This window comes from Chromobacterium sp., assembly GCF_041912965.1.
Taxonomy (GTDB): Bacteria; Pseudomonadota; Gammaproteobacteria; order Burkholderiales; family Chromobacteriaceae; genus Chromobacterium; species Chromobacterium aquaticum.
This window is the reverse complement of sequence record NZ_JAYSGF010000024.1, coordinates 1-54,517: the sequence shown is the minus strand read 5'-3', so window position 1 is coordinate 54,517 and position 54,517 is coordinate 1. Positions and strand designations below refer to the sequence as shown.

Genomic DNA, 54,517 nt, shown 5'->3' with positions numbered 1-54,517 from the left:
GGAATTGCGGATTGCGGCGGTCGACATGGCCGAACAAGGTGCGGTCGGCGGTGCGGAACAGCGGAATGTGGTTGTTGTGCCGCTGGCCTTGGTGCTCGCTGCTGATCAGCGCCAGCGGGTAGCGGGCGATCATCTGGTCGATCAGCTCGGGGCGGGTGCAGCGGTATTCCGAGTAATGGAAGGCGCATGAACTCACTGGGTAGCTTCCTTTCGCAAATGCGGTTCTGCCGGCAGCCGCCGCGCGCGCCGCCGCCGGTCATGGGCGATGGCCGCTTCGGTCATCCACTTTAGCAGCGCGCGGCCGCGCAGCGGTCGCGAATTGAATGGCAAGGGGGCCGGGCCGGCGCCTATCAGTTGCCGCGCCAGCGCCCGGCCCAGCATGAAGGACAGCGCCAGGCCGCGGCCGTTGCAGCCGGTCCAGGCCAGTACGCCGTCGTCGACGCATTGCAGGCTGGGCCGGCCGGACAGGGTGAGGCCGACATGGCCGGCCCACAGCAGCGGTTCGCCGGCGGGCTCCAGGCCGAACACGGCCTGGATGCGCTGGCGCAGCGCGGCGCTGTAATGCTCCGGGCCGGCGTCGGAACGCAGCGCGAACAGGCCGGTCAGGAGCCGGCCTTCCGGGGTTTTGCGGAAAAACCACATATCGCGGCGGTTGTCGGAGAAGGGGATGTCGGCGGGCAGCACTCGCGCCTGTTGTTCCGCGCTCAGTTCGAATTGTCCGAGCGCCAGCGTCAGCGGCACGCTGCGGCGGGCGACGGCGGCGATGCCGTCGCGGCTGTAGGCGTTGCCGGCCAGCAGCACGCGACCGGCGCGCAGGCTGCCGCGCGGGGTGCGGATCACATGCATGCCGTCGCGGCTTTTCAGTTCCAGCAGCTTGGCCGGGCAGCGTTCCAGCAGCACCACGCCGCGCCGGCGGCAGCGTTCGGCCAGGCCGCGCGCCAGCGCCAGCGGGTCGATCTGGCCGCCGTCCTCGAACAACAGACCGCCGTGGTAGCCGGCGGCGGCGCTCAGCGCCAGGGCTTGTTCCGCGTCCAGCGCGCGGGCGCGCACGCCCAGCCGGCGCCAGGCCAGCGCGCTGGCTTGGGGGTTGGCGGGGGCGGCGAACAATTGCATCCAGCCTTGGCGCACCGGGCTGGCTTCGGGCAGCGCCAGCAGTTCGGCCGCGGCCTCGCTCAGGCCGGCCAGGTAGTCTTCGCTTTGCGGTCCCAGCCAGGCGCTCAAGGCTTGCGGTCCGCAGCGCGCCGGCACCGGCACCACGAAGCCGGAATTGCGGCCGCTGGCGCCGCAGCCCACGGTGTCGGCTTCCAGCAGCACCACGCTGCAGCCGGCCTCGGCGGCGGCCAGCGCCGCCGACAGCCCGGTGAGGCCGGCGCCTATCACCGCCAGTTCGCAGCTGGCCGGCAGCGCGTCGGCCTTGTCCGCCAGCAGCCGCGGCGCGCGCGCCTGCCAGCCGCTGACGGCGCCCAGCAGCGCCTCAAGCGCGGGCGGCGTCATGCCGTGGTCCTTGCTCCAGCCGCGCCGCCAACGATTGCACGATGGCTTGCGAGCGCAGCGCCAGCAGGCTGAAGGAGCCGGCGTCGCCCATGCCGTGGGAGGATTCGCACAGCCCGTTCAGGTACAGCGGCGCGCCGTGGTCGGCCGCGCCTTGCAGCCGCACGCGGTAGTCCTGCGCGATTTCGACGGTGTCGCGCTCGGCGCACAGCTGCGGCGACAGCGTTTCCAGCACCCGCGGCCAGGGTTCGCGCTTGGGGCCGCGGCCCAGGTCGAGGAAGCCGGTGGCCAGCACCACCAGGTCCACGGTTTCGCTGACGACTGCTCCGCCCAGGAAGTGGCGCAAGCGCAGCGTCACGCCGTCGGCGCCCGGTTCGCAGGCCTCGGTCTCCATGCAGGTGAGCAGGGCCAGGCTGTCCTTGTCTTGCAGGCGGTTGGCGTATTGCTTGACGTAGAGCTGGTTGAGCACGTCGATGTCGGCGGCCGAGTAATTGGTGAACACCAGTTCCTGGCGCAGCCTGGCCTTGTGTTCCGGGCTGGCGGCGAAGAAGGTGTCGACGAAGGCGGGGAAGTAGACCTCGTCGGAGAAGGGGCTGGTGTCTTTCTGGCGGTAGCCGAAGTTGCGGGTGACGCCCACCACCCGCGTCAGCGCCGGCTCGGCGCTGGCGTGCAGCAGGATTTCCACCGCGCTCTGGCTGCCGCCTATCACCGCCACCCGGCCGCCGCCCTTGGCCTTGAGCCGTTCCAGCGCCGGCAGGTAGTGGTTGAGATGGACCACGCGCGGGTCCGGCGCGCGCTGGAACGGTTCCGGGATATTGGGGGTGCGGCCCGGCGCCAGCACCACGCTCAGCGCCAGGTATTCGCGGCCGTCGGCGCAGAGCACGCGGTAATGGTTGAGCGCGCCGTCGCTGTCGTTGACCGGCAGGATGTCGATGACTTCGCGCTGGTATTCCACCTGGTGCTGGAAGCAGCCGGCGACCCAGCTGACGTATTGCGCGTATTCCAGCCGCAGCGGGTAGTGCAGCGGCAGGTTCAGGTGCTCGTAGAGCCGGTTGTGCTCGTGCAGGAAGTTGGTGAAGCTGTAGCGGCTGCGCGGGTTGCGCGGGGTGACCAGGTCGCGCAGCGGGTGGTTCTGGATGTCCGAGCCTTCCAGCAGCATGCCGGGCTGCCAGGCGGCGGAGGGACGCCGCTCCAGGAAGCGCACGGACAGCTGTGGCGCCAGTTCTTCCAGCGCGATGGCCAGCGCGATATTGGCGGGGCCGAAGCCGATGCCGATGATGTCGTGTACGGTGTGGGTCATGCTGTCGCTCCAGGTTCAGAGTGCCATGGCCGCATGCGCGGAGGCGGCGGCCGGGGCGGCGGGCCACAGGCTGGCCAGCGCGGTTTCAAAACGGCGGACGATGTCTTCCGCGTCGTCGGCGCTGATGATCAGCGGCGGCAGCAGCCGCATCACCGCGCCATGGCGGCCGCCGCTCTCCAGGATCAGGCCGTGTTCCAGACAGGCGCGCTTCAGCGCCTTGGCCAGCACGCCGTTGGCCGGCGGGTGTCCCAGCGCGTCCGGTGCGCCGTTGGGGTCTATCAGTTCCACGCCCAGCATCAGGCCGCGGCCGCGCACCTCGCCGATGCAGGAGAAGCGCGCTTGCAGCGCCAGCAGGCGCTGGCGCAGCAGCTGGCCCACTTCCCGCACTTGTTCCAGCACGCCGGGCCGGCGCAGGTATTCCAGCGTGGCCGTGCCGCTGACCAGGGCGATCTGATTGCCGCGGAAGGTGCCGGCGTGGGCGCCGGGCGCCCAGCGGTCGTATTTCTGGTGGTAGGCCACCAAGGCCAGCGGGTAGCCGCCGCCCACCGCCTTGGACAGGATCACCGCGTCCGGCACGATGCCGGCCCATTCATGGGCGAACATGTCGCCGCTGCGGCCAAAGCCGGTCTGCACTTCGTCCATCACCAGCGGCACGTCGTGGCGGGCGGTGATTTCGCGCAGGCCGCGCAGCCATTCCGCGCTGGCCGGGATGCAGCCGCCTTCGCCCTGGATCGGCTCCACCAGCAGCATGGCCGGCTTGTTGACGCCGCTTTCCGGATCGGACAGCAGGTTTTCCAGATAGGCCAGCGACAGGCGCTCGCTGTCGGCGGCGTCGGCGCCGAAGGGGCTGCGGTAGGCGTAGGGAAACGGCAGGAACTGGATTTCCGCCGGATAGCCGCTGATGTGCTGCTTGGGCCCCAGATTGCCCATCATGCCCAGCGCGCCCATGGTCATGCCGTGATAGGCGCCCTGGAAGGCCAGCACCGAGCGGCGCCCGGTGGCGGTCTTGAACAGCTTGAGCGCGGCTTCCACCGCGTCGGAGCCGGACGGGCCGCAGAACTGCACCTTGGCGTGTTCGGCGAAGCCGGCCGGCAGCGCCTGGTACAGCTGTTCCACGAAGGCGAGCTTGGCCGGGGTGGCGATGTCCAGCGCCTGCTGCAGCTGGCCGGATTGCAGGAAATCGGCCACCCGCTGTTGGACGAAGGGGTGGTTGTGCCCCAGCGGCAGCGCGCCGGCGCAGGCCAGGCAGTCCAGGTATTCGCGGCCGTCGCTGTCGTAGACGCGGGCCAGTTCGCCGCGGCTGATCACGCGGTCTATGCCGCGCGCGTAGGTGCGGGCATTGGATTCGCGCTCGGCCAGTTGCAGGCGGCGCTGTTCTATCGATGCATTCATCGTTTGCTTCCCCTGCTCAGCTCATCAACGCCGCGGCGCGCGGCTCCACATGGTCTTGGCCGGCGGCGGCCAGGCCCAGCTCCTTGATCCAGCGCCGGTATTCGATGCCCAGCCGGTCGCTGCGCACATGCATTTCCTGCTGGAGGTCCAGCGGCAGCCGCGCCGGGCGCTGCGATTCCACGATCAGCCGGTCTTGCTCGAATACCATGTCCTGGCGATAGAGGATTTTTTCCTCGCTCAAGTCGGCGCCGAAGTTGATGGCGACGATCAGCCAGATCACGCATTCGGCCTCGTCCACCGGGGTGGCGTTGAGGAAGGTGCAGAAGCGTTCGGTGTCGCCGGTCTTCTTGACGAAGTAGGCGGTGGTGGGGTTGAACACAGAATAGGTGTAGCGTGCGGTGACCGGGATGCCGCGGTGGTCGCCATAGGGCTGGAACACCGAGATTTCCGAGGTGCGCAGCCCGTGTTCATCCTTGAACACCTGGTAGTCCGGCAGCGGTTCCGGCGCGTCCGGGTCGCCGTTGAGATTGGCGTGGACGAAGGGGAAGTGCGAGGCGTCGAGGAAGTTTTCCACCGAGCGCAAGGCATTGCCCATATAGCGGTAGGGGCCGGCGAACACTTTGCGGAAGCTGCCGTCCTCCCATTCCGGAAACACCGGCAGCGGCCGCTGCGGCGCGTCCAGGCTGACCCAGATCAGGCCATAGCGCTCGGCCGCGTGGTGGCGGAAGATCAGCCGCGCCGACGACGGCGTGGCTTGGTCCGGGTGGGCCGGCACTCGGGTGCACTGGCCGCCGGCGTCGAAGCGCCAGCCGTGGTACGGGCATTCGATCTCGCCCTTTTTGACGCAGCCCAGCGACAGCTTGGCGCCGCGATGGCCGCAATAGTCCTTCCACGCGTGGATTTGGCCGCTGCCGTCGCGCCACAGCACCAGTTCTTCGCCCAGCAGCCGCACCGCCTTGGGTTGTTCGGCGCTGACTTCCTCGCCGCGCGCCACCACGTGCCATTGCTTTTTCAGCGCCTGGTAATCCAGCCCGGCGCGGTCCCACTTGCCTGCATACAGCATGCTTGCCTCCTTTCCGGTCCGGTTCAAGCGCGGTCGCGGCAAGCGCCGTCGAACTGCCAGCCCGGACGCGCCCAGCCGTCCAGGGTGTAATCGGACATGCACTCGTCCACCAGCGAGCGGCACTGTTCCAGCACGCCGCTGCTCTCGCAGTGGCGCAGCATGTCCAGCCGCACTTGCTCGTTGTTGCCGGCGTAGTTGTGCTCGTACAGCTCGTGGCGGCCGCCGAATTCGCTGCCCAGCGCGTCCCACAGCAGCTTGATCAGCTTGAGCCGGTCCACCGCTTCCTGGTCGGTGCCCTGGAAATAACAGCCGATCAGTTCATTGATGTCCGGGTTGCGCAGGTCCAGCCAGCTGGACACCTGCATGATGGGCGAGCCGCCGAGTATGGTGTTGAACACCGGTTTGAGCTGGGACATCATCTGGGTGCCGAAATAGCGCACCGTGGCGGCGGCTTCCAGCCGCGGCACCACCGAGCCGTCCTGGCGCGGTTCCGGGTTGTGGCACAGCGATTCGGTCAGCGACCACATCAGATTGCGCAGCGCCACGATGTCGGCCAGCCGGGTGCGCACGCCGCGGAAGCCGTCGCTGCCGTTGGATTCCAGCACCTTGGCCAGCAGGCCGCAGATGAAGTCCATCTTCACCGCCAGCCGGGTGCCGGATTGCAGCGGATAGCGGTTGAGGAAGCCGGAGGCGGAATAGAAGCTGCGCGCGCGCTCGATGTCGCGGTAGATCAGCACGTTTTCCCAGGGCACGAACACGCCGTCGAAAATCAGCACCGAGTCGTTTTCGTCGAAGCGGCTGGACAGCGGATTGTCGAAGGGGCTGAGCGCCGCGGCTTCGTAGGAGCGGCGGCAGATGATCTTGAGATTGGGCGCGTTCATCGGCAGGATGAAGCACAGCGCGAAGTCTTCCTCGCGGCCGGTCTGGTATTGCACCGCGCTGTTCTGGGCGACGAAGGTAGCGTTGGAGATGGCCGCGCTGGTGGCCACCATCTTGGCGCCGCGCACGATGATGCCGGCGTCGGTTTCCTTTTCCACGTGCAGATAGATGTCGCGCATGTCGGCGACGGCGCGGGCGCGGCCCACCGGCGGGTTCACCAGCACATGGTTGAGGAACAGCACCTTGCGCGCGCTCTGGCGGTACCAGCTCAGCGCATTGTCGTGAAAGGGCGCGTACAGGTGGGGATCGGATTTCAGCGTGGCGGTGAAGCCGGCCTTGTAATCCGGGGTGCGGCCCATGAAGCCGTAGCTTAGCCGCGACCAGTGGGCGATGGCGTCGCGGGCCTTGAGCAAGTCCTCACAGGAACGGCTGGGCATGAAATAGCGGTGGGTGCGATAGCCTTCCGGATCGATGTCGGTCATCACGTCCCGGCTGTCCGGGTGGTGCAGCGCCGCGTACAGCCGCGACATCGAATGGGCGCTGTTGCGGAAGGCCGGATGTCGGGTGACGCTGTCCACTTTCTGGCCGTAGATATACACCTCGCGGCCATCGTTGAGACTGGCCAGATACTCTTCCGGCGTCATCATTTCATTTTTTGCAGCAGGGTTCACTTGGCACTCCTCGTGGTTTGATTCAAGAGCAGCAAACAAAAGCATCTGCAACGGCCGGCACGGCCAGTCCGTTGCGGAATGATTGAATCCAAGGCGCAGCGGGGCCCAGTGGCGCGGCCGGCATGGGGCGGGCGCCGCGGGAATATCCTAGAGAGTGGCTAACAAAAGTCAGTGTTACGGCCGAGGCAAGGCGCGCCGGCGCCATGCCGCATCAGGCGTTCTGTCAGCCGCTCTGAAACGGATGAATCAGTGGCTGAAGTAGCGGCTGAGCAAGACGATGCCGGAAAACAGCACCACGGTATTGATCACCCGAATGAATTGCTCGCGCGTCAGGCGCAGGGTGATGTGACGGCCGGCGAACACCCCGCACAGCATCGCCGGCGCCAGCAGCAGCGCCAGCAGCAGGATGGAGGTGTCCATATAGACGCCGGCCAGCGCGAACAGGATCACCCGGGTCAGGGTGCTCAGGCCTATCAGCGTGGTCTGGGTGATGCGCAGATGTTCTTTCTGTTCGATGCGGCCGGACAGATAGATGGCGTAGATGAAGCCGCCGCTGCCGAACAAGGCGCTGAACACGCCGCCGATCAGGCCGAAGGGCACCGCCGCGCGCGGCTGGAACTGCCGCTTGGGGCTGAGGCCGCTGAGCGAGTACAGCGAATACGCCACCACGAACACGCCCAGCGCCAGCAGCAGCACGTCCGGCCGGGTTTTCAGCAGGATGGCGGCGCCGATCAGGCTGCCGGCCACCATCAGCGGCAGCAGCCGCTTCAATTCGCCCACGTCGGCCTTGCGGCCGTCGCGCAGGATGTTGCTGAGCGCGGCGAACATATCCATCAGCGCCAGCAGCGGCACGATCTTGGCCACCGGAATGAAGATGGCCAGCACCGGGCTGGCGACCAGGGCGGTGCCGAAGCCGGCCACGCCGAAAATCACGTAGGCGATGGCGATGGCCGAGAAAATGGCGGCCAGGTCCTGCCATGGCAAATCCAGCAACATAGGGGGTTCTCCTGACTCGCGGGCCACACTCCAGCAAACGCGGTGGGTGTTGGCCTGACGGTGCTTGCTATTTCTCCGACGGCTATTTGGTATGACTCAGCCGTTCTTAAGTGTTTGCATCCTACTGATTTGGCGTGATGTATGTCAAATGAGAAAGTTCGTTGTTGTAGTATTGATATTGCATTTTTGTGATGGTATCCCAGTTGCAAATATCCTGATTTGGATAAATCAAATAGAGAGGGATAGCAAAATGTAGCGGGCTGAGCCGGGGGCGGCGGCAATGCTGGTGGATGGCGCTGGACTCGCCGCTGGGCGGGGACTTGGCTATCATCCGCCGCATGACTGATGCGAGGACGCCAATATGAGCGATGAACTGCAAATCACCGATCTGGTGACGGGCGAGGGCAAGGAGGCGGTGCGCGGCGCGCTGATCACCACCCAGTACACCGGCTGGCTGGAGGATGGCACCGAGTTCGATTCATCCCACGCCAAGGGCCGGCCGTTCCAGTGCGTGATCGGCACCGGCCGCGTGATCAAGGGCTGGGACCAGGGCCTGATGGGCATGAAAGTGGGCGGCAAGCGCCGGCTGTACGTGCCGGCGCGCCTGGCTTACGGCGAGCGCCAGATCGGCGCGCTGATCAAGCCCAATTCCAATCTCCTGTTCGAGATCGAGCTGCTGGAAGTGCTGACCCGCGACGATTGAGGCGGCGCGGCGAACAACAGACCGGCGCTGGGACCGGGTGTTGTTCGCCATTGCTTTATGCGTCCAGCAGTTTCCAGGCCACGCTCTCGCCGGCGCGCAGCGGCACCAGCGCGTCGCCGTCGTAGGGCAGCGCGTCCGGCACCGTCCACGCCTGCTTGGCCAGGGTCACCCGCTCTTGGTTGACCGGCAGGCGGTAGAAGGCCGGGCCGTTGAGGCTGGCGAAGGCTTCCAGCTGGTCCAGCGCGCCGGCGGCCTCGAAGGCCTCGGCGTACAGCTCGATGGCGGCGTTGGCGGTGTACATGCCGGCGCAGCCGCAGCTGCTCTCCTTGGCGTGGCGCGCGTGCGGCGCGCTGTCGGTGCCGAGGAAGAACTTGGCGGAACCGCTGGTGGCGGCCTTGAGCAGCGCCTGGCGGTGCAGCTCGCGCTTGAGCACCGGCAGGCAGTAGTGGTGCGGGCGGATGCCGCCGGTGAACAGCGCGTTGCGGTTCATCAGCAGGTGGTGGGCGGTGATGGTGGCGGCGACGTTGTCCGGCGCGGCGGCCACGTATTCGGCGGCGTCGCGGGTGGTGATGTGTTCGAACACCACGCGCAGCGTCGGCAGCTTGGCCAGCAAGGGCTGGAACACTTGTTCGATGAACACCGCCTCGCGGTCGAACACGTCGATGGCCGGATCGGTGACTTCGCCGTGCACTAGCAGCGGCAGCCCGGCCTCGGCCATGGCTTCCAGCGCCGGCAGCGCCTTGTTGACGTCGGACACGCCGAAGTCGGAGTTGGTGGTGGCGCCGGCCGGGTAGAGCTTGACCGCGTGGACGAAGCCGCTGGCCTTGGCCTTGCGGATTTCCGCCGGCGAGGTGTTGTCGGTCAGGTACAGCGTCATCAGCGGCTCGAAGCGGCTGCCGGCCGGGCGCGCGGCCAGGATGCGCTCGCGGTAGGCGGCGGCGGCGTCCACGGTGGTCACCGGCGGCTTGAGGTTGGGCATGATGATGGCGCGGCCCATCTGGCGACAGGTGTCGGGCAATACGGCGGCCAGCGCCGCGCCGTCGCGCAGGTGCAGGTGCCAGTCGTCGGGGCGGATCAGGGTCAGGGTTTGCGTCATGGTCTTGCCTGCGGGTAGCGATGAAAAAGGCGGCGGTCAAAAAGAACCTGTTTACAAGCTGCTGCGCGTCGTGAGAGGCGACACGGCGAGTACGTCTATCAGAATGCTGATGTACGCTATGCACATTCCGCTTCTTCAGCCGCTTTCGCCTGGTTTCGCCTTTGCTCGCGAGCGGGTAAACAGGCTCTGAGCCATCGAAATTATTTCCGTTTCAGCACCATGCGGAATTTGCCTTCCGCGGTGGTGTCCGAGGTCAACAACGCGTTGCCGGTCTGGCGGCAGAAGGCTTCGAAATCCTTGGGCGCGCCGGGATCGGTGGCGATCACCTCCAGCACCGCGCCGCTGTCCATTTCCGCCAGCGCCTTCTTGGCGCGCAGGATGGGCAACGGGCAGTTGAGGCCGGAGAGGTCTATGGTCTTGTCGAAATTCATGGTCCGGCTTCCTCAGCCTTATCAGTTACAATGGAGGGAAGCCCGGCCGCTTGGCTCTCGTTCAAGGCCGCATCGCCGACGCGCGGCGGACCTTGAGCGGAATACAGGCCTGGTCGGAACTGTCCGCGGCTGCTCCCTAGACCTTAAGTTTACGCGAGTCGCCAAGCCATTCTCAAATCGGCCTTTATCATGTGCGTGATCGCTTTTGCCTACAAGACCCCCGGATTGGGCCAGCTGGTGTTGCTGGCCAACCGCGATGAATACTATGCGCGCCCGGCCGAGCCGCTGGATTGGTGGCCGCAATACCCCAATACCCTGGGCGGGCGCGACGCCGAGTCCGGCGGCAGCTGGCTGATGGTGGACGGCCGCGGCCGCATCGCCGCGGTGACCAATATCCGCGACGGCCATCCGGTCAAGGCGGAGCGTTCGCGCGGCGAGCTGGTGGAGCGTTTCGTCAGCGGCGACGAGGACCCATTCGCCTTCGCCGACTGGCTGCGCGCCGAGCAAGGCCGCTACGCGCCGTTCAACCTCTTGTTCGGCTATGCCTCGGACCTGTTCCATTTCCACAGCCGCGGCGGCCAGATCGCGCGGGTGACGCCGGGCATTCATACGCTGTCCAACGCCACGCTGGACACGCCGTGGTTCAAGAGCGAGCGGTTGGCGGAGTATCTGCGCGAGTTTCAGCGCGTGCCCAGCGACGAGCAGGCATTCACCGCCTTGTCCGACGCCACGCCGGCGCCGCTGGGGCAGTTGCCCAATACTCGCATCGGCTCCGCGCTGGAGCGGGTGCTGTCGCCCATCTTCATCAAGGGCCGCGACTACGGCACGCGCGCGTCCATGCTGCTGACGGTGTCGGCGCGCGGCGATATGCAGTTTTCGGAATTGAGTTGGGGCTTGGCCGGCAGGGAAACCGGCCGCCGCCGTTTCACCTTGCGTCCGGGCCAGCCTAGCGCGGCCCCGACGCGTTGAACGAGGAGTTAGAGATTTGAAGACTTTTGCCGCCATCATCGCGCTGGCCCTCTGCGCCGCGCAGCCGGCGCTGGCCGACAACAAGATCAAGAAGAACATCGATTTCGCGCCGGAAGTGCCGTGGCAGGAGGGCGATTACCAGTTGCCGCCGTATCCGGCGCAGCCGGATTGGATCGCGGTCAGCACCGACAATCTGCAGGTCAATCAGTATTTCGTCGACGCCAAGACCCTGAGCGCGGGCGAGGACGGCGTGGTGCGCATGATCGTGCGGGTGAAGAGCCCGGCCGGCGGCGAGAATCTGAGTTTCGAGGGCCTGTTGTGCAATGAGGGCAGCTACCGCGCTTACGCCTTCGGCAACAGCGTCGATAAAAACTGGATCCGCTCCACCAAGGCGGTGTGGCGCAAGATAGAGCGCGACGACAAGCTGCGCCGCACGCTGCGCGAGCTGGCCTGCCCGGATCGGCGCGCGCCGCGCGACGCCGAGGAGGCGCTGAAGCGCTTGCGCCAGGGCTGAGTTGCTGTTTGAAAACTGAAAGGCCCGCGCCGGAGTCCGGCGCGGGCCTTGTCGCGTTAGGCGCGCAGCGCGCGCCGTCTTTCCCGCCAGGCCGCGTGGCGTTGCGCCAGCGCGTCGAAGTACAGATAGAGCACCGGGGTGATGTAGAGGGTGATCACCTGGGAGAAGATCAGGCCGCCCACCACCGCCAGGCCCAGCGGCTGGCGCAGCTCGGCGCCGGCGCCCAGGCCCAGCGCGATCGGCAGCGCGCCCATCAGCGCCGCCAGCGTGGTCATCATGATGGGCCGGAAGCGCAGCAGGCAGGCGGCGTGAATGGCCTGCTCCGGCGTCATGCCCTGCTTGCGCTGCGCTTCCAGCGCGAAATCTATCATCATGATGGCGTTCTTCTTGACGATGCCGATCAGCATCAGGATGCCGATGCTGGCGATGATGGTCAGCTCCTGGCCGAACAGCATCAGCGTGCCCAGCGCGCCGATGGCGGCGGAGGGCAGGCCGGACAGAATCGTCAGCGGGTGGATGTAGCTTTCGTACAGCACCCCCAGCAGCACGTAGATCACCGCCACCGCGATGCCCAGCAGCAGGATCTGGCTGCCCTGGGTTTCCTCGAAGGCGGCGGCGTCGCCGCTATAGCTGGTGGCGATGGACGGCGGCAGCGCGATGCGCTCCTTGAGCTGGCGCAGGTGTTGATCGGCCTGGCTCAGCGGAATGCCGGGCGCCAGGTTGAAGGACAGCGTCACCGCCTGCAGCTGGCCCTGGTGGTTGACCGAGATCGGGCCGACGGTGCGTTCCACCGCGGCGATGCTGGACAGCGGCACCAATTGGCCGTCGGCGGCGCGCACGCGCAACCGCGAGAAGTCGAATTCGTTGATCTTGAAAGGATCGTCCGCCTGCAGGATCACCTGGTAGTTGTCGCTGGCGGTGTAGATGGTGGAGATCTGCCGCTCGCCGAAGGCGCTGTACAAGGCGCTGCGTATGCTCTGGATGTCCACGCCCAGCAGATTGGCCTTGTCGCGGTCTATGTTCAGCTTGGCTTGCAGGCCCTTGAGCTGGGAGTCGCTGGTGACGTCGCGGAAGATCGGGTCGGCCTGCATGCCTTGCTGCAGCTTGTCGGACCAGGCGTTCAGGCTTTCCGCCTGTATGCCCTGCAGGGTGTATTGGTAGCGGCTCTTGCTCTGGCGGCCGCCCAGGCGCAGGTTCTGCGTCGGGTTCAGATAGACGCTGAAACCGGGCACCGCGCGCAGGTCGCCGCGCAGGCTTTCCATGGTCGGGTCCAGCTTGGCGCGCTCGCCGCGCGGCTTGAGCTGGATGAACATGCGGCCGGTGTTGCCGCCGGACAGCGAGGAGGTGACGAAGGCGACGTTGGGATTGGCCTGCACGATCTGGGCGGCGCGCTGCTGCAGCTTGAGCATGGCGTCGAAGGACACGTCCTGCGCCGCCTCGGTGCTGGCCATGATCTGGCCGGTGTCCTCGGTGGGGAAGAAGCCCTTGGGAATGGCGCTGAACATCAGCGCGGTCAGCGCAAAGGTGGACAGCGCCGCGGCCAGGGTCATCCGGCGATGCTTGAGTGCCAGGTCCAGCGTGCGGCGGTAGCCGTTCAGCACCGCGTCGAAACCGCCTTCCAGCACGGTGGCCACGCGGCCGCGCTGCGCCTGGTGGCCAACGGCGTTCGCGGCCAGGAAGCGCGAGGACAGCAGCGGGATCAGCGTCAGCGACACCGCCGCCGACACCAGCACCGCCAGCGAGACCACCACGGCGAATTCGTGGAACAGCAGGCCGATCACGCCCTGCATGAAGAAGATGGGAATGAAGATGGCCACCAGCGACAGGGAGATGGACACGATGGTGAAGCCGATCTCGCGCGAGCCGCGCAGCGCCGCTTCCATCGGCGACAGCCCTTCCTCGATGTAGCGGACGATGTTTTCCAGCACCACGATGGCGTCGTCCACAACCAGGCCCACCGCCAGCGTGATGCCCAGCAGCGAGATATTGTCCAGGCTGTAGCCCAGCCAGTACATCAGGCCTATGGTGCCGATCAGCGAGATCGGCAGCGACAGCGCCGGAATCAGCGTGGCCGCCATGCGCTGCAGGAACATGAAGATCACCATGATCACCAGCGCGATGGTGAGCAGCAGGGTCAGCTTGACGTCGTGAATGGCTTCGCGGATGGACTGCGAGCGGTCGTTGAGCAGGTTCAGCCGCACCGAGCCGGGCAACTGCGCCTGCAACTGCGGCAGTTCCTTGCGGATGGCGTCCACCACCGCCACGGTGTTGGCGTCGCTCTGGCGCATCACCGCCAGCACGATGGAGCGCTCGCCGTTGACCCAGCTGCCGGTCTTGAGGTTTTCCACGCTGTCTTCCACCGCGGCCACATCGGACAGCCGCACCGGCAGGCCGTTGCGGCTGGCGATGACCAGGTTGGCGAACTGGGCGGCGTTCTGCAGCTGGCGGTTGGCCTCCACCGTCATCAGCTGCGATTTGCCCTCCAGCGTGCCCACCGGGGTGTTGGCGTTGGCGGCGCGGATGCTGGCGGCGACATCGTCCAGCGTCAGATTGCGCGAGGCCAGCTTGCCCGGATCGGCCTTGATCCGCACCGCGAAGCGCTTCTGGCCGAAGATGTTGACCTGGGCCACGCCCTTGAGGGTGGCGATATTGGGCGACAGCCAGTTCTCGGCGTAGTCGTTGAGATCGGACAGCGACATCGCCGGCGAATTGAGCGCCAGCAGCAGCACCGGCGAATCCGCCGGGTTGACCTTGCGGTAGGATGGGGTGGAGGTCATTTCCGTCGGCAGCGAACGCTGCGCGCGCAGCAGCGCCGCCTGCACGTCCACCGCCGCCAGGTCGATATTGCGGTCGTTGTCGAATTCCAGCGTGATCGAGGTGCTGCCCAGGGTGCTGGAGGAGCTGATCACCGCGATGCCGGGGATGGTGGAAAACTGCTTTTCCAGCGGCGCGGCCACCGAGGAAGCCATGCTGTCCGGGCTGGCGCCCGGCAGGCTGGCGGACACATTGATGGTGGGGGTGTCGAAGCTGGGCAGCGCGGCGATGGGCAGCTTTTGATAGGCGATCAGGCCGGCCACCACCAGGGACAGGCACAGCAGCACCGTCATCACCGGACGGCGGATGCAGAGCTCGGAAATGTGCATCACTGGCCTCCGCTGGCCTGGCCGGCCTTGGCCGCGCGCACTTTGTCGCCGGGGCGCAGATTGAGGCCGCCGTTGGATACCACGGTGTCGCCGGCGCTCAGGCCTTTGACGATGGCTTTTTCCTTGTGGATGGCCAGCAGTTCCACCGGCACGCGCTTGACGCCGCCGTCAGCCTGCACCGTGTAGCTGAACTTGCCTTCCGGCCCGGTCAGCAGCGCCGCCACCGGGATGGTGGTGGCCTGCTGGTAGCGTCCGGCGTCCAGCGCGACGTTGACGAACTGGCCCGGCCACAGCTTGCCGTCCTGGTTGGCGAACTCGGCTTTCAGCGTCAGCGTGCCGTTGGCGCTGTCCACCGCGCTGTCTATGAATACCAGCTTGCCATCCACGCTGTCGCCGCTGTCCGGCAGCGTTGCGCGCACCAGCAGCGTGCCGGCGGCCTGGGCGTTGCGCACCGCGCCAAGATTGCGTTCCGGCAGGGTGAAGGTGGCGGTGATCGGGTGGGCGCGGGTAATGGTCAGCATCGCCGTGGCCATGCCCGGTTGCACCAGGGTGCCGGGATAAACGCCGATCACGCCGATGCGTCCGCCTATCGACGCCCGCAGCGTCTTGTAGTCCAGCGCCACCCGCGCCGCGTCCACTTGGGCGCGGTCGGCGGCGACGGTGGCGCTGAGCGCGTCCATCTTGGATTGATTGGCGTCCACAACGCTTTGCGACACGAAGTTCTTGACCAGCAAATCGCGGCTGCGCGCCAGGTCGCGCTCGGCGTTTTTCAACTGGGCCTGGTCGCTGAGCAGCTGTGCCTGGGCTTTCTTCAGCTGCGCGGCTTCGGCGGCGGTGTCCAGCGTGAACAAGAGTTGGCCCGGTGTCACCTGCTGGCCTTCCTTGACGTGGACCTTGGCCACCACGCCGGAAACCTGCGGTTTCACTTCCACTTTTTCAATGGCGGTGACATTACCGGTGGCGGACAGCTCTATCGGCAAGTCCTCGGTGGCCACCTTGGCCATGCCAACGGCAATCGGCGGCTTGGCGCGCTGGCCGGCGCCGCCGTCCGTGTTCTTGAGGCCGTAAACGCCGGCGGCGCCGGCCGCGATCAGCAGGCCCGCAACGGTGGCTGCAACGACTCTTTTCTTCATTGTTGTTCTCGCTTTGGAGCGGGCGCTGCCCGCCGTGGATACCAGGTGTCGTCCCATCGAAACCCGATTGGCCGTTCAAGCCCCGCGTCTACGCCGTGCCGGGCGGACTGGGGCGGGAACGCATGCCTCGCCGCCGCGAGCGCTGTCTTCCATTGGCCGGGTGGCTATCCTTGTCTGCGCTTGAATAATGGTATCGCCCGCCAGGGCTTGCAGATCAAGGGGCGCCTGGGCGGCGCGCCGGACGGCGGGCCGGAAAACGGGCTTGCGGCATGCGTGAGGCCGAGCTTACTCAAGCAGTCCGGCTTTCGCCAAGCGCTAAAGCGTTAATGATTTTGGAAAATCCTGTTTTAATAAAAATAAGAAAAAACAGATATTCCTTTGGATTAATTGTATAGGCTGATATCCACGGCCATGAGCATTACTTATGACAGGCAATAAGTTATGGAATGGCTTGATGGTGTCGGACAAAAAACATTGTGAAATCATAGTGCTGCCACAGCAAATATAGGCTTGGATAATCAATTTGCGACGAAAACGTTAAATCGCTCGCCGCAGCGCCGTGCTTAGCACTTGAAGTATTCAAAATCCTCAGCGCATAATGGCCGCCAACCACTCTGGATACAATCGAGTGAAGATTCTGATCATCCCGCGATAGTCGACGGGATAGACAATACATAGGAGAGTAGGCGAGATGGCAGATAAGAAATCGCTACAGACAATCGCGGCCGCGGTCACGCTGGCCCTGACATCCGGCGCGGCGCTGGCCGCCGTGTTGCCCGCCGGCACCAAGCTGGCCGCCAAACAGGAGCTGGTGCGCTCCAACGGTTCCGAGCCGGAGTCGCTGGACCCGATGGTGGTGGAAGGCGTGCCGGCCAACATCATCACTCATGACCTGTTCGAAGGCCTGACCGCCACCGACAACGAAGGCAAGCTGCAGCCGGGTGTGGCCGAGTCCTGGAAACAGACCGCGCCGACCACCTGGGTGTTCAAGCTGCGCAAGAACGCCAAATGGTCCGACGGCAGCGGCGTCACCGCCGACGATTTCGTCTACGGCATCCGCCGCCTGGTGGACCCGAAGCTGGCCGCTCCCTATGCCGGCACCTTCGGCATCTTCTTCCTGAATGGCGAGGCCATCGTCGCCGGCAAGAAGCCGGTCACCGCCATCGGCGTCAAGGCGCTGGACAAGTACACCGTGCAAGTGGACACCGCCTTCCCGGTGTCCTACCTGCCTGAGCTGATGTCCAATGCCCAGCTGGGCCCCGCGCCCAAGGCGGTGATCGACAAGTTCGGCAAGGACTGGGTCAAGCCGGGCAAGATGGTCAGCAACGGTCCCTTCGTGCTGAAAGACTGGCAAGTCAACAGCAAGGTGGTGATCGAGAAGAACGCGCAGTACTGGAACGCCAAGAATGTGCAGCTGACCCGCGTCAGCTTCCTGCCGATCGAAGATCAGAACGCCGACCAGAAGCTGTTCCAGTCCGGCCAGACCGACATGACCTACGAGATCCCGCCGGGCAGCTTCGACAAGCTCAAGAGCTCCATGCCCAAGGATCTGAAAACCTCCACTATCCTGGGCCTGCGCTACTACAGCCTGAACAACCGGGATCCGCTGCTGAAGGACGTGCGCGTGCGCAAGGCGCTGTCCATGGTGATCGATCGCGATCTGATGACCAAGAAGATCACCGGCGACGGCCAGCTGCCGTCCTACAGTGTGATGGTCAAGGGCGTGCACGGCGGCCTGCCGACCAGCTACGACTGGGCGCAATGGCCGATGGCCAAGCGCGTGGACGAGGCCAAGAAGCTGCTGGCCCAAGCCGGCGTCAAGCCGGGCACCACGCTCAAGCTGTCCTACAACACCAGCGACTACCACAAGAAGATGGCCATCTTCGTGGCCTCCGAGTGGAAGAGCAAGCTGGGCTTCAACACCTCCATGGAAAACATGGAGTTCAAGGTATTCCTGAAGAAACGTCACGACGGCGACTACCAGGTGGCGCGCAACGGCTGGCTGGCCGACTATAACGACGCCACCACCTTCCTGGCGCTGGTTCAGTGCGGCAACACCCAGAACGACAACTTCAACTGCAACAAGAAAGCGGATGAGTTGATCAAGCAGGGCAATGAAAGCACCGATCCGGCCAAGCGCACCCAGTTGCTGACCCAGGCCACCAAGCTGGTGATGGACGACTACCCGATGATCCCGGTGCTGCAGTACACGCTGCCGCGCCTGGTGAAACCGTATGTGGGCGGCTACTCGCTGAAGAATCCGGTGGATCGTTACCGCAGCAAGGATCTCTACATCATCCAGCATTGATCGCCGGCCCCGCGCCGACGCCTGCACGCCTCCAGTCCCCATGTGGGATAGGGGGCGTGCCGGCACGCGCGCTCGGCCTTGATCAGGAGACGGGGGCAACCCCGGTGTGTTGAGCGGGCGGCCGTCGCAGACGGCGCCGCCCGCCCGTGACTATCGGTGTCAATCGCCGTTGCTCCGTCCGCCGCCCGCGCATCGCGCGGCGGCGCGCGGCGGAACGCGGCGAGTCGGAGTATCTTGCAATGTGGTCCTATACCTTGCGACGCGTGCTGTTGACGATCCCAACCGTGTTGGCCGTCATCACCGTCTGTTATCTGCTGCTGCACATGACCCCTGGCGGCCCCTTTGACGGGGAGCGCAAAGTTTCCGAGGCGGTGTTGGCCAACCTACAGGCCAAGTACCATCTCGACCTGCCCCTGTGGCAGCAATACCTGTATTACCTGAAGAGCCTGCTGCAAGGCGATCTGGGCGCTTCCTTCCGTTATTCGGACTGGAGCGTCAACGATCTGGTGGCCGAGGCGTTGCCGGTATCGGCGGCGATAGGCGGCAGCGCCATCCTGATTTCGCTGGTGATAGGCGTGGTGCTGGGCATCATCGCCGCGCTGCGCCAGAACAGCGCGGTGGATTACCTGGTGATGCTGATCAGCAATATGGGCAGCGCCTTTCCGTCCTTCATCATCGGGCCGGTGCTGGTGCTGATCTTCGCCGTCACCCTGCACTGGCTGCCGTCCGGCGGCTGGAACGATTTCGATCCGCGCTACATGATCCTGCCGGTGGCGCTGCTGACCTTCATCAACGTGGCCACCATAGGCCGGGTGATGCGCGGCAGCCTGATCGAGGTGCTGGGCAGCAACTTCATCCGCACCGCGCGCGCCAAGGGCCTGCCGATGCGCACCATCATCGTCCGCCACGCGCTCAAGCCGGCGCTGATGCCGGTGGTGACGCTGCTGGGGCCGCTGACCATTTCCTCGATCACCTCCGCCGTGGTCACCGAATCCATCTTCTCGCTGCCCGGCCTGGGCAAGCTCATCGTCAACGGCGCGGCCAACCGCGACTACACGCTGGTGCTGGGCCTGGTGGTGCTGGTGACGGTGATCGCCGTGGTGCTCAATCTGCTGGTCGACCTGGCTTACGCCTTCCTCGATCCCAAGATTCGCTATTGACGCGCGTGACCGCGAAGGATTTCCCATGTTGAGAAGCAAACAGAAGCAAGCGGCGATCGCGCTGGAGACCCGCCTGGACGACGCCGCCGTAGAAGGCCGCAGCCCGTGGCGTGACGCGCGCATCCGCTTTTTCCGCAACCGCGCGGCCGTGGTCAGCCTGATCATCCTGTCGCTGATCGTGCTGGCCTGTATTTTCGGACCGATGTTGTCGCCCCATACCTATGACGACACCGACTGGGACGCCATCAGCCTGGCGCCCACCTGGCAGGGCATGCACTGGTTCGGCACCGACGACCTGGGCCGCGACTTGCTGGTGCGCACCCTGATAGGCGGCCGCATCTCGCTGATGGTCGGCGCGCTGGCCACCATCGCCGCGGTGATCATCGGCGTGCTGTGGGGCGCCAGCGCCGGTTTCCTCGGCGGCAAGATCGACAACCTGATGATGCGCGTCGTCGACATGATGTACGCGGTGCCCTATCTGCTGATCGCCATCCTGATGGTGACCTTGCTGGGCCGCGAGTTCTACCTGGTGGTGCTGACCATCACCATCCTGGGCTGGATGGACATGGCGCGCGTGGTGCGCGGCCAGACGCTGTCGATCAAGTCCAAGGAATACGTGGAAGCGGCGCGCGCCATCGGCGTGTCCACCTCCACCATCATCGCCCGCCACATCGTGCCCAATCTGCTGGGCATCGTGGTGATCTACACTACGGTGACGGTGCCGGGCGTGATCCTGACCGAATCGGTGCTGTCCTTCCTGGGCCTGGGCGTGCAAGAGCCGATGACCAGCTGGGGCGTGTTGATCGGCGACGGCACCAAGACCATGGAAAGCCAGCCCTGGCAATTGCTGTTCCCCGCCGGCATGTTGTCGCTGACCCTGTACTGCGCCAACTATATCGGCGACGGCCTGCGCGACGCGCTGGACCCGAAAGATCGATGAGCCCGAGGTAGATCATTATGAGCATCTTGAAAGTCAATAATCTCGGGGTTCGGTTCCAGACCAACGACGGCATGGTCAATGCCGTCAACGGCGTCAGCTTCGAACTGGGCAAGGGCCAGACCCTGGGCATCGTCGGCGAGTCCGGCTCCGGCAAGAGCCAGACCGTGCTGTCCATCATGGGCCTGCTGGCCCGCAACGGCAGCGCCAGCGGCGAAGTGCTGTTCCACGGCAAAGACCTGCTGACCATGGGCGCGAGCGAGTTGAACGCCATCCGCGGCGACCGCGTGTCCATGATCTTCCAGGACCCGATGACCTCGCTGAACCCCTATCTGACGGTGGAGCGGCAGATGACCGAAGTGCTGGAACTGCACAAGGGCATCAGCCGGCGCGAAGCCAAGAAGCGCGCGATCGAATTGCTGGACGCGGTGCGCATTCCGGAGGCGGCGCGCCGCGTCGGCATGTATCCGCATGAGTTCTCCGGCGGCATGCGCCAGCGCGTGATGATCGCGATGGCGCTGCTGTGCGAACCGGAAGTGCTGATCGCCGACGAACCCACCACCGCGCTGGACGTGACGGTGCAGGCGCAGATCCTGACGCTGCTGAAAGACCTGCAGCGCGACTTCGGCACCTCCATCATCATGATCACCCACGACTTGGGCGTGGTGGCCGGTCTGTGCGAAAAAGTGATGGTGATGTACGGCGGCCGGGTGATGGAATACGGCGACGCCGACAGCATCTTCTACCACCCCAGCCACCCCTACACCATAGGCCTGCTGGGCGCGCTGCCGCGGCTGGACCATGACGGCAGCGAGCTGGTCAGCATTCCCGGCAACCCGCCCAATATGGCGCACATGCCCAAGGGCTGCCCGTTCTCGGAGCGCTGCACCCACAGCCTGGAGCGCTGCGCGCAAGAACTGCCGCCGTTGCAGGCCAGCAGCCACAACCCGCAGGTGATACGCGCCTGTCACAAGCCGGCCGCCGAGCTGGCGCAAGCAGCCCAGGAGGTGGCCCATGTCTGAACAAGCCAAACAGGCCATTCTTTCGGTGCGCGATGTTAAAGTGCACTTCCAGGTCAAGGGCGGCGACAGCTGGCCGTGGAGCCCCAAGAAAACGCTGAAGGCGGTGGACGGCGTCAGCTTCGACCTCTACGCCGGCGAAACCCTGGGCGTGGTGGGCGAATCCGGCTGCGGCAAATCCACGCTCAGCCGCGCCATCCTCAACCTGATCCCGGCCACCGCAGGCGAAATCGTGTGGATGGGCAAGGATTTGCGCAAGGGCAGCGACAAGGACTGGCTGGCGGTGCGCAAGGACATCCAGATGATCTTCCAGGACCCGCTGGCCTCGCTCAATCCGCGGATGACGGTGGCGCAGATCATCGGCGAGCCGCTGCGCGTGCACAAGCCGGAACTGGGGCCGGAAGAGGTGATGCGCCGCGTCAAGGCGATGATGGCCAAGGTGGGCCTGCGCGAGCAGATGATCAACCGCTATCCGCACGAGTTCTCCGGCGGCCAGTGTCAGCGCATCGGCATCGCCCGCGCGTTGATCCTGGAGCCCAAGCTCATCATCTGCGACGAGCCGGTATCGGCGCTGGACGTGTCCATCCAGGCGCAGATCATCAACCTGCTGAAGGAGTTGCAGCGCGAAATGGGCCTGGCGCTGATCTTCATCGCCCACGATCTGGCCGTGGTCAAGCACATCTCCGACCGCATCCTGGTGATGTATCTGGGCCGCGAAATGGAACTGGCGGAAAAGTACGCGCTGTACGACGCGCCGTCGCATCCGTATACCCGCGCGCTATTGTCGGCCATCCCCATCCCGGACCCGAAGCTGGAAAAGAACAAGGTGATCCAGATCCTGCAAGGCGACCTGCCCAGCCCGATCAATCCGCCGTCCGGCTGCGTGTTCCGTACCCGCTGCCCGCAGGCGGAAGCGCGCTGCGCGCAAGAGACCACGCGGCTGCACCATGTCAGCGAGCAGAGCCAGACCTCCTGCCTGCTGGTCTGAGCAAACGCGAGCCCGATGCAAAACCGCCCTTCATGGGCGGTTTTTTCATCTCCGGGCCCGGCCTTCGCTATAGTGGCGGAGCGGCCTAACCATACATTCGAACATGAAGAACACGCTCAAAATCGCCACCGGCCTGCTGGCCGCGCTGGCCCTGGGGTACTCGGCGCTGCTGTGGGCCGATTCCGACGCGCTGTGGAATATCGTCAGCCGGCAATGCCTGCCCAATCAGCAAGCCAGCGGCCAGCCGGCGCCCTGCGCCGAAGTGGACCTGGGCGGCGGCGAAGCCGGCGGCAGCGCGGTGTTGAAGGACCGCAACGGCTGGCTGCAATACCTGTTGATTCCCACCGCCCGCGTCAGCGGCATCGAAAGCCCGGAACTGCTGAACGAGCGCGCGCCGGACTACTGGGGCGCGGCCTGGCGCGCGCGCCGCTTTCTGGAGCAGCGCTACGGTCAGGCGATTCCGCGCGAATTGCTGTCGCTGACCGTCAACTCCCAGTACGGGCGCACCCAGAACCAGCTGCACATCCACATCTCCTGCACCGACGCCACCGTGCGTCAGCAACTGGAAGACCTGAAGGACAGCTTGGGCCCAGAGTGGCGCGAATTGCCGGTGGAGCTGCAGGGCCATGCTTACTGGGCGCGCACGCTGGCGGCGAATGCCGGCGGCGGGCCGGAAGTGGATCCGTTCAAGGCGCTGGCGGCGGGCCTGCCGGAGGCTGGCCTGGAGATGGGGCGCTATGGCCTGGCTTTGGTGGCGACGCGGCTGGCCGATGGCCGCGACGGCTTCATCCTGCTCAGCAGCCGCGCCAGCCTGATCGGCGCCAACCGCGGCTCGGTGGAAGAACTGCAAGATCACGCCTGCCCGCAGCTGCGCGCGCCGGCGGCCGTTAACTGACAGATTTCCACTGTCACGTTGCGCTGCCGCGACAAGCCAGCTTGGCCCGATGAGGGGATAGTTCTGGTAGAAACCTTGTGGCGGCAAGGGTTTGCCGGTCTCGATGCGTGAGTGGCTTGAATCAAGGTGGTGGGGCAATTATGCCAATCGCTTTTCAAGTGCGGACAAAGCAGATAGCATCCGTCTGCTTTTAAATAAAAGAGACAAACAGAATGAAAAAATTCGCTCTGACAGCCCTGGCTGCTGCCTGCTTCGCCGCTCCGGTACACGCTTTCGATCTGGGCTCCATGATCAGCGCCGGCACCGACCTGGTGAAATCCGCCACCCTCAGCGACGCCGACGTCAAGGCCATGGCCGCCGAGTCCCGCGTGGTGATGGACAAGCAGAACAAAGTGGCCCCGGCCTCCAACGCCTACTCCAAGCGCCTGACCAAGATGGTCAAGGGTCTGGACAGCGAAGACGGCACCAAGCTGAACTTCAAGGTTTACCTGACCAAGGAAGTCAACGCCTTCGCGATGGCCGACGGCACCGTGCGCGTGTACAGCGGCCTGATGGACAAGATGAACGACGACGAAGTGCGCTTCGTCATCGGCCATGAAATCGGCCACGTGAAACTGGGCCACACCAAGAAGGCGATGCAGCTGGCTTACGCCACCTCCGCCGCGCGCAAAGGCGCCGCCGGCAGCGGCAACGCCGTGGCCGCCAACCTGTCCGAGTCCGAGCTGGGCGGTTTCGCCGAAGCCGTGGTGAACGCGCAGTTCTCCCAATCGCAGGAAAGCGATGCCGACGCTTACTCCGTGGGCTTCCTGAAGCGCCACAACTACAATGTGCAAGGCGGCCCGGCCGCGCTGCGCAAGCTGGCGGAGCTGTACGGCAACGACAGCAGCCTGCTGGGCAGCCACCCGGCTCCTGGCGACCGCGCCGTGAAACTGGAAAAGCAGATCCAGAGCATGTAAGCGGCATCCGCCCGCAAATGAAAAAGCACCGTCATGGCGGTGCTTTTTTCATGGCCGCGTCAGCCGCTGTCCAAAACTTGCCGCGCGTCGCGAGCCGTCGCACGGTGAGTACGAGCTCAAAATGCTCATGTACCACGTGTACATTCCGCTTTTTCGCTCGTTTCCATCTGGTCTCGCCTTAGCTCGCGAGATCGTGAATGGTTGCTTTGAGCGTGTTAGCCATAGATTATTGGCTAAAATGGCTAAAAGAGATATTTTTTCAGATTAGGGCTATTATTGCCTTATCGTCATTATTTTCCCGGCGGGACTGCGATGATTACGGAATTGCCCAGCTTGGACGCCTTGCCGCGTCAGAATGCCTCCCAGGTCAAAAACAAATGGGGGGAGGTTGTGCGCCTAGTTCATCAACAGGGTAGCGTGGCTGTTACCAACCATTCGACCGTGGAGATGGTGTTGCTGGACGCCGCCACTTACCGGCGGCTGGAAAATGCTGTTCAGGCGCTGAAGCAGCGCGAGCAAGCGGCGTTGGACGCGCTGAATCAGCGTTTCGATGCCCGCTTGGCCCAATTGCAACAAGCGGGCACGGTACAGAACGTCGATAGTCTGTTTGGCGCCCAGGGTCAGTTAGGTTCGCGGCCCAAGGCCGGCGACGCGTTTTGAGCGCCGCCGCCGCGTGTCCCTTCATCCTGGTGCTTGCCGGCGTGAACGGCGCAGGCAAGAGCTCGGTGGGTGGCAGCTTGCTGGCCGAGCATGGCTTGTCCTGGTACAACCCGGACAGTTATGCGCGCGAACTGGTCAGACAACTGGGTTTGGACCCGGACAAGGCCAATGGGCAGGCATGGGAATACGGCCGGTCCCGCCTGGCGGCCGCCATTCGCGAGGGCGGCAACTTTGCGTTCGAGACCACGCTGGGAGGCCGGACCATGGCGGACATGCTCGCCGCAGCGGCTGGCAGCCACAATGTCATGATGCTGTTTTGCGGCCTGGACTCGCCGGAACGACACATTGCGCGGGTAGGCTTGCGTGTCGCCCATGGCGGCCACGATATCCCGGAGCACAAGATTCACGAGCGCTGGGTCAGCTCGCGCCTTAATCTGATCAGCCTGTTGCCGCGGCTGGCCCGGCTGCAAGTATTCGACAATAGTGCTGAAGCGGCGCCGGGGCAGGAGATTCCAGACCCGGTGCTGGTGTTGGAAACCGTCAATGGCCGGATGGTGTTTCCTGGGGTGGACGATCTTGCCGCCTTGGCCGCCACTCCGGTCTGGGCCAGGCCCATCGTGCAAGCGGCTATTGAATTGTCGCTGTCGTGAGGTCTCCCGGCCTGCGCAGCGTCAGCCGCGCTGGGCTTTGGGCGGCTTGGCCAAGTGCTTCAAGGCCTGCGCCACCGCCACCAGGCCGAAGCTGGCGGTCACCGTCATCGCCGCGCCGAAGCCGGCGCAGGACAGCCCCTGCGGACCGCGCGCCTCCGCGGTGTCGCAAGCCTGCTGCGCCGTGTCCGGATAAACCAGCTGTTCGGTGGAGAACACGCACGGAACGTGCAGCTTCTTGCCGGCTTCGCGGCTGAACTGGTGGTGGCGGCGCAGGTTGTAGCGCAGCTTGGACAGCAGTGGATCGTAAGTGACCTCGCCCAGGTCCGCCACCCGGATCTGCGTCGGATCGGTCTGACCGCCGGCGCCGCCGGAGACGATGAAAGGCTGGCGGCGGCGCACGCACCAGGCCGCCATCGCGGTCTTGATGCGCAGGCTGTCTATGCAGTCGATGATGAAATCGTAGCCCTGGCCCAGCATCTGCTCCAGATTGTCCTCGGTGACGAAATCCTCGATCTCCACCACCTGGCAGACGGGGTTGATCGCGCGCACGCGCTCGGCCAGCGCGCTGACCTTGGCCATGCCGTAATTGGGGTCCAGCGCCGGCAATTGGCGGTTGGTGTTGGATTCGGCCACATTGTCCAGATCGATCAGCGTCAGCTTGCCGATGGCGCTGCGCGCCAGCGCCTCCACCGCCCAGGAGCCGACGCCGCCGACGCCGACCACGCAGACGTGGGCGGCCTGGAAGCGGGCCAGCGCCTCCGGTCCGTAGAGACGGGCGATGCCGCCGAAGCGGCGTTCCAGATCAGCGTTGTGGGTGTCCATGCCTGCAATCGTCAATATTCAAATCGGCGAAGGATACTGCAAGCTCCGGCCGCTGACCAGTGCCGCCGCCGCCGGCGCGGCCTTTGTCCCTGCTCAAAAAAATCCAGCTTAAGTGACTGATTGCTGGGAACCTTTCACCGCCGGGGCTATCCTTCAATTCAGGTCGGCCATGAAGCGCTTCCTGCGCTTCCTCTGGCCGGCCGGCCTTTGTCACAGCAAGGGAGATTCCCATGAAGCAGCAAAGATTCGATATTGATCTGGACAAGCATTACAACGCCACCGTCGTGGTCGCCTGCGAGGAATGCGGCCATGAACTCCGCCAACATCTCAAGTCCCTGCACCCCGACAGCGTGCTGCGCTGCCACTGCGGCGCCCACATGGCCGTGAGCCCGCTGACCGTTCAACAGGCCGAGCGCCGCGTAAGCGAGATCAAGCAATCGTATCGAATCCACTAAGCCACTGCTGACAATCTGAGAGTGTCTCCGCCGGCCGTTTCGGGCCGGACTTGCCGGGCATAACCCGGCCTCCCGCAGCAGCAACACGGCGACCGCAAGGTCGCCGTTTGTATTGGCCGGTCTTGAGCGGTCGGTCCATCAATCCGTGGCCAGATGCGCGTCGTAGTCGCGGAAACCGTCCTCCACCGCCGGCAGGATGTCGATGAACTCGAAAAAGGGTTCGGTGACGAGCCGGCTGTCGCGCAGCGCATCGATCAGATAATAGAAGTCCTTGATCGATTCGGTCTCGAACAGCGCGATATCGCTGCAGCGGGTGGTGAAGGCCTCGGCGTCGAACCAACGCATGCGCACCGCCGGGTAGCGCGCATAGATAGGCTTCAGGGTTTCCGTTTCGAAGCGCCGGCGCTCGGGCCTGCTCAGACGCAGCCAGTTGGGATGGACGCGCAGCAGCGCGAAGAAGGCATAGCTTTGGCTCATGATTCCGCTTTCATTGAGGATGGACGACGCTTTCAATGTATCCGCCCTTGTCAGCGGGTAAAACTCGTGTTCTGCTAAGCCTTTGTCGCCGTCTTTCCGCAGTTGGCCACATGACCGCGGCGCAAGCCTCCCTCCCTTACGGACCGCCGCATGCCGATGATCCCGCAAGCCCGCAAACAGCCCGGCCAAGCTCGCTCCCGCCACGTGGTGGCGGCGATTCTGGAGGCGACGGCTCGCATTCTGGAGCGCGACGGCTATGCCGGACTGACCACCAACAGGGCGGCGGAACTGGCCGGCGTAGGCATAGGCTCGCTCTACCAGTACTTTCCCAACAAGCAGGCGCTGGTGGCGGCGCTGCACCGCCGCCACGGCGAGGAAACGCTGGCGACGGTGCGCGAGGCCTTGCGGCTGAGCGCCGGCCAGCCGTGGCCTGTCCAACTGGAACAGCTGGTGTCGGCCTGCCTGCGTCTGCATCTGGCCGCGCCGGGCCTGCACCGGGTACTGGAGCGGGAGTGGCCGCAGTTCGATTTGCCGCCGGCGGACAATCCGCTGGACCTGGAGCTGTTGGCCTGCGTGGAGGCTTGGCTGGCCGATTGCGGCTTGCCCGCCGCGCGCGCGCCGCGCCTGCTGCGTATGGCGGACAGCCTGCTGCATGGCCTGGCGCTGGACGCCGGCGCGGGGCAGGCCGAGTTGACGCGCTGCATTGCGGCGGCGCTGAGCGCTTACCTGGCCTTGCCGGCCGATGGCGACGAGATTTCCACCTTATGAAGGAGCGAACCATGCAATGGATTGATGTGCGCAGCGACACCGTGACCCAGCCGACGCCGGCGATGCGCGAGGCGATGTTCAACGCCGAGGTGGGCGACGACGTCTACGGCGACGACCCCACGGTGCGGGCGCTGGAACAACTGGCGGCGGAGAAGCTGGGCAAGCAGGCGGCGTTGTTCGTGCCCACCGGCAATTTCGGCAACCAATTGGCTATCTTCACCCACTGCCAGCGCGGCGACGAGGTGATCCTGGAAGAGGGCTGCCACATCGTCTGGCACGAAACCGGCGGCGCGGCGGTGATAGGCGGCGTGCAACTGCGCACCGTCGCCGGCGTGGACGGGGTGATGACGCCGGAGGCGATAGCACAGCGCATCCGCGTCGGCGAGGACATCCATTGGCCGCGCACCGGGCTGATCTGTCTGGAAAACGCGCATTGCAACGGCCGGGTGATCCCGCTGGCGGCGATGGCGGCCAGCGCCGAAGTGGCGCGCCGCCACCAAGTGCCGGTGCACCTGGACGGCGCGCGCATCTTCAACGCCGCCGCCCACCTGGGCTGCGCAGCGAGCGAGATCGCCCAATACGCCGATTCGGTGATGTTCTGCCTGTCCAAGGGCCTGGCCGCGCCGGTGGGCTCCATCCTGGCCGGCGACGCCGATTTCATCGCCCGCGCGCGCCGCAACCGCAAGCTGCTGGGCGGCGGCATGCGCCAGGCCGGCGTGATCGCCGCGCCCGGCATCGTGGCGCTGAACGAGATGGTGGAGCGGCTCAAGGACGACCACGCCAATGCCCGCTACCTGGCCGAGCGGCTGGCGGCGCTGCCCTGCGTCGAGGTGAAGCCGGAGGACGTGCACATCAATATGGTGTGGTTCCGCCTCACCGCCGACATCGACGTGGCCGAACTGATGGCCGCGCTGCATCAGGCCGGCATCAAGGCTAACCCGCCGGAAGGCGGGCTGATGCGCATCGTCACCCACTGGCAGGTACAGCGCGAAGACCTGGACCGGCTGGTGGATGCGCTGCAGCGAGTGCTGTCCGACTGAGCCGTGCCCCGGCGCCGTGGCTCAGCCATGGCGCCGGGCGCCTGGGTCACGCCTGCCGCTCGGGAGCGGCCGGCCGCAGCGGCAGGACGGCCAGCGCCAGCGCGGCGTTTATGGCATGGCGCTGGGCTTGCGGCGCCAGCGTTTGCTCCCGGCCATTGCCGCGCAGGATGGATAAGCCCTCGATCAAGGCGACGATGAGCACCGCGCGTTCCCTAAGCACGCTGTCGGGCGCGTCCGCCGGCGCCTCGCGACGCAGCAGCGCGCAGACCCGGTCGGTATAGCCGGCGTAGAAAGTCTTGAGCGCCGCATCGGCGGCCTCGCTGCGGCTGGAGAGCGCCCACAGCTCCCAGAGCAGCTTGCAGTCGCCGTGCCGCAGCTGTGTTTCCAGCACAAAGTCCAGCGCGCCGGCCAGGCTGGCGGGCGCGTCCAGCATCAGCTCATCCCAGTCTTCCAGGTAGCGCGCCATGACGCCTGCCATCACCGCGTCGATGTTCTTGAAGTAGTACTGGACATGGCTGATGCCCACCCCGGCTTCCGCCGCGATGGCGCGCATGCGGAAGCCCTGTCCGCCGTCGCGGGTCAGCACCCGCATCGCCGCGCGCAGAATCGCCTCCCGTCTTTCCTCTCCCTTGGCCGACATCCTTCCTCCTTCGTGATCGTCCGACATTGCTGATGCGCCAGTTTAATTGTTCAAACGACCAAGTTCATGTTTTAATATTGGTCAATTGACCAAAACTGGAGTGAGGCATGACTTCTTCAAGCGTTGTTCTCGTTGGCGGCAGCGGCGTGGTGGGCGCGCAAGTGGCGGCCTTGCTGGCGCGGCGCAGGCCGGATCTCAAGCTCGTCATCGCCGGCCGTCGTCTCGACGCGGCCCAAGCGGTGGCGCAGCGATATGGAGCCGAGGCGATGGCGATGGAGGTGGACGCGCCGGCGTTGCCGGAATCTCTCCAGGGCGCGCTCATCGTGGGCTTGGTCAACGATGGGCATGACCGGCTATTGCGGCTGGCGCTGGCCCAGGGCCACGCCTACCTTGACGTCACCCGCTGGACGGAACGGCAGAAACAGGCGCTGCTGACCGTGGCCGCGCATGGGCATCCTCGCGCGCCGGTGGTGCTGTCATCGGCCTGGATGGCCGGCGTGGCCAGCCTTGTGGCGCGAGACGCGGCGAGGGCCGTCGCCGAGGTCGAGCGCGTCGGCATCGACATTTTGTTCGCGATGGCGGATCAGGCGGGGCCGAATTCCACCGCCTACATGGACCGCCTGTCCGAGCCGTTCCACACCATGGCAGGGGGCGAATGGGTCAAGCGCGGCGGTTTTCTCGATGGCCGCGTCGCGGACTTCGGCGCTGGCGGACGCCACCGGGTTTACCGTTTCGATACCCCGGATCAAGCGAATCTGCCGGCCATCGTCGGCGCCGCGCAGGTGGATGCGCGCATAGGCTTCGACGACGGCAAAGCCACCGCCTTGCTGCATCTGCTGGTGCGCAGCGGCATATGGCGGTTGCTGTCGCGGCCGATGTTCAACAGCGCGCGGCAGGCGCTGCTCTACAATCCGGGGCCGGGCGCGGCTCACCGCATCCGCATTGCCGTCGCGGGCAGGGACGCCGCCGGCCGGCCGAGCGGAACAACCGTGCAGCTGGCGGACCCGCTGGGGCAAGCGCATCTGACCGCCTTGGGCGCCGTTTTGCAGATCGAGCATCTATTGGGCGCGGACGCGCCGCCCGCCGGCGTCTATCTGGGCGAGGCGCTGCTGGACCCCGAGCACGCCTGCCGCCAGCTGCGGGCGGAAGGGGTGGAGATCACCGCGGTCTGAACTTCGGGTGCCGGGGCGTGGCGCATTTGGCGTTGGCGGCGCGGGGTGCTAACCTCGCGGCCATTGATTCGCAACCGTGATGACGCCGATGTCCGACTATAACGCCCCCGATTCCCACGCCTGGCTGGAAAGCCTGGACGATCCCGCCGCCGCCGCATGGGTGGCCGGGCAGAACGCGCGCGCGCAGGCGCTGCTGGACGCCGATCCGCGTTTCGCCGGCCTGCGCGACGAAATCCTCGCCCATCTGCGCGATACCCGCCAGATTCCGTTCTGCGCCGAGCACGACGGCTGGCTGTACAACTTCCACCAGGACGCAGCTCATCCGCGCGGCATTTACCGCCGCAGCACGCTGGCGGCCTACCGCGCCGCCGAGCAGGACTGGCAGACGGTGCTGGACATCGACGCGCTGGCCGACGAGGCCGGCGAGGACTGGTATCTGGACGGGGTATCCCACTGCACGCTGGCGCCGCTGCAAGCGATGGTGCACCTGACCGCCGGCGGCGGCGACGCCGGCATCGCCCGCGAATACGATCTGGCCGCCGGCGCGTGGCGGCCGGACGGCTTCAGCTTTCCCGAAGGCAAGAGCCATGTGGCCTGGCGCGATCCGGACAGCGCCTGGGCCTGCCCCGGCTGGCCGGGCGCGCCGCTGACCCGCGCCGGCTACCCGCGCGAAGTGTGGCTGGTGGAGCGCGGCGAGGAAGGGCGGCATGCGTGGAGCCAGGTGTTCGCCGCCAGCGAAGACGCGATGATGGTCGCCGCCTGGCGCTTCCTCGACGCCGACGGCGCGACGCTGGACCTGATCGAGTGCTCGGACAGCTTCTACAGCAAGACCTACCATCTGATCGACGAAGCGCTGGAAACCCACGCGCTGCCGTTGCCGCCCAAGGCGGAGCTGGAGGCCTATCTGCACGGCGATCTGATCGTCAAGCTGGCCGAGGACTGGGACGCCGCCGGGGCCCGCTATCCGGCCGGCGCCTTGCTGGCGGTGGCGCTGGAGCCGCTGCGCCAGGGACGGATAGACGCGCAACTGCTGGTGGCGCCGCAGCCGCGGCTGGCGGTGGAGTCGGTGGAGACCACCCGCGCCAGCGTGGTGGTCAATCTGTTGGACCAAGTCAAGAGCCGGCTGCTGGCCTTCGACAAGGTCGACGGCGTCTGGCGCGAGCGCGCGCTGCCCACGCCCAGTGGCGGGGTGATCGAGTTCGCCGATCAACCCTGGGACAGCGACATCCTGTGCTACAGCTTCAGCGATTTCCTGACCCCGACCGGCCTGTACCGGCTGGACGTGGCCAGCGGCCAACAGGAATGCCTGCGCCGTCAGCCGGAGGCTTTCGATCCGGCCGACTTCGTCGCCGAGCAATGGCAGGCGCGCGCGCCGGACGGCGAAAGCATTCCCTATTTCGTGGTGCGCCGCCGCGACGCGCCGCTGGACGGCGCCACGCCCACCTTGCTGTACGGCTACGGCGGCTTCGAAGTGCCGATGATGCCTTACTACGTGGAGAACTTCGGCCCGCACTGGCTGCAACGCGGCGGCGCCTTCGCGCTGGCCTGCATCCGCGGCGGCGGCGAGTTCGGCCCCGGCTGGCACCAGGCGGCGCAGGGGGTGAACCGCCAGGTGGGCTTCGACGACTTCATCGCGGTGGCGGAAGACATGGTGGCGCGCGGCCTGACCGCGCCGGCCAAGCTGGGCATAGAGGGCGGCAGCAACGGCGGCCTGCTGGTGGGCGCCTGCATGACGCAGCGGCCGGAATTGTTCGGCGCGGTGGTGTGCGAAGTGCCGCTGCTGGACATGCTGCGCTACACCGAGCTGCTGGCCGGCGCCAGCTGGATAGACGAATACGGCGATCCGGAGGATCCGGCGCAGCGGCCGGCGCTGGAGGCGTATTCGCCCTACCACCGGCTGCGCGGCGATCTGGCCTATCCGCTGGCCCTGTTCACCACCAGCGCCAAGGACGACCGGGTGCACCCGGCGCATGCGCGCAAGATGGTGGCGCGCATGCAGGAGCTGGGCCACGACGCGCTGCTATTGGAAACCGAGGCCGGTGGCCATAGCGGCAACGCCGGCCAGGAACAGACCGCGCAGGAACTGGCGCGGGTGCTGGTCTATCTGTATCAGCGGCTGATGGATTGAGCGGAGGCGGGCGCTGCCGCCGCCGCCAGCGCCGGCAGCTCCTCCAGGAAGGCCGCGCGCGAGCGCACGCCGGCGGTGCCCGGTTCTTTCTTGTCGTCCTGGATCAGGCGCACGAAGACCAGCGAGCGTTCGCCCTTATTGGCCCAGCCCACGTACCAGCCGTAGGGATGTTCCTCGTCGAACTCGCCGTCCGCCTTGCGCGGATAGGCCATGCCGGTCTTGCCGTGCGCCTGCCAGCCGTCCGCCGCCGCGCTGGCCTCGGCGATCTTCATCGTCAGTTCCTGCGCGCGCTTGGATACCGGCAGCTCAAGATTGACCAGCTTGCGCAGGAAGGCCAGCTGTTCCAGCGGCGACACCTGCAGCGAGGAGGCGATCCAGGCGCGCTCCAGCCCATTGTGCTTGCCCGGGTCGCCGCTGAAATCGGCGTTGCCGTAGCCGAAGGCGTCGGCGTAACGGCTTAGCCGCGCCTCGCCCAAGGCCTGGGCGATCCGCTGCGAATACCACACCACCGAATATTTCAGCCAGCGCACCGGATCGGTGGGCTGTTTCCAGTTGTCGCCGCCCCAGTCCACATCGCCGTTCCGATACGGCAGCGCCGGCTGGTGCTCGCTCAGGAGGAAGCCGGAGTCGAAGCCCATCACGCTGAGCGGCAGCTTGAAGGTGGAGGCCGGGGTGTAGCGCTGTTCGCAACTGCCCTGTTGCAGCAGGATGTCGCCGCTCTTGGCGTCGGCCAGCAGCGTGCACAAGGTGGCGGCGTGGGAGGGGAGGCTGAACAGGCCGGCGCTGAGCAGGCAGGCGGAGGCAAGGCGTAGAGTGGTCATGGCGGTTTCATCTATTGGTTTGGGTGCGGCTTGGCCGCGGCCAGCTGTCTGATCGAAAAACGCCGCCAGAAGTTCCATGCCCGGTCCGGACTAGCGCGCTTGCTGCCGTTTCAGCCAATCGACGGGCGGCGAGCCCAGCCTTTGCGCGAACACCCGGCTCAGCGCGGCCGGGCTGGCATAACCCACCTGGGCGGCGATGCGCTTGAGCGGCTGGCCCTGTAGCAGCATGTGACGGACCACGGCCAAGCGCCAGTCGGTCAGGTAGTCCAGCGGCGGCAGGCCGACTTGTTGCCGGAAGCGGGCGGCGAAGCGCGCGCGCGACATGCCGGCCTGTTCCGCCAGCAGTTCCACGGTCCAGCCGCGCTCGGGGCTGGCATGGATGGCGTTGACGGCGCGTACCAGCTTGGGGTCGGACATGGCGGCGAAGATGCCGCTGTGGATCTGGCCGGCGTCTATCACCACGCGTATCGCCTGGATCAGGAAATATTCCATCAAACGGTCCAGCGCCGCCTGGCGGGCGAAGCGCTCGGAGAAGGCCTCGTCGAACAAGAGCTGCAGCGTGGACAGCAAGCCCGGCGCGTCGTCCAGGTACAGCACCAGGCATTCCGGCAGCGCCAGCGCCAGCGGCCCGCCGGTCTGGAAGCCCAGGTCCAGCTTGGCGCAGACCAGGTCGGCGCCGCGTTCGCCCTCCGGGAGCAGGGTGTGGGCGCTGGGGCGCGGAAACAGCAAGGCGCAGGGGCGGTCGGTGTCCAGCACCAGAACGTCGCGCAGGGTGCAGCGCAGGCGGCCGCCCTTGAGCAAGTGCAGATGACCGGCCATTGCGCCAGGGTCGAAGTCGGCCAGATGGCATAGATTGCCATGATGGAACACGCGCGCGGAGAAGGCGCTTTGCTGCAGCAAGGGCGTCAACAAGTCCATTTCGATACGATCTGCAAAGTTTTCGAGACGATAGACCGCTGATTGTATTGCAAGATGGCTCCTGTGCAGTCCCCATTGTCGTTCAACCCGAGAGTCAGGAGCCCATCATGCCCCGCATCCCCACCGTAGACCGCCATCAAGCCAGCCCGGAACTGGGCGCCACTCTGGACGCCGTCAAGGCCAAGCTGGGCAAGGTGCCCAATCTGTTCGCCACCTTCGCCCAGTCACCGGCGGTGCTGAACGCCTATCTGGGCTTCTCCGAAGCCCTGGCCAAGGGCAAGCTCAGCGCGCGCCAGCGCGAGGTGATCGCCTTGGCCGCCGCCCAGGCCAATGCCTGCCAGTACTGCCTGTCCGCCCACAGCCTGATGAGCAAGGGCGCTGGCCTGAGCGAGGCCGACATCCAGGCGGCGCGCGCCGGAGAGGCCGCCGACGCGCAAACCGGCGCGATCGCCCGGCTGACCGCGCAAATCGTCAGCCAGCGCGGCGTGTTGTCCGATCAGGATCTGGCCGCGGCGCGCGCCGCCGGCGTCGACGACGGTCTGCTGGTGGAGGTGATCGCCGCGGTGGCGCTGAACACGCTGACCAATTACGCTAACCTGATCGCCGGCACCGAGATTGATTTCCCGGTGGTGGACTTGTAGACGACGGTTGCCGTTGATTGAGCGCGGCCGAGGCTTGGCCGGCGTACTTGGGTATGCCGGCGGCCTCGGCCGTTTTCGTGCTGACCTTGTCCCGCTCAGCAGTGCAGCCGGGCGTGACGCTGGCGCAGCGCCTGCGGCGCGAAGGTCGGCGCCGCGGCTTCCGGCGCGCGGCAGCATTGTTCGGCGCAGTCGCTGAGGCGTTCCAACTGCCGCTGCAGCGCGGCGGCGTCGCAATGCGCCAGCGGCTGGCGGTTCCACAGCACCCAGTCCTGGCTGTGCGCGGATTGGCCTATCACCGGCTTGAGCGGGTCGTCGCTGAACAGGTTCTGCCGCAGCGGCGGCGCGTCCGCTTGCGCCTGCTGCGGCGACAGGCAGCAGAACATCAGCAGTTGATGCGCCGGCTGTTCGCTCAGATGCAGCGCGTGTTCGCCCACTTGCAGGGTGAACAGCGCGTTGTCGATCTGTTCCGGCGGCTGCAGCGACAGGGATTGGCAAAGTTCGGCGACGGCGTGTTGGAAAGGCGTGGGCATGGTTTTTCTTTTTTGGATGAGGGAAGGGAAGCCGGCCGCGCGCGGCGGCCGGCGGCATGGCGCTTATTCCGAGCGCTGTGGGCGCTTGGTCAGCAGTTGCTGCATTACCGTGGCGTACTGAGCACGCCACGGTTCCACCGTGACGGGTTTATCCGCTGGCGAGGAAGGCTGCTCGGCTGACGAGTCCGCAGGGACTGCGGGCTCATCCAGCCAGCCTTGCAGCAGCGCTCCGCCAATCGTGGGCATGGTTTTGGCCAGTTGGAGATCGGTCATCTGCCACAGCGGCGCGGAAATCTCGATGGAGGTTTTACTGAACGCGCTGCCGGTGCCGGCATCGGCATGGCGATGGCTCAAGGCCAGGGTGCGCATCGCCTCGCTTCCGCACTGCTTGAGCGGCCCTTCCGGCAATTGCGACAACATCTCGCGGTGTAGGCGGGTGACGTCTGCGCCGCTGGCGTGCAGCGCGTGCAGGTCTTGATCGCTGGGCAGCGGCAATTGCTTCAGGGTGTCCTTGATCAGCGCGGCAATCTCGATGTGGCTGAGCGAGTCCGGCGCCATCTCTCCATGCGCCATCTGTTGTTTCACGTTCTGCAATTTTTCGTGCGATGCCGGCACGCGGAAGGCACCGTCCATATTGTGCTTATCCGCCAGGCTGGCCTGGAACGTATCGCACAGGCGGCAGAAATTGGCGGCGAACGACGCGGTGAGATGGGACACGGGCGCTTGCTGAGCGCTGGCCTCGGTTGGCTTGGCCTGGCCGGCCAGCGTGCGCACCCAGTCCGGAATCGCGCCGAAGAAGCGGGTGACCCGGCCGCACAGCGGCTGGAAGAAACGGCGCACATCGGACAGGCACTCGCTCAAGACCGCGTGGGCCTTGCCGCGGCTTTCGGCGCTGTCGTCGACGCGCACCGGCTTGCCGTTGAGGCTGCCGACTTGGGCGGCGGGGGCCTCGGGGGCCGGGGCGGGGGCTTGGCCGGCATTGGGCCGGATGGAGGTAAAGCCGAGAAATACCATGGTGGCGCTCCAGTGGCGTTGAAATGGGCGCCATTACAGCGCGCCGTTGTAACAGCGGCTTTCAGGAAGTGCTCAGAACCTGTTTACGATCTGCTACGCGTTGGCGATACGGCGTTGAAACCGAGCTCAAAATGCTCATGTACCAGGTGTACATTCCGCTTTTTCGCCCGTTTTCGCCTTGTCTCGCCTTAGCTCGCGAGATCGTAAACACGTTCTAAGAACCTGTTTACGATCTGCTGCGCGTCGGCGGGATGGATAGAAATGGGCGTTGAAACCAAGCTCAGTGCTCATGTACCACTCGTACATTCCGCTTTGTCGCTCGTTTTCGCCTGGTCTCGCTCTTGCTCGCGAGACTTTAGAACAGGCGCTCAGCCCGGTTCTTGGTCCGGCGCTTCCGTCGGCGGTTCGCCTATCAGGTAACGCGGCCCATCGCCCAGGCTGGCCGCGCGGTCGCCGGGGTTGTACAGCGCGCACTGGCTCAGCGACAGGCAGCCGCAGCCTATGCAGTTGCCCAGCCGGTCGCGCAGCCGGGTCAACTCGTCTATGCGCTGCTGCAGGCGCGGCAGCCAGTCGGCGGACAAGGCCTCCCAATCGCGCGGCGTCGGCGTGCGCTGGCTGGGCAGCGCGGCCAGCGAGGCGCGGATGTCGTCCAGGCTGATGCCGACGATCTGGGCGGCGCGGATAAAGGCGACGCGGCGCAGCGCGTCGCGCGGGTAGCGGCGCTGGCCGCCGGCGGAACGGACGCTGTGCAGCAGGCCCTGGGTTTCGTAGTAGCGCAGCGCGCTGGCGGCGACGCCGGCACGGCGCGCCAACTCGCCTATGCTGAGCCAGGGGTTGGGCTTGGATGAGGGGGAGGCTGGCATGTCCGGACTCGCTTGACTTAAAGTTGACTTTAACTTTTATCGTGACGGCAGGTTTTTTTCAAGGAGGACGCCATGAACGCGCCAAGCCGTCACACCGAACTGCATGCCTTGCTGGACGCCAACCACGAGTTTTCGCTGATGCACAGCGACACCACCAACCATTGCCCGATGGCGCTGACCGCGCTGGCGGAAATGGGCGCGGAGCCGCATCAACTGCGCACCTTCTTCGATTTCTGGGAAAGCGAGCGCGCCGAGCCGGCCGAGCCGGTGGAATACGATATCGGCTGGCGGCGCTGGGACGCCGCCGTGGGCCGGCTGGACGCCTTCCCGGCCTTGCTGCGGGTGATGGAACAGCGGGTGGCGGCGCGCGGCGTGGACGAAACCGTGCGCGAGGTGCTGGGCAGCCTGCCGTTCTCGCCGGGCGGCGGCGCCTTCCACCCGTTGATCCGGCTGGCCTTCGCGCTGCGCGCCGGCCACGCCGGCGAGGCGGCGGCGGGCCTGGCCTATTATCTGTGCGCCTATCTGCGCCTGCCCACCGGCCTGGACGCGCAAGCGCCGGCCGCCTCGGCCGAGGCCGGGCTGGAACAGCTGTCGCGGGCGCTGGCCGGCTGGAACAGCCCGGATTACTGGATACACGATCGCTTCGACGCGGTGCTGGCCGATCCGCGCTTCGCCGCGGCGCTGCCCGGCGCGCCGCAAACGCCGGACTGGCTGGATGAATTGGCGCGGGCCGCGCTGCGGGTGTATTGGCAGACCGACAACTTCACCGCGCTGCACATGGTGACCGCGACGCTGGCGCTGCGCGACGTGCTCGAGCACCTGCCCGGCCTGGCGGCGGAGGATTGGCATCCAGCCTTGTGGCGGACCTTCTGCGTCGCCTATGTGTCCATCGGCGCGCCGGCGCTGGAAGCGGCGGAACTGCCGGACGCGCAACCGGCCTGGCCCTTATTGCTGCAGCGGGTGCTGAAGCTGCGCAACGAGCATGTGATCAAGCTGGTGTATGCCTGCCACCGCGAGTTCCAGCGCAGCGGCGATGTCTTCTACCATGCGGCGGCGGCGCGGGCCTTGTGGGACGCGGTGTGAATCACCAGTCCTCCATCTCCTTGGGCACGCCGCCGGACAGGATGGCCTCCTGCATCCATTGCTGCATCATGCCGCCGACGCCGATATTGCCCACCAGCGAGGTCATCAGCGCGGTGTGCAGCGGCGAAGCGGCGTCGACCTGCTCCAGCGTGCGCTGGATCATGTCGTTCTTCTGCTTCAAGGTGGTGAAGGCCAGTTCGCCGGTGGCCGGGTCCTTGAAGTCGGCCAGCAGCTTGCCGACGGCATCGGCGTAGCGCTGTTTGTCCTGCTGCGAATCGCTTGCCGGCGGCTGCAGCTGGCGCAGCGCGGCGAGGAAGGCCACCGCCACCGGGTCGGCATTGAAGTCCGGCCATTTGTGCGGCGGCGGTTCGACCGGCTTGGCGTCGTCGGCCTCCGGCGTTTCCGTCGGCGGCGCGGCGCCGCCGGCGTCTTGCGTCGCGGCCAGCAGCCGCTGCTGCAAGGGAACGATGTCATCGCCGCCGGCGGCGGCGAGGCTCAAGGCGGACAGGTTCAGCGAGGGAATCATTCCGGGCTCCGCTTGGCGGCGGCCAGCGCCGCCAGGTCTTGTTCCAGCCGCGTGATCAACTCGCGCAGCGCTTGTTCCGACAGCGCGCGGCAATCCTGCGGCATCTGCTCCAGGCATTGCAGCAGCTGGCGGCTGGCCGGTTCCACGTATTGCTCCGGCTCGAATTCCGCCGCTTGGTCCGCGCAGCGCATCATGAAGCGCGCGTCGGCGTGGTAATCGATCTGGATCGTGCCGGGCCAGTTTTCCGTCAACAAGGCCATCAGCCGCGGCTGCAAGGCGCGCGCGCGCTTGGGCAGTTGCAGATAGAGGGTGGCGTCCGGCGCGTCGCGGTCGCGCAGCCATTCATCCAGCAATAGCAATAGGGTGTCGGGATGGTCCACCGCCGCGGCCAGCATCGCGCGCGCCTCTTGCTCCAGCCGCTCGCGCCAGCGCCAGGCCATGGCCTGGCTGGCGGCGAAATGACCGGCGGCCTGTTCCAGCGCGGCGAGCATGCCTTGTTGGTAACCAGCTTGGCTGGCTTGTCGGCGCAGGGTCTCCGCCTGATGTTCGGCGTCGCGCAGCACGCGCTGCGCCTGCCGTCGCGCTTCGCGTTCCAGTTGGTCGGCGCGCGCGGCGCGGCGCAGCTGGGCGCGGCGCACCAGCACGCCTTCAACGGCGGTCGGCGGGCGGGGTGTGGGGATGTCTCTGGGCATGTTGTAGGGCCAAGGTCAGAATCAGGGCGTCGGCGGCCGGCTGCGGCGGCGCGGCGTCCACCTCCGGCGGAAACAGCAGCGGCAGCCGCTGCGCCAGCGGGCGCGGCAGCCGTTCGCGCCAGGCTTGCAGGCGGCCGTAGCCGGTGAGCAGCAGCGCGCCGTGGCTGAGCGCCGGCTGCTGCGCGGCGGCGGCGTCCGGCGGCAGCGCCACGGCGGCGAAATCCCGCGCCCAATCCGGCAGCCGCAGCAGGCCCGCCTGCCAGCCCAGGCCGGCGCGCAGCGCGTGGCAGCCCAGCAGATAGGCGGTTTGCGGCAGCCGCCGCCAGTGGCGCAGCCATTGCCGCGCCAGCGGGTCCAGGTCGGCGTCGGCGCAAGCGCTGTCCAGCCGGTAGGCGGCGATCAGCAGCTCATTGGCCGCCGCGCGCGCCGGCGCGGCCGAGGTCAGCGCCGGCGGCAGGGCCAGTCGTCGCGGATGCAGATAGGCCAGCGGATCGAACAGCAGCGCTTGCAGCGCCGGCGAGCGGGCGGCGGGCCGCTTATTCATGTCCGGCCTGCGGCTCGGCGGCCGGCGGCTCGGCGGCGGGCTTGGGCGCGCGGCGCTGCCACAGCCAGGCGGCGGCCGCGCCCAACAGCGCGATCAGCGCCACGCCGGCCATCAGCCAGCTCAGGCCGGAGCCGCGCTCCTCCGCCGGCGTGGTGGGCGCTTGCTGCTGCGCCTCGCTGCGCCGCGACAGCACCACCGAGATATTGTCGTAATCGATGTCGGCAAAGCTATTTTTCAGGAAGCGCTTGATGTCGTTGACCATCTGCTCCGGGTCCACGTCGCGGTCGTACACCGCCAGCGCGGACAAATGGATGGGCTTGGCGGCGCGGCCGCCCTCGCCGGAATCCAGGTCGTAGCTGACGTGCACGCGCGCGGACAGCACGCCGTCCATGGTCTGCAGCGACTGCTCCAGCCGCTGCTCGATGGCGGAATACAACCGCGCCTTCTCCGCGCGCGGCGAGGACACCAGCGAATCCGCCGGGAACATCTGCGCCACTTCCACTCGCGGCCGCGACGGCAGGTTATAGGCCTTCAGCCAGTCCACGGCGGCGGCGAAGTCCGGCTGCGCCACCGCGATGCTGAAGCCGGTCTTGCCGCGGTCGGTCTTGTCGGCCTCGATATTGTGGCGCTGCAAGACGGCGATCACTTCATTGGCCTGCTGCTGATCCAGGCCCTTGAGCAAGTCCTTCTGCTGGCAGCCGGTCAGCAGCAATGCCAGCAATACGGCTTTGAAACCATGGCGGATCATGAGCGCAGCAGGCTTTCTACCGCGCCCACGGTCTTGCGGGTGAGGGTGCTGATCATCGACACCTCCAGGTTGTAATTGGAGGTGCGCTGCTGCAGCTCCATCAATACGGCGGGGTTGCTCAACAGCCCCGGCTGTTCCAGCCGCTGCAGGATGGCGTCCTTCTCCATGCCAACGCCGACGGCGTTTTGCGAGAAGGCCTGGATCAGGCGGTCGTCCAGCGACACGAGATTGTGCTCGGAGCGGGTGATGTCGCTGACCTGGGCGGTCAGCGCGTCCAGAGATTGGGCGGCGATGGGAATCATGGGTGGACTCCTGGAGCGCCGGCGCGCGGCCGGCGCCGGGGTTTAGCGGAAGTTCTGGATGATGGCCGCGTCGATGTCCTTGAACACCTTGACGGTGTTGGATTGCGCGTTGCGGTACAGGTTGTACTCGGACAGCTTGCTCTGGTAGTCGGCCAGCAACTGGGGGTTGGACGGGTTGCCGTTCAGCTTGTCCAGCGCGGTGGTCAGCTCGCCCTGGAGCTTGCTGGTGCCGGCGTCGAACTCCTTGGACATGTCGCTGAGGGTCCAGTCCGGATTGGTGATATCGATTGCCATGGTGGTTTGCCTTTGGTTTACAGGGGTTTGGGGAAATACCAGTGGCCGGTCGCCATCTTGACGTAACCCTGGTTGCCGTACTTGAAGGACTTGCCCTTGAGCCAGTCGTCCTTCAACTCAATGGCGAATTGCACGTAGCGGCCGCCCCACTGGCGGTAGTAGTCGTCGACGAAGCGGCGCGCGCGCAGCAGCTCGCCATCGTCCAGCGCGCCCTGGATCACGAAGGTGACGCCATTGGGCTGCTCGCTGCGGGTGAAGGGCAGCGCCTGGCGCGACAGGCCGGTTTCGGCCTGGCTCGCGGCGGCGGCGTCGTCCACCGGCACGATGTCCACCGCGTCGGCGTAGGGCATCTGCTCGGTCAGCCGCTGCGCCAGCGCCTGGCTGGCCGGGCCGCCCAGCGCGGCGCGCTGCTGGCTGACCCACAGCTGCGGCCGGCGCGGGTTGTCCAGCTGCAAGCGGTAATAGGGCAGGTGCGGGTAGTGATCCGCCAGCCAGCGGCCCATGCGCTCGTTCTCCTGCTGCGGGCTGAGCACTCGCGCCGGGCGGCCGTAGTCGCCGCGCGCCAGCACTTGTCGCGCCCAGGCGCTGTCGCGCTCATTGGCGGCGGCGACGTAGAACACGCCGTCGCGGCCGGGCAGCACCTGGAAACGCTGGCTGTCGCGTCCCAGCAGCGCGTTCAATTCCGAAGCCTGGCGCTGCGGCGTGTTCCACAGCCAGTAGCCGCCGCCGGCCAGCAGCAGCGCGGCCACCACCGCCAGCGCCACCGCGCCGACGGCGTGACGGCGCGCCGGTTTCTTCTCGGTGGCGGGCGCGGCCAGGCCGTGGCCCAGCACTTCCGGCGACCAGGCCAGATGTTCCGGCCGCAGCGCCAGTTCCAGCGCGCCGACGCGCAGCGGGCGGTTGAATTCGGCATCGCGCTCGGCGCTGGCCGTGTCCGCCAGTTCGCGCAGCGTGACCCGGCCGGGGTCGGCGCGGTCGATCAGCACCTCGAAATTGACGCCGCCCTGTTCCAGCGGAATGAACAGGGTGTCGGCCGGCAGCTCCGGCAACTGGCCGGCGTCGGCCAGCGCGGCGGAGGGGCCGACCAGGAACAGGGTCTTGCCCGGCTGCAACAGGAATTCGCAGCCGCGCAGCGGGCTGTTGAGCAGGCGAACCACGATGGGGGCCGGCGCGGGATGTGAGATGTCTTCAGCTGCCATGGTGTCTGTCGGTGAGTGCGCAAGGTTCTGCGATGTTTGCATCCACTTTAAGCGCATGCCGGCGTGGATTCCTGATGGAAAACCGATGAAATCTCGGGAGGAAAATCAGATTCGGGGCGGAGGGAAAAAGCATGGCGGCTAACCGCGGGCGCGGCGGCCGCCATGTAAAGGGGGATCGGGGACGGTGCGGGTTTAGAACCTGTTTACGATCTGCTGCGAGTCGTGAGACGTGGCACGGTGAGTGCCGCTTCGAAATGCTCATCTACCGCTTGTACATTCCGCTTTCTCAGCCGCAAGGCCTTGCCTCGTCTTGGCCCGCAAGATCGTAAATACATTCTTAGCGCTCTTGGGCGCCGGAGGCCCGCGCCGCCATTCTTTGTTCTCTAAGGGCTTGTCGCTCCTTCAATTCATTGATCAGCTTTTCTCCCTCCGGCGAGGCGGCAGCGGGCTTGGAACCCGGCTCCTTGCGCAGTTTTTGGCTCTCTGCGTCGCGCAATTGCTGGATATCGGCCGCGCTGGCCGCCGCGACCTTGTGCCAGGCGCGCGCCGGGCCGGCCGTCGCGTTGACGGGCGGAGGCGGAGGAGGCGGTGGCGGCGGCGGCGGTGGCGGTGGAATCTGACCGGGCTGCGTCGGCTGCGGCGCGGCGGCCAGGACCGGGGCGGCTGGCGCGGCCGGCGCGGCTTGAACGACGGAGGCCGGCGCTGGCGTCTCCTTGGCCGGCGCGCGCTTGCCGGCGCTGCCCTCCAGAGTTTTCTGGAAAGCCTGGAAGGTCTCGGGCGACATCTTCAACATGCGCTGCAGCGCCATCGGATCGCGCTTGGGCGTTGGCGCGGCGTCGGCGCGGGCGGGCCCGCCGTTCGCCTGTGCGATGGCCTGACGCAGTTTGCCCATGGGCCGCGCCGAAGTCTCCGCGCGAACCTGGGGCGCGGCTGGTTCGAAAGCCAAGCGCAATTGGCCGACGGTGCCGCTCGGGCGCGCGGCGGATTGGCTGACGCCGCGCAACTGGGCGGCCCAGGCCGAGGAGGGGCCGGGCTTGGGCGCGGTGGGCGGCGGCGTCGCGGGCAGCGCGCGCGCGGCGGGGGGAAGCGAGCGAATCATGAGAGCTCCTTGCTTGGGGGTGGTGGGGCTGAGCGCAGTTTCTGGTAACGCCGCCACACTTGCTCGGCGTAACGCATGCGCAAGGCGCGGCGCGCGGGCGCGGTGCCGGCGTTGTATGCGCCCACCGCTTCCCAGGAATAACCGTAGCGTTTCATCATCTCGGCCAGGATGGAGGCGCCGACGACCACGGACAGGCAGGCGTCGCCCAGCAACTGCGGTTCGGTGACGCCCAGCTTGCGCAGCCGCGGCAAATGGGTGCTGTTGATCTGCATCAGTCCCAGGTCGCGGCTGCCGTCGCGGTTGCGTCCCACCGCGTCCGGCTTGAGGCCGGACTCTTGCAGCGCGATGGCGTAGAGCAGGTCCGGCGCGATATTGAACATGCGGCCGGCGCGATCCCAGCAGTCCGCGCGCGCGGCGCCGGCGCACAGCAACAGCGCGGACAGCAGACAGGCGCGGATCACGCCGCCTCCGGCTGGGAGGGGAGGGCTTGCTCGGTCAGCGCGCTCAGCCGCGGATCGTGGCGCCAGGCCTTGATCCACAGATAGCCTTCGGCCTGCAGCTGCCGCCAGTGCTGGATGGCGGCTTCCGGACCGTGAGCGGCCAGGATCAGCGGCAGCAGGCTGGAACGCACCTGGCGGCTGTCCACCTTGGCCAGGAAGGCGCGCAGCGCCGGCAGCGCCGCGTCGCCGCGCCGGCAGTAGTCGATATAGCTGTGGTTGAGGGCGAGCAGGCCGGCTTCCTCGCCGGACGCGCGCACCGCCTGCACCAGCTCGTCGGCCTGGGCGTGCTGGCCTTGCAGCGCCAGCATCAGCCCCAGCACGCTTTGCAGCACCGGGTGGTCCTGGCCGTACTGGCACAGCTGGCGCTTGCCCAGCGACACCGCGTCGTCGATGCGGTGCTCGTAATAGGTCAGCCACAGCTTGAGAATGCTGGCGGAGATGCGCGAAGGGTCGCGCTCCAGGCAGGCATCCAGCGCCTGCTGCGCCTGCGCGAGCCGGCCGGACAGGAATAAATGCCAGGCGTGGTAGTAATGGATGTCGATGGCGTCCGGCGCCAGCAGCCGCGCCTGTTCGAACAGCGCCTCCGCCACCGCCTGTTCCGAGCGCATGCTGCTGAGCAGCGCCAAGAGGCCCAGCGCCTGCGGATTGGCGGCGTCCAGCTCCACCGCCTTGTTCACCGCCTGCTGCGCCTGGATCAGCGCCTGGGCCTGGTCGAACAAGCCCAGCTGGGCCAGGGTCAGATAGCACTCGGCCAGGCTGCAATAAGGCAACGCGTGGCAGGGGCCGGCGCTCACGCATTGGCGCAGCAGCGCCAGCGCGCGGCGCAGGCTGGACGGCGTGTGCTGCTGCAGTTCGTGGCGGCCGTTCAGATAGGTGATGGCCATGTCCAGCGAGCCCAGCTCCTGGTTCTGGCCCTGGTTCCAGCGCAGGCCGGGAATGCGTTGCGGCAGCAGGCTGGCCAGCCGGGTCTGCAGCGCGGTGATCGGCTGTTCCGGGCTCAGCTCTATGCTTTCGTGGTGGATCAGCTGATGGCCGGCGGCGCGCACCAGCTCCACCCGCAGCTTCCAGACGCCGCCTTGCTGCAGGGTCTGGCCGGCCAGATAGTAGTCCGGGCGCAGCTGGTCGATCATCGCCACGATGTCGGCGACGTCGCGGCAGTTCTGGGTGATGGTGGCCGGCAGCACGATCAGGCCGAATGGCGAGTAGCGCGACAGGCACTGCACCAGCGCGTCGTGCAGGCTGACCGCGTCCAGTTGCGGGTGAGTGCGGAAGGGCAGCACCGCCACCGAGCATTGCGCCGCCAGCGGCGTGGGCCGGGACACCACCGCCACCGGACGGCTGAAGCGGTAGCCCTTGCCGTAGACGGTGTCGATGTAGCGGCAGCCCTTGGTTTCCAGCAGGATGCGCCGCAGCGCGTAGATGCAGCGGGTCAGAGATTCCTCGTTGACCTCGCCGTCCGGCCAGACGCGGTCCAGCAGCGCGTCCTTGCTGACCAGCTCCCCCGCCGCTTCCAGCAGCGTGGTCAACACCGCCAGTTCCTTGGGAGGGATGCTGATCTGCTGCTCGCGGTGCAGCAGCATGCCGTCGAAGTGCAGAACGAAGTCGCCAAAAACAAATTGCCTGTTCATGAAGCCATCTTTATGTAACGCCATCTTCTAGTTCCTCTTGCGCGCACGGCGCAATAGCGCATGGCGGGCCATGCGGATCGAGTCGACCAATGCCGCGACTTATGTGCTATTCCCCGTAGCGTCGCGTCATGTCGGCGTGTTTTTTGTTCGGTGGATCTGTTGGGTGATTTGCGCTGGTTCTTGGGACCGGCTGCGGATTTCGCATCGCGCGGCGTGTGCTCCGCCGCTTCCCGCCCGCTGTAGCCTGGGATTGCCAGTGTCGTCAACTGGCGGTCAAGGTCTTCTTCCGGTCATAAAAACAGAGAGAGTGGATGGTACTTTTGCCGCCAAGGACCAGCTTGCAAAAAATGTTCAGCGAATGACACGGTTCATCTGTCCTGATTGTTATGTCGTTGGAACGTAAAAATGTTTTTGATTTCCTTTAGATGACAAGTCCATGTGTAGAAATACTACGTGAGGGAGTGCTTGCTACAAATGGGAAAACTCTCAAAAACGCGGCGGCCGCGCGAGCGCGCCACGCGGCCGTTTTATGCAAGTTCGCCCTTGGGCTTTGGGGTAGTTTGACGCTGTCGCCGAGCACGCGCCGGCGGCCACTCATCACCGTCGTTCTGGCCTCGCCGCCACATCAGGAGCGTTTGAAATGTTGTTTAAGGTTTCGTCGAATCAGAACATCGCCCGATCCAGCTCCGCTGACGCCGCGGCGCCGGCGGAAGCGCTTGCGCCCAGAGAGAAATCGGGGCTGGCGGCGGCGTTCAGCGCTTACGCCAATACCGCTGACGCCACCGTGACCGCGCCGCCGGCGCAGCCCAGCGGCGCCGAGGCGTCGCGCCAGTGGGGCAGCGAAGGCTGCCAGCAAGTGCTGGACAAGCTGGCTAGGATCAAGTCCGAAGGCGCGCCGCCGGGCACCGAGAAGGCGCTGCAGGACTTGCAGCAGGGGCTGGAGCGCTTGCAGGCGAAGCTGGCGTCCGGCGGCGGATGCCTGGACCTGGGCAGCAATCTGAAACACGCCGCCGCCGTGGCGCAGCCACGGGGCTAGCGCCCCGCATCCGTCCGCGGCTTCCGGGATGCCCGGACAACGGTGATCGACAGCGCGTTTACGTTGCAAACAGGCGGTTATCGAGGAGGTGTACATGCTGGACACAGTTGCAAGCGGGGCGGGTACGGTGCGGTTGCAGGGCTTCCGTCGCCTCTCGGAAAATTCGGAACCGCGGCCGGCGCAAGGCCTGGCGGCGGCCTTGAGCGGCGCGCGCGGCGCGACAGAACGTCGCGTGGAAGACGCGCCGCCGGCGCGCGGCGCCGAAGTCAGGCTCAGCGACGACACGCTGCGCTTGCGGCGCGAAGACCTGGGCCAGACCCTGCTGGCGATGCGGCGCGAAGCCTATCGCCAGGCCGAGCCGGAACGCTCGCGCTGGCCGCGCTGGGTGCAGGCCTTGAACATCCTGCCGCGCAGCCACACGGTGACGCCCAAGACCGTGGCCATCATCGAAAGCCTGCGGCAGAGGCTGGCGGCCGGCGACGCGCAGACGCCGCTGGACATCAAGGAATGCGCGCGGCTGTCGCTGGAGATGGAAGCGCTGACGCGCGCCTTGCCGGCCGGCGGTCCGCTGGCGGAACTGGGGCAGAGGCTGGCCTTGCTGGGCCAGGCGGCCTGGGCGCAGCTGGCGCGGACGGAGGCGGAAGCGCAGCTGTTGCCGCAATTCCAGCGTTTCGACCAGCCCGGTGTCAGCCAGGAACGCCGCGTCGGCGGCTCGCTAGGCGTCGGCCTGGGCCTGGGAGAGGCGGGCGCCGGCGCCAAGGCCAGCTTCAGCGTGGGCCTGGCCTGGAACCGCGGCATGGACAACGACGACGAAGGCTTCGTGTTCCAGAACCAGGGCAAGGCGATATCGGCGCGCGCCGGCGTTCAGGCCGGCGTTGGCGTCGCCTCCTTGTCCGGCGCGCTGGAAGGCCGCCGCCAGCGCACCACGGCGACCGAATACGCCAGCGCCACCGCCTTCGTCAAACTCAAGGCGGAGCAACTGACGCACGGCTCGCGCCGCGACACCCTGGGCGTCAGCGCCCGCACCGCGGTGGGCGCGCTGATCCGTCTGTTCCGTCCTAGCCACGGCAATGAGTTGCGCCAGTACCGGCAACTGCAGCAGCAGGCCGCCGATCAACAGCAGCGGCTGGGCGTCTTGCTGGGCTGGCTGGGCCAGCGCGACAGCGCCGCGTCCCTGCCCGGCGCGCAGATACCCTATCTGCCGCCCAGCACGGTGGACAGCGTCAAGGGCAGCGCCTCCGCCCGCGCCGAAGCCGTCGGCATCGGCGCCGGCGTCGCCGCGACGGTGGAACGCATCGACATCCAGGCCGATGCGCTGACGCCGATCTGGCAAGGCCTGAGCCAGGAACAGGGCGCGGCGCGCAATCAAACCATCGCCGCGCAGCGGCTGGCCGGCATTGAACAGAAAGCCGCCGCGCTGATGGGCGCGGACACGCGCAGCCGGCCGTTGAGCTGGCTCAGCGGCGCGCAAAGCATGGCGGCATTGCGCGAACAGACGCCGGCAAGGCTGCGCGACGCGACGGACAGCCTGCGCGCCGAATTCGAACACTTCTGCGCCGTCGCCCAGCAATTGGACGCCGGTATCGGCAAGCGCGAGGGCGGCGCGGCGGTGGAACGCTCGATCCAGAGCGCCTGGCGCGCTGGCAGCCGCGAGGAAGCGCTGGCCAATATGGCGCTGGCCCAGGCCGCGCTGCGGCTGGCCGCGACGGACAAGGGCGACGCGGCGCTGCTGCAAAGCCTGGACCAACTGGCGCCGCGCTTGTACGCGCCGCCCATCCGCCACGACCCGGCGGCGCTGGCCAAGCGCACCAGCTTCCACGACGTGCTGCGCCTGCAAATCCGCGACCGCAGCGTGGCGCTGGACCTGGGCGGGACGCTAGGCCCGCTGGGCCTGAAAGCGGAAGCCTCGCTGACCGAGCGCACCCGCCTGCACCACAACCCGGTGCGCGCTGGCGATTACAAGGACGTGCGGCTCAGCCTGTCCGGCAATCTGGGCGGCTCTTGGCCGCTGGACGCCTTGCGCGACGCGCTGAGCGCGCAGCTGGCGCCGCATGGCCTGGCCGCCGAGGTGCCGGCGGCGCTGGCCGGCCTGCAAAGCTCGGTCGGCGTGGAAGGCGGCGGCGCGCTGACCCTGCTGCTGCGCTTCTATCGGCCGCAATACCAGACCCAGGCCGACTTCCCGGCCGAAGCCGCCGGCTTCCGCCTGCAACTGAGCCGGGTCAGCGCCAGCGGCGATCTCGGCCTGTCCGCCTCCGGCGGCGTGCCGCTGCAGCCGGGCGTGTCGCTGGAACTGGGCCTCAACGCCGGCGCCTCCGCCACCGCGGTGCTGGGCGAGCGCTGGGGCGACAACAGCTTGAGCGCGCCGCTGATGCACTATCTGCACCTGAAAGCGGTGGACGAGAGCGAGCGCTGGCCGGCGTTGCGGCAGGCGCAACGGCCGGCGCTGGAAGCGCTGTGCCGCAAGCTGGCCGAGCCGGGCTCGGCGGTGCGCCAGGAAGCCGCTTACTACCTGCGGCGCCAGGGCGAGGACGGCGCTGCCTTTTTCGCCGCGATGGAAGGCTTCGCCGCCGGCCGCGTCGGCTTCACCGCCGCCGCCGCCGCGCTGGACGCGCTGATGGAACGCCAGTACCCCTTGTGGCAGGCGGACAAGCAGAGTTTCGCCGGCTGGGAAGAACTGCCGCTGGCGCGCTAGCGGCTGTCGTTAACGAGCGAGAGGACATATTTCGATGAGAATCACGGCAAGCGGCGCGGCGATGCCGCCGCCGCGTCCGGAAGCGCCACCGCCGGCGGCGTCCAGCCGGCTGGCGCAGTCTATCAAGGGCGTGGACCACGCGGGCGAACCCGCGCCGCGACCGCTGGAGCGTTTCCGCGACGCCGCCCGCTTCGTCGCCGCGCTGATGCCCAGGGAAGGGGAAACCGGCCTGGTGGACGAGGAATTGCGTGAAGCGCGCGATCCTCGTCATCGCTACCGGGAATACGCGCAGCCGGCGCATCGGCAATGGGTGGCCAGCGGCGACAACGCCAGGGAAAACTTCTTCGCCTGGATGGATGCCCGTCCGCAACTGGAAATCAACCTGGCTAGGCCGGGCCAGCCGCCGCGCATGGCGCGCTTGGGCGACGCGCCGCAAGTCAGCTATCTGAGCGACGCCGCCGCGCGCCAGCCCTATCTGGCGGAAGTGGCCGACGGCGTATGGCGGCGGCCGGACGGCACGGCTATCGACACCACCGGCTCCAACGGCAAGCTGGGCATGCCCGGCTACGCCATCCTGGTGCTGGACCGCGACGACAGGCTATTCGTCCACGACGCGGTGCTGGGGCGTTTGCACCATACCAGCGCCAGCGCCGGCAAGCCGGTGCGGGCGGCGGCGATGATAGAACTGCGCGAGGGCAAGGCCAGATCGCTGGTGTTGTCCTCCGGCCACTATATGAGCGATCTGGACGACCTGGAGCGGCTGCTGGCCTTCCTGGACGGCAAGATGGATCTGTCGAAACTGGCGGTGCTGGCCCCGCATGAAGACCGGGCGGAGCTGGCCGAGGTGCTGGCGCCTTATCGCCAGGCCCGGCGCTGAAGCCGGGACGATTTCAGACGCAAGCGGCGCGCCCAATCGGCGCGCCGTTTTTTATGTCTGTCCGGGGCAAGCGGTTTACTTGAAGTGCTTGATTTCCATTGGTGTGGTGCGCGTGTGAAAACTCGCCGACTCAGCGCTAAGCCACTCGCTCGGATAGTTGTTTTTTGAAAGTCCCTCGATCTTGGCCTGGCTACCATGCAGTCATGCCTCGCATCGTGCCAAGCCGGAGACCTGTCATTCCATCTGTGCGGCGCAAGCGTTCATTTCTTATTGCACTAGGGGTTTGATCATGCATATTTCCACGGCTTCCACCCATACGACATCCACTATCCACCAAACCGGCTCCGATACCGGTGGGCAAGCCAATCAGGGCATGACTCGCTTGAATGAGGGAGACAAGCAAACAATGCTGCAATCCCGCGCTTACAGCGAAATGCTGAAAGAGCGCACCGGCCAGCATCTGCTGCTGACCGCGCATCGCGGCACCGGCCCCACCAGCGTGTTCGGCTCCTCTTTCCCGGACAAGTATCTGCCGGAAAACACCCTGCCGGCGATCAAGGCCGCCATTCTGGAGGGGGCGGATGCCATCGAGATCGATATCTTCAAATCCGGCGACGGCAAAGTGGTCGTCACCCATGACGATGAAATCTGGCGTAACGCTTTCCAGGCCGACCGCAGCGGCGCTCAATTGCCGGAAGGGGAAACCAAGGCGTCCTATCTGGTTGGACAAAAGACGGTGGAGGAACTGAAACAGATTCCACTCGGCCACAACGGCGAAAGCATGCCCACCTTGGCCGAAGTGATGGAACTGGTCAACGACGCCAACCAGACGCTGACGCAATATGGCAAGAACCCCATCATCCTCAACATCGAGCTGAAAGACGCCGGCGCGGTCAATGAAATGCTGGACCTGCTGGCCGATGGCTCGGATGGACATGCCTCCACGCCGCTGGAAAACATCGTGTTCTGCTCGTTCAAGCACGAAGCGCTGAAGGAACTCAAGGACAAGGCCGAGCAAAGAGGGATGACCGGCATCAATATCGCGCCTGGCATCAAAACCGCTGACTTGTTTGGCCAGGACAATATGAATCCGGATTTCTCGCTGAAAGATCCGAACGCGGGTTACCACCCGCAGGCGATGGATAATCTGCGCAAGCTGGTGGAAGGGAATGGTTTTCAGGGCTACGACGGCATTTTGTGGGACTTGCGCGAACCCATCGTCGATCTTGCCGTCGCCGGCAACAAGGCGATTCACGCTTCGACCTCGGATTTCCGCCAGTATGCGGACAACAGGGACTTCTCCCATGTGCTGCTTGAATTGAGCAAGCGTGTTGATACTTTCTTCAAGTGCGACAACGTCGACGATGCCCGCAAGGTATTGCTGGAATCCAGCATCCTGCTCAATGGCATCGGGATTCAGATGATGCACAAGCAGAATGCCGCCGGCGAGGATAGCTTCTACTTCTACCGCCCGAGCGATCAGCAAGATACCAGCGCCATCTTGCAGACGGGCGCGAACAAGCCGATTGCCGACTCAAAGCTGGGCCGCGATTAAGTCGGTCCGGAGCGCCGCGTCGGCCTGCGGTAAGCGGGCGGGCGCGGCGTGTGCCACATGCGGTGGCTAGCCGTCACAGCCATGGTGTCTAAGAACCTGTTCAAAGTCTGCTGCGCGTCGGCGATACGGCGTTGAAAACCAGCTCAAAATGCTCATGTACCACTTGTACATTCCGCTTTTTCGCTCGTTTTCGCCTTGTCTCGCTCTTGCTCGCGAGACTTTGAACAGGCTCTAAGAACCTGTTTACGATCTTTTCTGATCGGAAGTGTTGTTCAAAGCATTGAATCCGCTACTCACTTGAGCCCGGCCTTTCTTCTTTCAGAGTCGACACTGCCTAGCCGCGTGCCGCTGCAATGCAACAGTTACAGATTGCTTGAATCTATAATGTGCACTATGGCTTGCTACGCAGTCATGGCTCAACTAATCTTGGTGTTAAGGACGGTCAGGAAATTCATTTCTCATGTGCTGTTCCATGGTTTAAGTCAGGTAAAATAGCCTCGCCAAGTGAAATTGAGTTCTCTAAATCAAATAATAAAAAGACACGGAGCCATGTCATGAAAAAAGATCGCAGTGGTTTTATTTCGGAAAATTTGCTAAGGCGAGCCAAGCTGGATAAGCAGCTTTCCTTCTATCAGGAGCTTGAAGGCTCTGGTGTCAAAGGCGTGAATGCGGTTAAGGCCGGGAGCTTGGTCATTAACCGCAAGCCAGCCTCCATTCAGGTCGTTGAGGGGCCTGAATTGGATGCCAAGTTTTCCTAAGCAATGCATGAAAATGCCCCTGGGTTAACAAATGCTATTATTCTAGATGTTTTGAAATTAGTATTTGAGCAGGAGCCTGCCTCTGCGGTATTAGTCGGAGGGCAGGCTCTTGCTTTTTGGGTGCTTGCATTAGAGGTGCCTGTGCCGGAAGAGCTGCCACCAACGGTTACGCGTGATTTGGATATATTGTGTAGTATGGAAACCGCGATAGCTGTACATAAACGGATTGGCGGAAAGTTTTTCCAAGCGACGGCTGATGATGTGACTCCAAACCTGGCTCGTCTTAGTGAGTTAATAAATGGGGTTCCCATTGATATTGATTTCATGAAAGGCATTCTAGGCGTAAGGAATGAAGCGCTAGTCAAGAAATCAATCGTGTTAAGCCTGGCTGAGCCGAATATCAAAATACGGGTTATGCATCCCTATACTATTTGGCTGAGTCGCTTGGAAAATCTGATTTCCATAAAAGAAAAAAGAACACCTTATGGTGTTGCGCAAGCAAATCTTAGTCTGGCGGTTTTGAAACAGTTCATCCTGAGCCAGGTCCTGGGAGCAGATCAGCCGCTGGATACGATTTACTGGATGCGGCATGCCTTAATGAAATTCAAAAGCGCCAAGGCAAGAGATGCAGTTGTTGATTTTAATCTGTGCTTTTCTGATTGTTATGTGAGGGGCGAGGTTTTTTTAGGTGGTGACGGGAAAAAATATGACAAAATTTGTGCAAAAATAGAGAGGCTTATCGCTCATGCTGCTAAGGTGAAAAATGAGCGGATGAGAAAGATAGCTAAGTGTGGCTCTATAGTAGAGCTTAATGAGGGAAGGCTAGAAGAGTTGATGTATGAAGCCATGAAATGTCCGCGTGAGTGATGATCTTTCAGGGGGCTTTATTTAGATTGATTATCCTGAATCGTCCTAGTGAAGCTGCCAAATATCTACGTTTTTATCCCGGTTCTGCAGGCAGTTTTCCTCTAGTCCCCGGCCTCCCTTGTTGGTGTGCATAACCCTACGACCATTTATCCCAGAAACGCCAAAAATCACCGGCCACCTTGACGCTCTCCATCCGTCTATTTAGGCTGAGTCCCGCGCCGTGCCCATTCGGAGCGGGCCGTGGCAGGGAGTCCGAAAGGATTGCCGGTTCTTTGGAAGAAGCTAGCCGGTTTTGCAACCTTGCCACGTGCCTGCTCTAGCCCCATCTCGGCGGGTTTCCAAGCCGATAGGGCGACCGTGCATCCCCCTTTGGCCTTTCCTCCTGCTATTCCCTCTTACGTTGGCCCTCTGTGCGCGGTAGAACAGAATGAGTCCGCGCTGTCCTTGACGCTCCCTTCCAGCCTGTTTAGGCTT

General features: G+C 65.7%; 54 protein-coding genes (1 of these 54 cut by a window edge). 25 read left to right on the top strand and 29 right to left on the bottom strand.

Going from position 1 to position 54,517, the window contains the following annotated elements; all coding sequences use genetic code 11:
- The 7 genes from ACE3QM_RS14000 to ACE3QM_RS13970 form a co-directional block, all read right to left on the bottom strand.
- Positions 1-196, bottom strand: partial view of an FMN-binding negative transcriptional regulator gene (locus ACE3QM_RS14000; protein ID WP_053074385.1) — the beginning only. It extends 437 nt beyond the left edge of the window; the window shows 196 of its 633 coding nt (coding positions 1-196); the start codon lies at positions 194-196; its stop codon lies off the left edge, out of view.
- Positions 193-1,494: an NAD(P)/FAD-dependent oxidoreductase gene (locus tag ACE3QM_RS13995; protein ID WP_374422688.1), complete on the bottom strand. Its 1,302-nt coding sequence runs from the start codon at positions 1,492-1,494 to the stop codon at positions 193-195. The genes ACE3QM_RS14000 and ACE3QM_RS13995 overlap by 4 nt, the downstream gene beginning before the upstream one ends.
- Complete coding sequence (locus tag ACE3QM_RS13990) at positions 1,475-2,791, bottom strand: lysine N(6)-hydroxylase/L-ornithine N(5)-oxygenase family protein (RefSeq protein ID WP_374422686.1); 1,317 nt, start codon at positions 2,789-2,791, stop codon at positions 1,475-1,477. The genes ACE3QM_RS13995 and ACE3QM_RS13990 overlap by 20 nt, the downstream gene beginning before the upstream one ends.
- A gap of 15 nt (positions 2,792-2,806) precedes the next feature.
- A complete protein-coding gene (locus ACE3QM_RS13985) occupies positions 2,807-4,183 on the bottom strand; it encodes a diaminobutyrate--2-oxoglutarate transaminase family protein (RefSeq protein WP_374422683.1) in 1,377 nt (458 codons plus the stop codon).
- 16 nt (positions 4,184-4,199) lie between these two features.
- Positions 4,200-5,246 (bottom strand): aromatic ring-hydroxylating dioxygenase subunit alpha, encoded by a 1,047-nt coding sequence (locus tag ACE3QM_RS13980; protein WP_048410059.1) that lies wholly within the window; start codon positions 5,244-5,246, stop codon positions 4,200-4,202.
- Positions 5,247-5,269: 23 nt separating this feature from the next.
- Entirely contained in the window at positions 5,270-6,796 is a 1,527-nt protein-coding gene (locus ACE3QM_RS13975; RefSeq protein ID WP_374422681.1) for a 4-hydroxyphenylacetate 3-hydroxylase family protein, read from the bottom strand.
- Between the two features lie 246 nt (positions 6,797-7,042).
- The gene (locus ACE3QM_RS13970; RefSeq protein ID WP_048410061.1) at positions 7,043-7,792 is read right to left on the bottom strand and encodes a sulfite exporter TauE/SafE family protein; all 750 of its coding nucleotides are present in this window, start codon (positions 7,790-7,792) and stop codon (positions 7,043-7,045) included.
- Positions 7,793-8,153: 361 nt separating this feature from the next.
- On the opposite strand from ACE3QM_RS13970, the gene ACE3QM_RS13965 reads away from it, so the two are divergent.
- Positions 8,154-8,495 (top strand): FKBP-type peptidyl-prolyl cis-trans isomerase, encoded by a 342-nt coding sequence (locus tag ACE3QM_RS13965; RefSeq protein ID WP_231462195.1) that lies wholly within the window; start codon positions 8,154-8,156, stop codon positions 8,493-8,495.
- A 55-nt stretch (positions 8,496-8,550) separates the two neighbouring features.
- Here the strand turns inward: ACE3QM_RS13965 and pyrC are convergent, their stop codons facing one another.
- Both pyrC and ACE3QM_RS13955 read right to left on the bottom strand, forming a co-directional pair.
- Complete coding sequence (gene pyrC, locus ACE3QM_RS13960; RefSeq protein WP_374422678.1) at positions 8,551-9,591, bottom strand: dihydroorotase; 1,041 nt, start codon at positions 9,589-9,591, stop codon at positions 8,551-8,553.
- A 200-nt stretch (positions 9,592-9,791) separates the two neighbouring features.
- Positions 9,792-10,022, bottom strand: a complete 231-nt coding sequence (locus ACE3QM_RS13955) for a sulfurtransferase TusA family protein (RefSeq protein WP_043589636.1) — start codon at positions 10,020-10,022, stop codon at positions 9,792-9,794.
- A gap of 189 nt (positions 10,023-10,211) precedes the next feature.
- On the opposite strand from ACE3QM_RS13955, the gene ACE3QM_RS13950 reads away from it, so the two are divergent.
- Together ACE3QM_RS13950 and ACE3QM_RS13945 are read left to right on the top strand one after the other, a co-directional pair.
- Entirely contained in the window at positions 10,212-10,991 is a 780-nt protein-coding gene (locus tag ACE3QM_RS13950) for an NRDE family protein (protein ID WP_374422676.1), read from the top strand.
- 16 nt (positions 10,992-11,007) lie between these two features.
- A complete protein-coding gene (locus ACE3QM_RS13945) occupies positions 11,008-11,505 on the top strand; it encodes a CNP1-like family protein (protein ID WP_053074386.1) in 498 nt (165 codons plus the stop codon).
- A gap of 56 nt (positions 11,506-11,561) precedes the next feature.
- Here the strand turns inward: ACE3QM_RS13945 and ACE3QM_RS13940 are convergent, their stop codons facing one another.
- Together ACE3QM_RS13940 and ACE3QM_RS13935 are read right to left on the bottom strand one after the other, a co-directional pair.
- The gene (locus ACE3QM_RS13940) at positions 11,562-14,648 is read right to left on the bottom strand and encodes an efflux RND transporter permease subunit (RefSeq protein ID WP_374422672.1); all 3,087 of its coding nucleotides are present in this window, start codon (positions 14,646-14,648) and stop codon (positions 11,562-11,564) included.
- Entirely contained in the window at positions 14,648-15,781 is a 1,134-nt protein-coding gene (locus ACE3QM_RS13935) for an efflux RND transporter periplasmic adaptor subunit (protein ID WP_374422670.1), read from the bottom strand. Before ACE3QM_RS13935 ends, ACE3QM_RS13940 begins: the two co-directional genes overlap by 1 nt.
- A 691-nt stretch (positions 15,782-16,472) precedes the next feature.
- Here ACE3QM_RS13935 and ACE3QM_RS13930 point away from each other — a divergent pair.
- From ACE3QM_RS13930 to ACE3QM_RS13890, 9 genes are all read left to right on the top strand, one after another.
- The gene (locus tag ACE3QM_RS13930) at positions 16,473-18,089 is read left to right on the top strand and encodes a peptide ABC transporter substrate-binding protein (protein ID WP_048410066.1); all 1,617 of its coding nucleotides are present in this window, start codon (positions 16,473-16,475) and stop codon (positions 18,087-18,089) included.
- 239 nt (positions 18,090-18,328) lie between these two features.
- Positions 18,329-19,249 carry an oligopeptide ABC transporter permease OppB gene (gene oppB, locus ACE3QM_RS13925; protein WP_048410067.1) on the top strand — a complete coding sequence of 307 codons (921 nt, stop codon included), beginning with the start codon at positions 18,329-18,331 and terminating at the stop codon, positions 19,247-19,249.
- 25 nt (positions 19,250-19,274) lie between these two features.
- A complete protein-coding gene (locus ACE3QM_RS13920) occupies positions 19,275-20,189 on the top strand; it encodes an ABC transporter permease subunit (protein WP_048410068.1) in 915 nt (304 codons plus the stop codon).
- A 17-nt stretch (positions 20,190-20,206) separates the two neighbouring features.
- Positions 20,207-21,208: an ABC transporter ATP-binding protein gene (locus tag ACE3QM_RS13915; protein WP_048410069.1), complete on the top strand. Its 1,002-nt coding sequence runs from the start codon at positions 20,207-20,209 to the stop codon at positions 21,206-21,208.
- On the top strand, positions 21,201-22,193 hold the full coding sequence (gene oppF, locus ACE3QM_RS13910) for a murein tripeptide/oligopeptide ABC transporter ATP binding protein OppF (RefSeq protein ID WP_231462202.1): 993 nt from the start codon (positions 21,201-21,203) through the stop codon (positions 22,191-22,193). The genes ACE3QM_RS13915 and oppF overlap by 8 nt, the downstream gene beginning before the upstream one ends.
- A gap of 103 nt (positions 22,194-22,296) precedes the next feature.
- Positions 22,297-23,088 carry a CDP-diacylglycerol diphosphatase gene (locus ACE3QM_RS13905; protein WP_231462204.1) on the top strand — a complete coding sequence of 264 codons (792 nt, stop codon included), beginning with the start codon at positions 22,297-22,299 and terminating at the stop codon, positions 23,086-23,088.
- Between the two features lie 212 nt (positions 23,089-23,300).
- Positions 23,301-24,044 carry a M48 family metallopeptidase gene (locus ACE3QM_RS13900; RefSeq protein WP_082151036.1) on the top strand — a complete coding sequence of 248 codons (744 nt, stop codon included), beginning with the start codon at positions 23,301-23,303 and terminating at the stop codon, positions 24,042-24,044.
- Between the two features lie 312 nt (positions 24,045-24,356).
- Positions 24,357-24,704: a type II toxin-antitoxin system prevent-host-death family antitoxin gene (locus tag ACE3QM_RS13895; protein ID WP_374422725.1), complete on the top strand. Its 348-nt coding sequence runs from the start codon at positions 24,357-24,359 to the stop codon at positions 24,702-24,704.
- Positions 24,701-25,354, top strand: coding sequence for a hypothetical protein (locus ACE3QM_RS13890; protein ID WP_374422666.1), 654 nt, complete (start codon positions 24,701-24,703; stop codon positions 25,352-25,354). Before ACE3QM_RS13895 ends, ACE3QM_RS13890 begins: the two co-directional genes overlap by 4 nt.
- A 21-nt stretch (positions 25,355-25,375) precedes the next feature.
- Here the strand turns inward: ACE3QM_RS13890 and tcdA are convergent, their stop codons facing one another.
- Entirely contained in the window at positions 25,376-26,176 is an 801-nt protein-coding gene (gene tcdA, locus ACE3QM_RS13885; RefSeq protein WP_231462207.1) for a tRNA cyclic N6-threonylcarbamoyladenosine(37) synthase TcdA, read from the bottom strand.
- A 230-nt stretch (positions 26,177-26,406) separates the two neighbouring features.
- Here tcdA and ACE3QM_RS13880 point away from each other — a divergent pair, with 230 nt between their 5' ends.
- Positions 26,407-26,631, top strand: a complete 225-nt coding sequence (locus ACE3QM_RS13880) for a hypothetical protein (RefSeq protein ID WP_048410074.1) — start codon at positions 26,407-26,409, stop codon at positions 26,629-26,631.
- Positions 26,632-26,769: 138 nt separating this feature from the next.
- Here ACE3QM_RS13880 and ACE3QM_RS13875 read toward each other — a convergent pair whose 3' ends face one another.
- The gene (locus tag ACE3QM_RS13875; RefSeq protein WP_374422663.1) at positions 26,770-27,108 is read right to left on the bottom strand and encodes a darcynin family protein; all 339 of its coding nucleotides are present in this window, start codon (positions 27,106-27,108) and stop codon (positions 26,770-26,772) included.
- 150 nt (positions 27,109-27,258) lie between these two features.
- Here ACE3QM_RS13875 and ACE3QM_RS13870 point away from each other — a divergent pair, with 150 nt between their 5' ends.
- On the top strand, positions 27,259-27,876 hold the full coding sequence (locus ACE3QM_RS13870; protein ID WP_374422661.1) for a TetR/AcrR family transcriptional regulator: 618 nt from the start codon (positions 27,259-27,261) through the stop codon (positions 27,874-27,876).
- Between the two features lie 11 nt (positions 27,877-27,887).
- Positions 27,888-28,916, top strand: coding sequence for a low-specificity L-threonine aldolase (gene ltaE / locus ACE3QM_RS13865; protein WP_374422659.1), 1,029 nt, complete (start codon positions 27,888-27,890; stop codon positions 28,914-28,916).
- Positions 28,917-28,962: 46 nt separating this feature from the next.
- Here the strand turns inward: ltaE and ACE3QM_RS13860 are convergent, their stop codons facing one another.
- Positions 28,963-29,556 (bottom strand): TetR/AcrR family transcriptional regulator, encoded by a 594-nt coding sequence (locus ACE3QM_RS13860; RefSeq protein WP_374422657.1) that lies wholly within the window; start codon positions 29,554-29,556, stop codon positions 28,963-28,965.
- 107 nt (positions 29,557-29,663) lie between these two features.
- On the opposite strand from ACE3QM_RS13860, the gene ACE3QM_RS13855 reads away from it, so the two are divergent.
- Together ACE3QM_RS13855 and ACE3QM_RS13850 are read left to right on the top strand one after the other, a co-directional pair.
- Positions 29,664-30,728 (top strand): saccharopine dehydrogenase NADP-binding domain-containing protein, encoded by a 1,065-nt coding sequence (locus tag ACE3QM_RS13855; protein ID WP_374422655.1) that lies wholly within the window; start codon positions 29,664-29,666, stop codon positions 30,726-30,728.
- Positions 30,729-30,807: 79 nt separating this feature from the next.
- Positions 30,808-32,856, top strand: a complete 2,049-nt coding sequence (locus tag ACE3QM_RS13850) for a prolyl oligopeptidase family protein (protein WP_374422652.1) — start codon at positions 30,808-30,810, stop codon at positions 32,854-32,856.
- Here the strand turns inward: ACE3QM_RS13850 and blaOXA are convergent.
- Together blaOXA and ACE3QM_RS13840 are read right to left on the bottom strand one after the other, a co-directional pair.
- Positions 32,838-33,677, bottom strand: coding sequence for a class D beta-lactamase (blaOXA, locus tag ACE3QM_RS13845; protein WP_048410079.1), 840 nt, complete (start codon positions 33,675-33,677; stop codon positions 32,838-32,840). The two genes, ACE3QM_RS13850 and blaOXA, sit on opposite strands and share 19 nt — an antisense overlap.
- A 90-nt stretch (positions 33,678-33,767) precedes the next feature.
- Positions 33,768-34,595: a helix-turn-helix domain-containing protein gene (locus ACE3QM_RS13840; protein ID WP_374422650.1), complete on the bottom strand. Its 828-nt coding sequence runs from the start codon at positions 34,593-34,595 to the stop codon at positions 33,768-33,770.
- Positions 34,596-34,702: 107 nt separating this feature from the next.
- Here ACE3QM_RS13840 and ACE3QM_RS13835 point away from each other — a divergent pair, with 107 nt between their 5' ends.
- Positions 34,703-35,236 (top strand): carboxymuconolactone decarboxylase family protein, encoded by a 534-nt coding sequence (locus ACE3QM_RS13835; RefSeq protein ID WP_048410081.1) that lies wholly within the window; start codon positions 34,703-34,705, stop codon positions 35,234-35,236.
- 95 nt (positions 35,237-35,331) lie between these two features.
- On the opposite strand, the gene ACE3QM_RS13830 is transcribed toward ACE3QM_RS13835, so the two are convergent.
- From ACE3QM_RS13830 to soxR, 3 genes are all read right to left on the bottom strand, one after another.
- The gene (locus tag ACE3QM_RS13830) at positions 35,332-35,766 is read right to left on the bottom strand and encodes a CesT family type III secretion system chaperone (protein WP_374422647.1); all 435 of its coding nucleotides are present in this window, start codon (positions 35,764-35,766) and stop codon (positions 35,332-35,334) included.
- A 63-nt stretch (positions 35,767-35,829) separates the two neighbouring features.
- Positions 35,830-36,780 (bottom strand): hypothetical protein, encoded by a 951-nt coding sequence (locus ACE3QM_RS13825; RefSeq protein ID WP_374422645.1) that lies wholly within the window; start codon positions 36,778-36,780, stop codon positions 35,830-35,832.
- A gap of 368 nt (positions 36,781-37,148) precedes the next feature.
- The gene (gene soxR / locus ACE3QM_RS13820) at positions 37,149-37,643 is read right to left on the bottom strand and encodes a redox-sensitive transcriptional activator SoxR (RefSeq protein WP_374422643.1); all 495 of its coding nucleotides are present in this window, start codon (positions 37,641-37,643) and stop codon (positions 37,149-37,151) included.
- A 72-nt stretch (positions 37,644-37,715) separates the two neighbouring features.
- Between soxR and ACE3QM_RS13815 the strand changes: the two genes are divergently transcribed.
- Positions 37,716-38,726, top strand: a complete 1,011-nt coding sequence (locus tag ACE3QM_RS13815; RefSeq protein ID WP_374422641.1) for a questin oxidase family protein — start codon at positions 37,716-37,718, stop codon at positions 38,724-38,726.
- A 1-nt stretch (position 38,727) separates the two neighbouring features.
- Here the strand turns inward: ACE3QM_RS13815 and ACE3QM_RS13810 are convergent, their stop codons facing one another.
- The 10 genes from ACE3QM_RS13810 to ACE3QM_RS13765 all read right to left on the bottom strand — a co-directional run bounded on the left by ACE3QM_RS13810 (position 38,728) and on the right by ACE3QM_RS13765 (position 46,282).
- Positions 38,728-39,252, bottom strand: coding sequence for a hypothetical protein (locus ACE3QM_RS13810; protein ID WP_231465480.1), 525 nt, complete (start codon positions 39,250-39,252; stop codon positions 38,728-38,730).
- Entirely contained in the window at positions 39,249-39,944 is a 696-nt protein-coding gene (locus ACE3QM_RS13805) for a hypothetical protein (RefSeq protein WP_048410085.1), read from the bottom strand. The genes ACE3QM_RS13810 and ACE3QM_RS13805 overlap by 4 nt, the downstream gene beginning before the upstream one ends.
- Positions 39,901-40,488 (bottom strand): type III secretion apparatus protein OrgA/MxiK, encoded by a 588-nt coding sequence (locus ACE3QM_RS13800; RefSeq protein ID WP_374422637.1) that lies wholly within the window; start codon positions 40,486-40,488, stop codon positions 39,901-39,903. The genes ACE3QM_RS13805 and ACE3QM_RS13800 overlap by 44 nt, the downstream gene beginning before the upstream one ends.
- Positions 40,481-41,236, bottom strand: coding sequence for an EscJ/YscJ/HrcJ family type III secretion inner membrane ring protein (locus ACE3QM_RS13795; RefSeq protein WP_048410087.1), 756 nt, complete (start codon positions 41,234-41,236; stop codon positions 40,481-40,483). Before ACE3QM_RS13795 ends, ACE3QM_RS13800 begins: the two co-directional genes overlap by 8 nt.
- Complete coding sequence (gene sctI, locus ACE3QM_RS13790; protein WP_048410088.1) at positions 41,233-41,538, bottom strand: type III secretion system inner rod subunit SctI; 306 nt, start codon at positions 41,536-41,538, stop codon at positions 41,233-41,235. The genes ACE3QM_RS13795 and sctI overlap by 4 nt, the downstream gene beginning before the upstream one ends.
- A gap of 42 nt (positions 41,539-41,580) precedes the next feature.
- Positions 41,581-41,832: a type III secretion system needle complex protein gene (locus ACE3QM_RS13785; RefSeq protein WP_048410089.1), complete on the bottom strand. Its 252-nt coding sequence runs from the start codon at positions 41,830-41,832 to the stop codon at positions 41,581-41,583.
- A 17-nt stretch (positions 41,833-41,849) separates the two neighbouring features.
- Complete coding sequence (locus tag ACE3QM_RS13780; RefSeq protein WP_374422634.1) at positions 41,850-43,031, bottom strand: PrgH/EprH family type III secretion inner membrane ring protein; 1,182 nt, start codon at positions 43,029-43,031, stop codon at positions 41,850-41,852.
- A gap of 337 nt (positions 43,032-43,368) precedes the next feature.
- Entirely contained in the window at positions 43,369-44,130 is a 762-nt protein-coding gene (locus tag ACE3QM_RS13775) for a hypothetical protein (RefSeq protein ID WP_374422632.1), read from the bottom strand.
- Positions 44,127-44,591, bottom strand: a complete 465-nt coding sequence (gene iagB, locus ACE3QM_RS13770) for a type III secretion system invasion protein IagB (RefSeq protein ID WP_048410091.1) — start codon at positions 44,589-44,591, stop codon at positions 44,127-44,129. Before iagB ends, ACE3QM_RS13775 begins: the two co-directional genes overlap by 4 nt.
- Positions 44,588-46,282 carry a HilA/EilA family virulence transcriptional regulator gene (locus ACE3QM_RS13765; RefSeq protein ID WP_269326123.1) on the bottom strand — a complete coding sequence of 565 codons (1,695 nt, stop codon included), beginning with the start codon at positions 46,280-46,282 and terminating at the stop codon, positions 44,588-44,590. The genes iagB and ACE3QM_RS13765 overlap by 4 nt, the downstream gene beginning before the upstream one ends.
- A gap of 616 nt (positions 46,283-46,898) precedes the next feature.
- Between ACE3QM_RS13765 and ACE3QM_RS13760 the strand changes: the two genes are divergently transcribed.
- The 6 genes from ACE3QM_RS13760 (at position 46,899) to ACE3QM_RS13735 (ending at position 54,043) form a co-directional block, all read left to right on the top strand.
- Positions 46,899-47,294 carry a hypothetical protein gene (locus ACE3QM_RS13760; protein WP_231465308.1) on the top strand — a complete coding sequence of 132 codons (396 nt, stop codon included), beginning with the start codon at positions 46,899-46,901 and terminating at the stop codon, positions 47,292-47,294.
- A gap of 94 nt (positions 47,295-47,388) precedes the next feature.
- A complete protein-coding gene (locus tag ACE3QM_RS13755; protein ID WP_374422627.1) occupies positions 47,389-49,986 on the top strand; it encodes a hypothetical protein in 2,598 nt (865 codons plus the stop codon).
- Positions 49,987-50,020: 34 nt separating this feature from the next.
- A complete protein-coding gene (locus ACE3QM_RS13750; protein WP_156183861.1) occupies positions 50,021-50,863 on the top strand; it encodes a hypothetical protein in 843 nt (280 codons plus the stop codon).
- A 406-nt stretch (positions 50,864-51,269) separates the two neighbouring features.
- Entirely contained in the window at positions 51,270-52,418 is a 1,149-nt protein-coding gene (locus ACE3QM_RS13745; RefSeq protein WP_374422625.1) for a glycerophosphodiester phosphodiesterase, read from the top strand.
- A 554-nt stretch (positions 52,419-52,972) separates the two neighbouring features.
- Positions 52,973-53,176 (top strand): hypothetical protein, encoded by a 204-nt coding sequence (locus ACE3QM_RS13740; protein WP_374422623.1) that lies wholly within the window; start codon positions 52,973-52,975, stop codon positions 53,174-53,176.
- A 3-nt stretch (positions 53,177-53,179) separates the two neighbouring features.
- Positions 53,180-54,043, top strand: a complete 864-nt coding sequence (locus ACE3QM_RS13735) for a hypothetical protein (RefSeq protein ID WP_374422621.1) — start codon at positions 53,180-53,182, stop codon at positions 54,041-54,043.
- Positions 54,044-54,517 lie beyond the last annotated feature (474 nt).

Excerpts from the sequence above, each read along its gene's own strand:
- ACE3QM_RS13840 (WP_374422650.1), bottom strand. The coding sequence starts at position 34,595 with ATGGACTTGTTGACGCCCTTGCTGCAGCAAAGCGCCTTCTCCGCGCGC.
- ACE3QM_RS13955 (WP_043589636.1), bottom strand. The coding sequence starts at position 10,022 with ATGAATTTCGACAAGACCATAGACCTCTCCGGCCTCAACTGCCCGTTG.
- ACE3QM_RS13985 (WP_374422683.1), bottom strand. The coding sequence starts at position 4,183 with ATGAATGCATCGATAGAACAGCGCCGCCTGCAACTGGCCGAGCGCGAA.
- ACE3QM_RS13895 (WP_374422725.1), top strand. The coding sequence starts at position 24,357 with ATGATTACGGAATTGCCCAGCTTGGACGCCTTGCCGCGTCAGAATGCC.
- ACE3QM_RS13825 (WP_374422645.1), bottom strand. The coding sequence starts at position 36,780 with ATGGTATTTCTCGGCTTTACCTCCATCCGGCCCAATGCCGGCCAAGCC.
- ACE3QM_RS13930 (WP_048410066.1), top strand. The coding sequence starts at position 16,473 with ATGGCAGATAAGAAATCGCTACAGACAATCGCGGCCGCGGTCACGCTG.
- ACE3QM_RS13965 (WP_231462195.1), top strand. The coding sequence starts at position 8,154 with ATGAGCGATGAACTGCAAATCACCGATCTGGTGACGGGCGAGGGCAAG.
- tcdA (WP_231462207.1), bottom strand. The coding sequence starts at position 26,176 with ATGGACACCCACAACGCTGATCTGGAACGCCGCTTCGGCGGCATCGCC.
- ACE3QM_RS13875 (WP_374422663.1), bottom strand. The coding sequence starts at position 27,108 with ATGAGCCAAAGCTATGCCTTCTTCGCGCTGCTGCGCGTCCATCCCAAC.
- ACE3QM_RS13795 (WP_048410087.1), bottom strand. The coding sequence starts at position 41,236 with ATGATCCGCCATGGTTTCAAAGCCGTATTGCTGGCATTGCTGCTGACC.
- ACE3QM_RS13740 (WP_374422623.1), top strand. The coding sequence starts at position 52,973 with ATGAAAAAAGATCGCAGTGGTTTTATTTCGGAAAATTTGCTAAGGCGA.
- pyrC (WP_374422678.1), bottom strand. The coding sequence starts at position 9,591 with ATGACGCAAACCCTGACCCTGATCCGCCCCGACGACTGGCACCTGCAC.
- ACE3QM_RS13745 (WP_374422625.1), top strand. The coding sequence starts at position 51,270 with ATGCTGCAATCCCGCGCTTACAGCGAAATGCTGAAAGAGCGCACCGGC.
- oppB (WP_048410067.1), top strand. The coding sequence starts at position 18,329 with ATGTGGTCCTATACCTTGCGACGCGTGCTGTTGACGATCCCAACCGTG.
- ACE3QM_RS13995 (WP_374422688.1), bottom strand. The coding sequence starts at position 1,494 with ATGACGCCGCCCGCGCTTGAGGCGCTGCTGGGCGCCGTCAGCGGCTGG.
- ACE3QM_RS13835 (WP_048410081.1), top strand. The coding sequence starts at position 34,703 with ATGCCCCGCATCCCCACCGTAGACCGCCATCAAGCCAGCCCGGAACTG.
- ACE3QM_RS13750 (WP_156183861.1), top strand. The coding sequence starts at position 50,021 with ATGAGAATCACGGCAAGCGGCGCGGCGATGCCGCCGCCGCGTCCGGAA.
- ACE3QM_RS13950 (WP_374422676.1), top strand. The coding sequence starts at position 10,212 with ATGTGCGTGATCGCTTTTGCCTACAAGACCCCCGGATTGGGCCAGCTG.
- ACE3QM_RS13905 (WP_231462204.1), top strand. The coding sequence starts at position 22,297 with ATGAAGAACACGCTCAAAATCGCCACCGGCCTGCTGGCCGCGCTGGCC.
- ACE3QM_RS13780 (WP_374422634.1), bottom strand. The coding sequence starts at position 43,031 with ATGGCAGCTGAAGACATCTCACATCCCGCGCCGGCCCCCATCGTGGTT.
- ACE3QM_RS13805 (WP_048410085.1), bottom strand. The coding sequence starts at position 39,944 with ATGCCCAGAGACATCCCCACACCCCGCCCGCCGACCGCCGTTGAAGGC.
- sctI (WP_048410088.1), bottom strand. The coding sequence starts at position 41,538 with ATGATTCCCATCGCCGCCCAATCTCTGGACGCGCTGACCGCCCAGGTC.
- ACE3QM_RS13760 (WP_231465308.1), top strand. The coding sequence starts at position 46,899 with ATGTTGTTTAAGGTTTCGTCGAATCAGAACATCGCCCGATCCAGCTCC.
- ACE3QM_RS13990 (WP_374422686.1), bottom strand. The coding sequence starts at position 2,791 with ATGACCCACACCGTACACGACATCATCGGCATCGGCTTCGGCCCCGCC.
- ACE3QM_RS13935 (WP_374422670.1), bottom strand. The coding sequence starts at position 15,781 with ATGAAGAAAAGAGTCGTTGCAGCCACCGTTGCGGGCCTGCTGATCGCG.
- ACE3QM_RS13870 (WP_374422661.1), top strand. The coding sequence starts at position 27,259 with ATGCCGATGATCCCGCAAGCCCGCAAACAGCCCGGCCAAGCTCGCTCC.
- soxR (WP_374422643.1), bottom strand. The coding sequence starts at position 37,643 with ATGCCAGCCTCCCCCTCATCCAAGCCCAACCCCTGGCTCAGCATAGGC.
- ACE3QM_RS13850 (WP_374422652.1), top strand. The coding sequence starts at position 30,808 with ATGACGCCGATGTCCGACTATAACGCCCCCGATTCCCACGCCTGGCTG.
- ACE3QM_RS13855 (WP_374422655.1), top strand. The coding sequence starts at position 29,664 with ATGACTTCTTCAAGCGTTGTTCTCGTTGGCGGCAGCGGCGTGGTGGGC.
- ACE3QM_RS13970 (WP_048410061.1), bottom strand. The coding sequence starts at position 7,792 with ATGTTGCTGGATTTGCCATGGCAGGACCTGGCCGCCATTTTCTCGGCC.
- oppF (WP_231462202.1), top strand. The coding sequence starts at position 21,201 with ATGTCTGAACAAGCCAAACAGGCCATTCTTTCGGTGCGCGATGTTAAA.
- ACE3QM_RS13775 (WP_374422632.1), bottom strand. The coding sequence starts at position 44,130 with ATGATTCGCTCGCTTCCCCCCGCCGCGCGCGCGCTGCCCGCGACGCCG.
- ACE3QM_RS13900 (WP_082151036.1), top strand. The coding sequence starts at position 23,301 with ATGAAAAAATTCGCTCTGACAGCCCTGGCTGCTGCCTGCTTCGCCGCT.
- ACE3QM_RS13735 (WP_374422621.1), top strand. The coding sequence starts at position 53,180 with ATGCATGAAAATGCCCCTGGGTTAACAAATGCTATTATTCTAGATGTT.
- ACE3QM_RS13785 (WP_048410089.1), bottom strand. The coding sequence starts at position 41,832 with ATGGCAATCGATATCACCAATCCGGACTGGACCCTCAGCGACATGTCC.
- ACE3QM_RS13880 (WP_048410074.1), top strand. The coding sequence starts at position 26,407 with ATGAAGCAGCAAAGATTCGATATTGATCTGGACAAGCATTACAACGCC.
- ACE3QM_RS13940 (WP_374422672.1), bottom strand. The coding sequence starts at position 14,648 with ATGCACATTTCCGAGCTCTGCATCCGCCGTCCGGTGATGACGGTGCTG.
- ACE3QM_RS13830 (WP_374422647.1), bottom strand. The coding sequence starts at position 35,766 with ATGCCCACGCCTTTCCAACACGCCGTCGCCGAACTTTGCCAATCCCTG.
- ACE3QM_RS13815 (WP_374422641.1), top strand. The coding sequence starts at position 37,716 with ATGAACGCGCCAAGCCGTCACACCGAACTGCATGCCTTGCTGGACGCC.
- ACE3QM_RS13810 (WP_231465480.1), bottom strand. The coding sequence starts at position 39,252 with ATGATTCCCTCGCTGAACCTGTCCGCCTTGAGCCTCGCCGCCGCCGGC.
- ACE3QM_RS13765 (WP_269326123.1), bottom strand. The coding sequence starts at position 46,282 with ATGGCGTTACATAAAGATGGCTTCATGAACAGGCAATTTGTTTTTGGC.
- ACE3QM_RS13920 (WP_048410068.1), top strand. The coding sequence starts at position 19,275 with ATGTTGAGAAGCAAACAGAAGCAAGCGGCGATCGCGCTGGAGACCCGC.
- ACE3QM_RS13860 (WP_374422657.1), bottom strand. The coding sequence starts at position 29,556 with ATGTCGGCCAAGGGAGAGGAAAGACGGGAGGCGATTCTGCGCGCGGCG.
- ltaE (WP_374422659.1), top strand. The coding sequence starts at position 27,888 with ATGCAATGGATTGATGTGCGCAGCGACACCGTGACCCAGCCGACGCCG.
- blaOXA (WP_048410079.1), bottom strand. The coding sequence starts at position 33,677 with ATGACCACTCTACGCCTTGCCTCCGCCTGCCTGCTCAGCGCCGGCCTG.
- ACE3QM_RS13800 (WP_374422637.1), bottom strand. The coding sequence starts at position 40,488 with ATGAATAAGCGGCCCGCCGCCCGCTCGCCGGCGCTGCAAGCGCTGCTG.
- ACE3QM_RS13980 (WP_048410059.1), bottom strand. The coding sequence starts at position 5,246 with ATGCTGTATGCAGGCAAGTGGGACCGCGCCGGGCTGGATTACCAGGCG.
- ACE3QM_RS13915 (WP_048410069.1), top strand. The coding sequence starts at position 20,207 with ATGAGCATCTTGAAAGTCAATAATCTCGGGGTTCGGTTCCAGACCAAC.
- ACE3QM_RS13755 (WP_374422627.1), top strand. The coding sequence starts at position 47,389 with ATGCTGGACACAGTTGCAAGCGGGGCGGGTACGGTGCGGTTGCAGGGC.